Below are 57671 nucleotides of genomic sequence, written 5' to 3' on the forward strand. Positions count from 1 at the left end.
TGAGCCTGATCTTTACTCACGTCGATGACAATTACGACTTCTCCATCATCTAAATGCTGATTGAACATCTCAGTAAAATATTCATCAAACGAACCTCCGCCTAAACGAACCAAAGCGACGGTAGCAATTGCCAACAGAATCAGTAAAACAAAAGGCAGAGCTGGCATACTCTCAAATAGAGGTGTTAGAAATGCAAGCAGGACAATTGCTGTCCCTGTTACCGCAGCCCCAATAAAGTAATCTCTTCTTCTAGCGTTAATAATATGCGTATTTTCCAACCTTTGACTTCCATGCAAGTGATGTGTTTTGAGACCCTTTTCATCCCGACTAACCACGTAGAAATGATGATCATCAATTCCTGCTGCATGCACTTCATCTGAAATCACTTCGGCATCATCTAAATCTTGAGTGATGTAGTAAAGTCGCTTCATACCGGCTCCTTCCTTTCTTGTAATTCTATGTGTAGTACGACAATTGCCCTCTTTAAGAACAGCTCATATTTTGAATACATCAAGTTTATCGTTAACAATTTGTTAACTTTCTTGATAAGTCACGGAAGGAATTAGGATTAATTGGTTTTGAATAATTTCGAGAAAAGATCTGAAAACGGTTTAGAAAATATAGAAAAAAAAGCCCGCTAATTTCTTAGCGGGCTTTCTAATGTGGCGGAGAGATAGGGATTTGAACCCTAGATACGCTATTAACGTATGCCGGTTTTCAAGACCGGTGCTTTCAACCACTCAGCCATCTCTCCACAAATTGTCATCGTCAGATTTGTACACTGAAGATGTTGCTACCTAGCACTATTATGCAAGTAACGATATTAAAAGCCTGGCGATGTCCTACTCTCACATGGGGAAGCCCCACACTACCATCGGCGCTAATGCGTTTCACTTCTGAGTTCGGCAAGGAATCAGGTGGGTCCACATCGCTATGGTCGCCAAGCAAATTCTTTTTACTTTCAGCTTTTTCTAAAAACTGAAAATAAATAATCTGGAAAGCTGTTTAAAAGTCTGTATTTACACATTCAACGTTCTTGCTTTGAGTCCATCAAAACCCTTTGGGTGTTGTATGGTTAAGCCTCACGGGCAATTAGTACAGGTTAGCTCAACGCCTCACAACGCTTACACACCCTGCCTATCAACGTCGTAGTCTACGACAACCCTTTAGGACGCTTAAAGCGCCAGGGAGAACTCATCTCAGGGCTCGCTTCCCGCTTAGATGCTTTCAGCGGTTATCGATTCCGAACTTAGCTACCGGGCAATGCGATTGGCATCACAACCCGAACACCAGAGGTTCGTCCACTCCGGTCCTCTCGTACTAGGAGCAGCCCCCTTCAATTCTCCAACGCCCACGGCAGATAGGGACCGAACTGTCTCACGACGTTCTAAACCCAGCTCGCGTACCACTTTAAATGGCGAACAGCCATACCCTTGGGACCGACTTCAGCCCCAGGATGTGATGAGCCGACATCGAGGTGCCAAACACCGCCGTCGATATGAACTCTTGGGCGGTATCAGCCTGTTATCCCCGGAGTACCTTTTATCCGTTGAGCGATGGCCCTTCCATTCAGAGCCACCGGATCACTATGACCTGCTTTCGCACCTGCTCGAGCCGTCACTCTCGCAGTTAAGCGGGCTTATGCCATTGCACTAACCTCACGATGTCCAACCGTGATTAGCCCACCTTCGTGCTCCTCCGTTACTCTTTGGGAGGAGACCGCCCCAGTCAAACTACCCACCAGGCACTGTCCTCAACCCCGATAAGGGGCCTAAGTTAGAACATCAACACTACAAGGGTGGTATTTCAAGGACGGCTCCACGCTATCTGGCGACAACGTTTCAAAGCCTCCCACCTATCCTACACATGTAGGGTCAATGTTCAGTGCCAAGCTGTAGTAAAGGTTCACGGGGTCTTTCCGTCTAGCCGCGGGTACACTGCATCTTCACAGCGATTTCAATTTCACTGAGTCTCGGGTGGAGACAGCGTGGCCATCATTACGCCATTCGTGCAGGTCGGAACTTACCCGACAAGGAATTTCGCTACCTTAGGACCGTTATAGTTACGGCCGCCGTTTACCGGGGCTTCGATCAAGAGCTTCGCGCAAGCGCTAACCCCATCAATTAACCTTCCGGCACCGGGCAGGCGTCACACCGTATACGTCATCTTACGATTTTGCACAGTGCTGTGTTTTTAATAAACAGTTGCAGCCACCTGGTATCTGCGACTCTCGTCAGCTCCATCCGCAAGGGACTTCACCATCAAGAGCGTACCTTCTCCCGAAGTTACGGTACCATTTTGCCTAGTTCCTTCACCCGAGTTCTCTCAAGCGCCTTGGTATTCTCTACCCGACCACCTGTGTCGGTTTGGGGTACGATTCCTTACAATCTGAAGCTTAGAGGCTTTTCCTGGAAGCATGGCATCAATGACTTCATCACCGTAGTGACTCGACGTCGTGTCTCAGCCTTAAAGAGGTCCGGATTTACCTAAACCTCAAGCCTACGCACTTGAACCTGGACAACCGTCGCCAGGCCCACCTAGCCTTCTCCGTCCCCCCATCGCAATTGTAAGAAGTACGGGAATATTAACCCGTTTCCCATCGACTACGCCTTTCGGCCTCGCCTTAGGGGTCGACTTACCCTGCCCCGATTAACGTTGGACAGGAACCCTTGGTCTTCCGGCGAGGAGGTTTTTCACCCCCTTTATCGTTACTCATGTCAGCATTCGCACTTCTGATACCTCCAGCAGCCTTTACAGACCACCTTCAACGGCTTACAGAACGCTCCCCTACCCCGCAATCAAAGATTGCAGCCGCAGCTTCGGTTTATAGCTTAGCCCCGTTACATCTTCCGCGCAGGCCGACTCGACTAGTGAGCTATTACGCTTTCTTTAAATGATGGCTGCTTCTAAGCCAACATCCTAGCTGTCTAAGCCTTCCCACATCGTTTCCCACTTAGCTATAATTTGGGACCTTAGCTGGCGGTCTGGGTTGTTTCCCTCTCCACAACGGACGTTAGCACCCGCTGTGTGTCTCCCGGATAGTACTTACTGGTATTCGGAGTTTGCAAAGGGTTGGTAAGTCGGGATGACCCCCTAGCCTTAACAGTGCTCTACCCCCAGTAGTATTCGTCCGAGGCGCTACCTAAATAGCTTTCGGGGAGAACCAGCTATCTCCAGGTTTGATTGGCCTTTCACCCCTAGCCACAAGTCATCCGCTAATTTTTCAACATTAGTCGGTTCGGTCCTCCAGTTGATGTTACTCAACCTTCAACCTGCCCATGGCTAGATCACCTGGTTTCGGGTCTATATCCAGCAACTGAGCGCCCAGTTAAGACTCGATTTCTCTACGGCTCCCCTAGTCGGTTAACCTTGCTACTGAATATAAGTCGCTGACCCATTATACAAAAGGTACGCAGTCACCCCGAAGGGCTCCTACTGCTTGTACGTACACGGTTTCAGGTTCTATTTCACTCCCCTCACAGGGGTTCTTTTCGCCTTTCCCTCACGGTACTGGTTCACTATCGGTCAGTCAGGAGTATTTAGCCTTGGAGGATGGTCCCCCCATGTTCAGACAGGATATCACGTGTCCCGCCCTACTCGATTTCACTGATGATGAGATGTCGGTTACGGGGCTATCACCCTTTATTGCGGCACTTTCCAGAGCCTTCACCTGTCTCATTAAAAGCTTAAGGGCTAATCCAATTTCGCTCGCCGCTACTTTCGGAATCTCGGTTGATTTCTTTTCCTCGAGGTACTTAGATGTTTCAGTTCCCCCGGTTCGCTCTGTTAACCTATGTATTCAGTTAACAGTAATACCTTATGGTATTGGGTTTCCCCATTCGGAAATCGTAGACTCAGGTGGCTGTTACTGCCTAATCTACGCTTATCGCAAGTTACTACGTCCTTCATCGCCTCTGACTGCCAAGGCATCCACCGTGTACGCTTAGTCACTTAACCATACAACCCCAAAGGGTCTTACTTCGCAAAAAGTAAGGTTAAACAACCAAAGTTGTCTCTCAGTTATTTACATGAGTGAGAGACTGATTTTGCCGGACTCAAATTCCAAGAACACTTGAATGTGTGTTGGTACCTAAATCACTTATCTTTCAAAGTAAGTTAGGATTTGAGAACTTTTAAATGAATAACAACGCATATCTAAAGATATGGGGATTGTTGTTATTCGTCAGCTTTCCAAATTGTTAAAGAGCAAAGTGTTTACACACTTTCTAACGATTCTCAGGGACTAAAACTGAACCACATACAGGTTAACGAAGTGGTTTGGATTTTCTGTCCAAAAATAGTTAGAGAGTGGTGGGCGATACCGGGCTCGAACCAGTGACCCCCTGCTTGTAAGGCAGGTGCTCTCCCAACTGAGCTAATCGCCCACAATGTTTTATTTCCTGCGGGAGGAAATGGTGGGTCGTGCAGGATTCGAACCTGCGACCAATTGGTTAAAAGCCAACTGCTCTACCAACTGAGCTAACGACCCATTTCTTTTGAAGTGTATCTTCAAGAGAAGATGGTATCCCGTAGGGGAGTCGAACCCCTGTTACCGCCGTGAAAGGGCGGTGTCCTAGGCCTCTAGACGAACGGGACACTAAGCAGTAAGTGTTGGGCACTTACCTGTAAACTCTTTACATCATAAACCATCAATCTGTGTGAACACTCATCGCAATAATCTTTTCGTAAGGAGGTGATCCAGCGCCAGGTTCCCCTAGCGCTACCTTGTTACGACTTCACCCCAGTCATGAACCACAAAGTGGTGAGCGTCCTCCCGAAGGTTAAACTACCCACTTCTTTTGCAGCCCACTCCCATGGTGTGACGGGCGGTGTGTACAAGGCCCGGGAACGTATTCACCGTAGCATTCTGATCTACGATTACTAGCGATTCCGACTTCATGGAGTCGAGTTGCAGACTCCAATCCGGACTACGACGCACTTTTTGGGATTCGCTCACTCTCGCAAGTTGGCCACCCTCTGTATGCGCCATTGTAGCACGTGTGTAGCCCTACTCGTAAGGGCCATGATGACTTGACGTCGTCCCCACCTTCCTCCGGTTTATCACCGGCAGTCTCCCTGGAGTTCCCACCCGAAGTGCTGGCAAACAAGGATAAGGGTTGCGCTCGTTGCGGGACTTAACCCAACATTTCACAACACGAGCTGACGACAGCCATGCAGCACCTGTCTCTCAGTTCCCGAAGGCACAAGACTGTCTCCAGTCTCTTCTGAGGATGTCAAGAGTAGGTAAGGTTCTTCGCGTTGCATCGAATTAAACCACATGCTCCACCGCTTGTGCGGGCCCCCGTCAATTCATTTGAGTTTTAATCTTGCGACCGTACTCCCCAGGCGGTCTACTTAACGCGTTAGCTCCGAAAGCCACGGCTCAAGGCCACAACCTCCAAGTAGACATCGTTTACGGCGTGGACTACCAGGGTATCTAATCCTGTTTGCTCCCCACGCTTTCGCATCTGAGTGTCAGTATCTGTCCAGGGGGCCGCCTTCGCCACCGGTATTCCTTCAGATCTCTACGCATTTCACCGCTACACCTGAAATTCTACCCCCCTCTACAGTACTCTAGACGACCAGTTTCAAATGCAGTTCCCAGGTTGAGCCCGGGGCTTTCACATCTGACTTAGTCATCCACCTGCATGCGCTTTACGCCCAGTAATTCCGATTAACGCTCGCACCCTCCGTATTACCGCGGCTGCTGGCACGGAGTTAGCCGGTGCTTCTTCTGTTGCTAACGTCAAATGATACCGCTATTAACGGCACCACCTTCCTCACAACTGAAAGTACTTTACAACCCGAAGGCCTTCTTCATACACGCGGCATGGCTGCATCAGGCTTGCGCCCATTGTGCAATATTCCCCACTGCTGCCTCCCGTAGGAGTCTGGACCGTGTCTCAGTTCCAGTGTGGCTGATCATCCTCTCAGACCAGCTAGGGATCGTCGCCTTGGTGAGCCTTTACCTCACCAACTAGCTAATCCCACCTGGGCATATCCTGACGCGAGAGGCCCGAAGGTCCCCCTCTTTGAGCCGAAGCTATTATGCGGTATTAGCCATCGTTTCCAATGGTTATCCCCCACATCAGGGCAATTTCCCAGGCATTACTCACCCGTCCGCCGCTCGACGTCCAACAAATCATCCGAAGAGTCAATGTTGCCGTTTCCGCTCGACTTGCATGTGTTAGGCCTGCCGCCAGCGTTCAATCTGAGCCATGATCAAACTCTTCAATTTAAGTTTTGGTTGGCTCAATGAATACTGACATTACATATGTAATGTTGAATTGACTGTGCTGAATCCGAAGATTCAATGGTCACTTCGTTCATTGAAACCGAATTTGAAGCCTAAGCTTCTAATTGGATTATTATCAACGAGTGCCCACACAGATTGATAGGTTTATATTGTTAAAGAGCTTTCTCAACTAAGCGACTTAGTCACTCACTGAGAGGCCGCCATTTTAATGAGTTAAAACACTGTGTCAAACACTTTTTTATCTCAATTTGGCGAGCTAACTCGGCGCTGGCTTTTTTGCCGCTGTTGCCGTGTCAGCGAGGGGGCATTATAGAGATCGAAGTCACGTTGACAACCCCTTTTGACACTTTTTTTTGTTTTTTTTATCGTTCGAATAAAACTTAAACAGAAAAGGGTGTTTTTGCTACGTAAACTAAGTAATAGTCTGCATATATAACTGTATTTGAGAACAATAATTATGAGTCTTCGAAGCTATAAAGGTATCAAACCAACAATTGCAGACGGTGTTTATATAGATAGTTCTGCGGTAATCGTAGGTGACATTACTATTGGTAGCCATTCCAGTGTTTGGCCTTTAGTCGCAGCACGTGGTGACGTGAACCATATTCATATTGGCGAACGAACCAACATTCAAGACGGCTCCGTATTACACGTTACACACAAAAATGTCGAAAACCCTAATGGTTATCCTCTCATCATAGGTAATGATGTAACCATAGGACACAAGGTCATGCTACATGGTTGTAACATTAAAGATCGCGTGTTGGTTGGTATGGGCGCTATCGTATTAGATGGTGTAACCATTGAATCGGATGTGATGATAGGTGCTGGTAGTCTAGTCCCACCCAACAAAACGCTTGAGAGTGGCTATTTGTATGTAGGCAGTCCGGTAAAACAAGCCAGACCATTGTCAGAGAAAGAATTAGCTTTCCTTAAAAAATCCGCCGATAACTACGTGCAAAACAAAAACGACTACCTTTCAGAGGTTCAGCCCGTTTAGATTACTTCCTTCTTTACTGCGCTATAAGTAGGTAAAGAGGGAAACGTCTACTGTTGTTAAAGTTCGATTTCACCTGAAGCATTAAACGCTTCATCTTCAATTAACTCTTCGGCGAGTTCTTCTATATCAAATCGGTATTGGTCGAACAGTTTCAAAATTTCATCAGAATCACGAGGCGTTTTTTGAGCTAATTTAACCAGTGACGCCAAAGACAGCTTACACACAATCAAAGCACCCGATTGTTGTGCTTCAAATACGATGGTTTCCGTATCTTCGCAAAATCGTCTTTGATCAGAAAACAAAATGGATTGGTTCATGCAAACTTCCTTATTGAGCGCGTAATTCTTGTCGTAGCTTTGTCAGTACCGGTTCAACATCTGGTTTGATTCCTCGCCAAATTGAAAAACTTTCCGCCGCTTGCCCAACAAGCATACCCAGGCCATCAACGATATTTTTGACGCGATGCGTTTTGGCCCACTGGTTAAAGGCTGTTGCGTTGGCCGCATACATCATGTCATAAGCCAACACACATCCATCAAAGATCACCGGGGAAACATCTGGCAAGGTTCCAGATAGACTGGCCGACGTCGAATTAATGACCACATCAAAGCCGCAATCAATCTCATCTAACGCTTGAGCAGACACTTCTTGACGATTAATTTCCGTAACAATCTGCTCTGCTTTGCTTAACGTACGGTTCGCAATCACGATTTGCGCTGGCTGTCTTTCTAATAGTGGAAGAACCACACCTCGCGCTGCGCCACCCGCTCCCAAAACAAGGATACGAGCATGTTGTAGCTCCGCGCCATTTCTAATCAAGTCTTGAACTAAGCCTTCTCCATCCGTGTTATCACCAATGATCTGTGCCACCTCATTTATATAAAGAGTGTTCACAGCGCCAGCGATGCGAGCTCTATCAGTCAGTATTTCCGCCAAGTTAAACGCTCTTTCCTTAAAAGGGACAGTTACATTGCACCCTAACCCCCCCTGTTGAAAGAACGCAGAAACATCTGATTCAAATGCCTCAATTTCTGAAAGCTTTTTCACGTATTGAATAGATTGTCCAGTTTGCTCTGCAAACGCATGATGAATGTCAGGCGATTTGCTATGTGCTATTGGATTTCCAAATACCGCATATTGGCCAACAGAAGAGATGTCTTTTTGATTGTTTGGTTTGCTATTACTCACTACCAATCCCTTGGTTTTAAAAAGTTGTCACATAGATTCTGTTCTGGTGAATTTTGTTGTGGTTGGTATCCATATTCCCAACGAGCGAGCGGCGGCATGGACATTAAAATGGATTCCGTTCGACCACCACTTTGCAACCCAAATAACGTGCCTCTATCGAATACTAAGTTGAATTCTACATAACGACCACGTCGATACAGCTGAAACTCGCGTTCGCGTTCACCAAATTCGGTATTTTTACGACGCTCCACTATCGGTAAATAGGCTTGGTTATAGCCTTCTCCAACGGCTTTGATGTAATCAAAACACTTGTCAAAAGACCATTGGTTTAGGTCATCGAAAAATAATCCGCCAACACCACGTGTTTCATCTCGATGCGGTAAATAGAAGTACTCGTCACACCACTTTTTGTGTTCCGCATAAACATTGTCGCCAAAAGGCTGACACAATTCTTTGGCTGTTTGATGCCACTCTATACAGTCCGCTTCAAATGGATAGAAAGGTGTAAGGTCAAACCCGCCACCAAACCACCAGATTGGATCTGCACCTGCTTTTTCGGCAATAAAAAATCTCACGTTGGCGTGGGATGTCGGTACATAAGGGTTTTTAGGGTGCATAACCAGTGAAACACCCATCGCCTCAAAGCGTCTTCCCGCCAGTTCAGGTCGATGTGCTGTCGCAGAAGCCGGCATCTTAGCACCTTGAACGTGAGAAAAATTGACGCCTCCCTGCTCAAATACCGCGCCATTGGTCATGACACGTGTACGCCCGCCCCCACCCAGCTTCTCACCTGGTTCTCTTTGCCAAGCATCTTCTTTAAAGCAAGCCTTTCCATCTGCTTGCTCTAATTGCGCACAAATTTGGTCCTGCAGGGCCATTAAAAATGTTTTAACTGCTTGTTTATCTATTTGATTCACGTATCCAACCACTTAATTCAACAAAGACGGGGCACTTTTTCGGTTACCAGTCGCAACGTATTCACACCAGAACAAGAATTGGGTTATTGAGATTGCAACCGCGCAATCGTTTGCTTGGTGTTCATTTCCCCGTATAATGCGCTCAAATTCTCGTGAAGTCCCATTAACGCTGCAAGGAGTTTGAGATGAAAGTCGGTATCATCATGGGTTCAAAGTCTGACTGGCCAACCATGAAGTTAGCTGCAGATATGCTAGATCAATTTGGTGTGGAATACGAAACAAAAGTCGTTTCTGCTCATCGCACTCCACAACTTTTGGCAGATTACGCTAACAGCGCGAAAGAGCGCGGTCTTAAAGTCATCATCGCTGGCGCTGGCGGTGCTGCGCATTTGCCAGGAATGGCAGCCGCTTTCACCAGCCTTCCTGTTCTTGGCGTGCCGGTTCAATCTCGCGCACTAAAAGGTATGGATTCACTGCTTTCTATCGTTCAAATGCCCAAAGGTATTGCTGTGGGTACGCTTGCCATTGGTGAAGCAGGCGCAGCAAATGCGGGTATTTTAGCCGCTCAAATCATCGGTACTCACGACGAAGAGGTGATGAGTAAAGTGGAAGCGTTCCGACAAACGCAAACTGACACTGTACTTGCCAATCCGGATCCATCTCAGGAGTAAACCATGAATGTTTTGGTTTTAGGTGCTGGTCAGCTTGCTCGCATGATGTCACTTTCTAGCGCACCACTGAACATTAAAGTGACCGCGTTTGATGTGGGTTCTGAGAATATTGTTCACCCTCTGACGCAACAAGTACTTGGTTCAGGACTGGCTGATGCCATTCAAAGTGCAGACGTAATTACAGCAGAGTTTGAGCACATTCCTCATGATGTGCTCGATCAGTGCGAAGCCAGTGGTAAATTTTACCCTCATACCGATGCCATCAAAGCCGGCGGCGATCGTCGTATTGAAAAAGCTTTGCTTGATAATGCAGGTGTTAAAAATGCCAAATACGCCATCATCAGCAATCGTGAAGATTTTGATAAAGCTATTGAGACCGTCGGTATCCCAATGGTGCTCAAAACTGCATTAGGTGGCTATGATGGCAAAGGGCAGTGGCGCCTCAAGTCTGGCACTAAGGTGGATGAAGTATGGGCGGAAATGTCAGCAAGCTTGGAAGAAAACCCTCAGCAAGCGATTGTTGCCGAGGAGTTTGTTCCCTTTTCACGTGAAGTCTCTTTGGTTGGTGCACGTAATCAACAAGGAGACATTCAGGTTTACCCTTTGGCTGAAAATGTTCACGTCGATGGGGTACTGAGTCTATCTACCGCCATTGATGAACCCGCGCTGCAAAACCAAGCCAAAGAGATGTTCACCGCTGTGGCGAAGAGCCTAAATTACGTTGGTGTATTGGCGCTGGAATTCTTCGACGTGGGCGGACAATTGTTGGTGAATGAAATTGCCCCTCGTGTACATAATTCCGGTCACTGGACTCAACAAGGAGCGCAAGTGTGTCAGTTCGAAAACCACATTCGCGCTGTCTTGGGATTGCCGTTGGGAAGCACCGCACTTCTGCGCGATACCGCTATGGTGAATATCCTCGGCCAAGATTCAGTTCCAGACGAGCTCTTGTCGCTATCCGGTGTTTATCTACACTGGTATGGCAAAGAAAAACGTGCTGGCCGCAAAATGGGTCATATCAATGTGACGGCAACTCCAGAACGGTCTTTGAAGCAGCAACTGCATAAAGTGGCTTCAATTTTGGGTGACAACCACTACCCTGCGTTGAGCGATTACCTATAGTCCTAAATACGCTGGATACCCAAAAAGACAAAAAGCTCACGATTCCGTGAGCTTTTTTGCTATTCAACCCAGAAGCTTACACCTGCTTTGCCTGACATTTTTTATCGGCACACACCAACACATCGCCATTGCTGGTCGGTTTGTTTAATAACAAGGGGAATTGGCACGTTTGGCAACAGCCTGCCACCGGCGATAAATTGACCGAAAACTTGCAGCTTGGATACTGGTCGCAGGCATGAAACGTTTTTCCGTAACGGGACTTTCGCTCAACCAAATGGCCAGTTTCACACTCTGGACACGCAATGTGGTCGGCAGTTTCAGGTTCGGCTTGATGCAGAGACTCCACGTGGGTACATTGCGGATAATAGCTACAGCCAACAAACATGCCATACCGCCCTTGCCTCAATACCAGCTCATTGGCACATTGCGGGCAAGGTACGCCGAGTTCTTTGATGATGCGACTATCTGTAGAATGAAGGGGAATGCTGTGTTCACAGCTCGGATACTGGCTGCAGCCCCAAAAAGGCCCGTGCTTGCCGTGCCGCATGTGCATATCTGCGCCACAAGCGGGGCACTCTCGAGTATCAAGTGCGTGTTCATGAGCACTAAAAAGCTCGTTGTCTATTTTATTACTCATACAAATAAGGCAGGGGTTAGTGGAGAATGCCCTGTTCTTTGGTATAAAGAAGCTCTTCCATCATGGTATAGGCGTTCTCGTTACCAGGAACATTAAACAATACCATTAAGATGATCCACTTGAGGTCATCTAGCTCAAACTCAGACGTTTCAAGCCCCATAACCCGATCGATAACCATTTCGCGAGTTTCTGACGTTAATACGTTAATTTGCTCTAGGAACAATAGAAAACCACGACACTCTAAATCGAGGCGAGACATTTCGGTTCGCGTAAAAATTCGAGTCGACGTTGCCGCACTCGTGGTCATGGCTGACTGAGCATCACTTTGTTGCAGTGCTGCTAAATCTTCTAGCCATTGCAGTGCTTTATAAATATCTTTCTGGTGAAAACCAGCTCGGAGCAGTTCTTCCTCTAGCTCATCTTGGTCCACTTGCAACTCAGTGTCGCTATGGATATAGGTTTCGAACAGATACATCAAAATATCCATCATCATAGCTAGCTCCTCCCCGTACGAATGTAGCCTCCTGAAACCGCAATTACGTGTCCCAGCAATTCCAGCTCCAGCAGCTGTGTCATGACGTCCTGAACGGGTATATGGGTCCGCTCAGCGAGAATATCAACAGGTGTGGCCTTACTTCCTACGTTAGCTAACAGCTGAGGAAATGGCAATTCTTGTTTGCTATCAATTTGCTTTAATTGCTCATCTAAGTTGGAAGTCATCTCAAACGACTCATTTTGATCGTGCCACAACAGCATTCCATCGAGTTCTTGGCGAATATCCTCCAAGTTTTGTACCAACTTGGCGCCCTGTTGAATCAATCGATGACTACCTCGGTATTGTGGTTGACGAATGCTGCCGGGAATGACAAACACTTCCCTTCCCTGTTCGCTGGCAAGTCTGGCGGTAATCAATGAACCACTGCGCTCAGTCGCTTCAACAATCAGCGTACCGATACTCAAGCCACTGATAATGCGATTGCGTTTTGGAAACTGATTGGCTTTGGGAGGCGCAGACGGAAGATACTCTGAAACCAACGCCCCTGAACCAATGATTCGCTCCGCCAAACCCTGATGCGTTTTGGGGTAAACATTTGCCAGTCCCGAACCTAAAACGGCAATGGTTTCTCCACCACTGCGCAACGACCCCGCATGCGCATAACCATCGATACCCAATGCGAGCCCACTGGTGACGATAATGTTTTCTTTTGCCAACGCAGCCGCAAAATCAGTGGCGTTGTCTAGTCCATCTGCTGTCGCATTTCGACTGCCAACCATCGCAATTTGAGGTTTAAGCAAACAATCGAGTTGGCCTTCAACAAATAAAATGGGGGGAGGGTCGGCGATTTGCTTCAACAGTGATGGGTAGGTTTTATCCTTTAGCGTGAGGACATGCCGATTTTCCCCTTGCCCACACCAAGACAAAATTGCATCGAGCTCAGTTTGACATCCTCCTCTCAAAAATTGACGCTGCTTGGGCTTAAATCCAACGGCAATGAGTTCATCCTCCGATAAACTCAGGATTTCTTGAGGTGGGGAGTGGGCAATGAGTTTCTGAAAGGTTTTAGCACCCACGCCTGGCGTTAGAGAAAGCGTCAGCCAGGCAGTGAGATGCGGATTCATGATAGCGAATTAATTAACGACGGGGCTTTGAACTATGGTCTTTTTGCCAACGGGCACCTTACTCTCGGTCACCAACGCCAGGCTAAAATGCGCATAAGGGCGTATCACCATCAAGCTACCCACCTGTTGGTTAGGCAGACTGACCTTTTTGCTGGCAACTTGTTTCACCGCGTCAGACTGGCTGAGCATAGAGCTGGTTTTTGCACCTTGCTCAAACAACTCAAAGACACTGCCTTGTGTTAAACCGTCATTTTCGCCTCGGTTTAATACCACTACCTGATTTTCTCCCACGTATTGGCTACCCTCAATCGCGCCAAGAATTTGAGTCCCTTGCAAACTCGGAGCTGGAACAGGATAGAATAAAGTAGACAATCCCAAATCCTCTACCCCTAGTTCTGGTATCGCTACATCATCGGTTGAGATCTCTTGTAACTGTGTGGTGATCTGCAATCCAGTGATGTTGTCGCCCGCTTTATCAAGTGCCCCAGTTGCAATACGCTTTAGCGCGATCACAGTTTGACCATCCCTTTGATAGCGCTCACTTTCTCGATAGATTCCCCACTCTTTATGTTCATGCTCACCAGTGACATAGATAAGTGAAGAATGAGTTAAATACTGCTTACCGTCACTTGAACCAATAACCCTAGAAGTCTGTTTGAGTTCGGTCATTCCAATTAAGCGATCAGACTCTAAATACGGAAGAAGCGCACTTTCTTTGACGGTAGGCACCGGCTCTTTTTTTAACACTCTAATTTTAGGGCTGAGTTTAACCATAGGTTTTAAACTCAACACTGGCTGACCATCTCGCCAAATCAGGCTTAACTTATCGCCAGGATAAATAAGATGTGGGTTATCAATTTCAGGGTTCACTTGCCACAATCGAGGCCACAACCAAGGACTTTCCAAAAACAGTTCAGAAATGTCCCACAAGGTATCGCCCTTAACCACAGTATAGGAGGTGGGAGCATCAGGTTTCAGAGTGAGCGGAACTTCCGACTCAGCCAATGCTATTGGTGCCATGAAAGTGGCCGTTAAACTTAGTAGTAAAGAGGCTCTACGAAACATAACCCTCATCCTTGGTGGTGTGCTCTTAATAACAACGGGCAATTGATAAAATGCGTCTTAAGCTTTCGCTATCGCCGCATGAAAAGACTGAGCTGATGCTGTCATTTACATCGTAAAATGTCTAGAATTGAGCCATCACGCGTTGACTGGATTCAGCGCAGTTCAAAATTTCGAGTGTATATGTCTGTATTAAATGTATTAATTTTCCCGGATGATCGTCTTCGCACGGTAGCAAAACCTGTTGAAGCGGTTACTCCAGAAGTTCAAAAAATTGTCGACGACATGTTTGACACCATGTATGAGCAAGAAGGTATCGGCTTGGCAGCAACCCAAGTTGATATTCATCAACGTATCATCGTGATTGACGTGTCCGAAACCCGCGATGAACGTTTGGTGTTTATCAATCCAGAAATCATCGAAAAGAACGGTGAAGACGGTATCGAAGAAGGCTGTCTGTCTATTCCTGGCTGTCGCGCGCTAGTGCCACGCTACGCGGAAATCACCGTAAAAGCGCTAGACCGAGAAGGCAATGAGTTCACAATTGAAGCCGATGAGCTACTTGCTATTTGTCTGCAACACGAAATTGACCACTTAGATGGCAAACTGTTTGTCGATTATTTATCACCGCTCAAGCGCAAAAGAATCACTGACAAACTTAAAAAGATTAAGCGCCAACGCGAACGCAACGCTTAACTGTCTATCAAGTAGAGGACAATTCATTGACCCAACCATTGCGTATTGTATTTGCAGGCACGCCTGATTTTGCCGCTCGCCACCTAGCTGCTCTTATTGAATCCGAGCATCAAGTGATTGCGACTTACACTCCACCAGACAAACCGGCTGGACGTGGCAAAAAACTCACCGCAAGTGCGGTAAAAACCTTAGCACTTGAACACGACATTCCTGTTTTTCAGCCTGCATCGATGAAATCGGAGCAGGCACAAGTTGAACTGGCTGCTCTAAACGCCGACGTGATGATCGTGGTGGCTTACGGTTTTATCCTGCCAAAAGTTGTCTTAGATACCCCTAAACTCGGTTGTATCAACGTTCATGGTTCAATCCTACCGCGATGGCGCGGCGCGGCACCGATTCAACGTTCAATTTGGGCGGGCGATAAAGAAGCTGGTGTCACCATCATGCAGATGGACGAAGGGTTGGATACGGGTGACATGCTCAGTATTGCGTCATTACCGATCGAAAGCACTGACACCAGCGCAACCCTGTATGAAAAATTGGCCGAGTTAGGGCCAAAAGCACTAGTAGATTGCCTTGATTTATTAGCCAAGGGTGAAGCCAAGCCAGAGAAGCAAGATGATGCGCTTGCGAATTACGCCGAAAAGCTCAGCAAAGACGAAGCCAAGATCAATTGGCAAGATTCTGCAGAACACATTGAACGCTGTGTTCGTGCTTTTAATCCGTGGCCGATGAGTCATTTTTCATTGGATGACAAAACCATCAAAGTCTGGCAATCGCGTGTAGAAAGCGTATCTAGTGATGAGACTCCGGGCACCATCATTCGTGCCGACAAGACTGGGTTATACATCACCACTGGCAAAGATGTGCTGGTGTTAGAATCGATCCAGATCCCCGGTAAAAAAGCCATGCCAATTGCCGACATTCTTAATGCCCGTGCAGATTGGTTCAAAGTTGGCACCACTTTAAGCTAGCTCAATCTAACCTAGCTTACTATCGAACATTTTTGGGGCAGAGATGCCCCACGCAAAGGTAACGTTATGAACGTACGCGCTGCAGCCGCTCAAGTGCTGTTTCAAGTGGTTGATAAAGGTCAATCACTCTCTACTGCCCTCCCCTATGCCCAACAATCTATCGCCTCTAAAGATCACGCCCTACTGCAGGAAATCTGTTATGGCGCACTGCGTATCCTACCGCGATTGGAATCCATTGCCGGTCAACTAATGGATAAGCCCCTAAAAGGCAAACAACGAGTATTCCATCATTTGATTTTAGTTGGACTTTATCAATTAGGTCATATGCGAGTGCCTGCCCACGCGGCAGTGGCGGAAACCGTTGAAGGCACAAAAGGGCTAAAAGGTCCTCGTTTGCGCGGCCTTATCAATGCAGTGTTAAGAAATTATCAGCGCAATCAAGAACAGCTTGACCAACAATCAGTCAGCCACGATGCGGGTAAATACGGCCACCCGAGCTGGCTGCTCAAGACTTTAAAGCAGCACTACCCCAATGATTGGCAATCGATTGTCGAGCACAACAATCAAAAAGCGCCGATGTGGCTACGCGTCAACCAACGTCACCACAGCAGAGACAGCTACATCAAGTTGTTAGACCAATGCGACATTGCATATCAAGTTCATAGCCAAGCGCCTGATGCCATCAAACTCGATAAAGCGTGCGACGTGCATCAGCTTCCAGGCTTTGCCGAGGGCTGGGTTTCCGTACAAGATGCCGCAGCGCAATTATCGATTGAGTATCTGACACCTAAAGATAACGAGCTGATTCTCGATTGCTGCGCCGCGCCGGGTGGCAAAACAGCGCATATTCTTGAGCGTCACCAAGCGCAAGTGGTTGCCATCGATGTGGATCAACAGCGCCTAGATCGAGTTAATGAAAACTTGGAGCGACTCAACGTATCTGCACAAGTAATTTGCGGTGACGCACGTAAACCACAAGATTGGTGGCAAGGTGAGCAATTTGATCGCATTCTACTTGACGCCCCTTGCTCAGCAACCGGCGTGATTAGACGACACCCTGATATCAAGTGGTTACGTCGAGCTGATGATATTGAAGCTTTAGCACAGCTGCAGTCTGAGATCATCGATGCGATGTGGCAACAACTAAAACCCGGTGGCACTTTGGTTTACGCAACCTGTTCGATCATGCCACAGGAAAATGCAGCGCAAGTGAAAGCATTTTTAGCAAGAACGCAAGATGCTGTTTTAGACGGTTCACCGTTAGATAACCCTGGGCGACAGATCTTGCCAGGTGAAGAAGACATGGACGGTTTCTACTACGCCGTGTTGAAAAAGCAGGCATAAGCCTAGAGCAAAATAAGTATTAAGCGATGAAAATAATTATCTTGGGTGCTGGCCAAGTAGGCGGCACACTCGCAGAAAACTTAGTTGGTGAAAACAACGACATAACCATAGTCGATCGCAACAGCGATCGTCTCCGTGAGCTTCAAGATAAATATGATTTACGCGTAGTAAATGGTTATGCCAGTCACCCCGATGTACTGCGAGAGGCGGGAGCCGTCGACGCGGACATGCTGGTCGCGGTCACCAATACGGATGAAACCAATATGGCGGCATGCCAAGTGGCATTCACCCTATTCAATACACCGAACCGCATTGCCCGTATTCGTTCACCAGAGTATTTAGTCGAAAAAGAAGCCTTGTTCCAGTCGGGCGCCGTTCCTGTCGACCACCTAATTGCACCAGAAGAACTGGTTACTAGCTATATTGAGCGATTAGTCCAGTATCCGGGCGCACTCCAAGTTGTGTCTTTTGCTGAACAAAAGGTCAGCCTAGTTGCGGTCAAAGCCTATTACGGCGGACCGTTAGTAGGTAATGCACTCTCGGCACTGCGCGAGCACATGCCACATATCGATACCCGTGTGGCCGCCATCTTCCGCCAAGGTCGTCCTATTCGCCCACAGGGAACCACCATCATCGAAGCTGATGATGAAGTGTTTTTTGTCGCCGCAAGTAATCACATTCGCTCAGTGATGAGTGAACTGCAAAGGTTAGAAAAACCCTATCGACGTATCATGATTGTTGGTGGCGGTAACATTGGTGCGAGTTTGGCCAAACGCTTAGAGCACACCTACAGTGTTAAGCTAATCGAACGCCATTACGATCGCGCTGAGCGTTTATCAGAAGAGCTGGAAAACACCACCGTATTTTGTGGTGATGCGGCGGACCAAGAGCTACTCAGCGAAGAGAATATAGATCAGGTAGATGTGTTTATTGCACTCACCAACGAAGATGAAACCAATATCATGTCGGCGATGTTAGCCAAGCGTATGGGTGCCAAAAAAGTCATGGTGCTGATTCAACGCAGCGCCTACATCGATTTGGTTCAAGGTGGTGCTATTGACGTCGCGATATCCCCTCAGCAAGCTACAATTTCCGCTTTGTTGACTCACGTTCGTCGTGCCGACATTGTCAACGTTTCTTCATTAAGACGAGGGGCGGCGGAGGCCATTGAAGCCATCGCTCATGGCGATGAAACCACGTCGAAGGTAGTGGGTCGATCCATTGGCGAAATTAAACTCCCACCGGGAACCACAATTGGCGCCATCGTGCGTGGCGAAGAAGTGCTGATTGCTCACGACAGAACTGTTATAGAGCAAGACGACCACGTCGTTATGTTCTTGGTAGATAAAAAGTATGTTCCTGATGTCGAAGCGCTATTCCAACCAAGCCCATTCTTCTTGTAGTTCGGTGTGCTAAAAATTGGCCCACTCTAGACTTGGCTATCTGGAAGGACATACCAATAGATAGCCAGGTAATGGCAAAAACATCCAAGCATAACAAAACCATGCCATATGGCATGGTTAAACGGAATCTTATGTGCGACGTAAAACACCACGCCAAGGGAATAAATCAAACCACCCGCTGCTAACAATACTAATCCACCCAGCTGTAAGTGTATTGCCAACTGATAAATAACCAACAGTGATAACCACCCCATTATCAGATACGTGGCCAAAGACAAACGCTTAAAGCGATATACAAAAAACAGCTTCATCACAATTCCGATCAGTGCCAATAACCAAATTGCAATCATCAAACCTATTGCCAACGGTGTTTGCAAGCTAACCAATAAAAACGGCGTGTAACTCCCCGCAATTAACAGATAAATCGCACAGTGATCGAAAGTTTTTAACGCGCGCTTGGCTTTTTTATAGGGAATGGCGTGATACAGAGTCGATGCCAAAAACAGCAAGATTAGACTCGCGCCATAAATCGATACGCTAGTAATGGTGACGGTGTCTGGTTGGTTTTGAGTAGATTTAACGAGAAGTAATACCAATCCGACAATGCCCAATACCATGCCAAGGCCATGAGTCAGTGCATTGATAAACTCTTCTTTATTGGAATACGTTGGTTTGGAATGTGCCATGTTGACTGCCCAAAGGTTATCTTCAAGGCAGTATCGCACATTAGACTTACACGTGTAAGTCTAAATTGATAACTAACTAGAACTGGTTAAGTAGTCGAATCAAGAAACTCCACCACTTGCTCACCAGCTTGCGCAGGCGCTGTATTCAGCGGAATAACCAGTTCGCGTTTGAGGTCCCCTTTGCCCAACAACGAAGCCAACATACCTCTAAGTCCTTCGCGGTGTCGGTCGACTTCAAACCACATCTTTAACGACTTCGCATCGCGGTAAGCGACTAACTCAAGTTCTCGCCAGCGTCCATGAAACGGTCCCGTGGTCGGAACAAACTCAAATTCTTGGACAAACGGAAGTTCAAACCCTTTTACGGCTTCACACTCAACTTGTCGAATCCTCAAGCCTTGCGCTTCTAATCCATCTAATATGCCCTCAAGTAGGTTATCTGGGCGAACGGTGAGTATGTCGTTATCACTCGGGTCAATCGCCATCGAGATATCGAGCCCGGTCTCAAGCCAAACTTTAGCGTCGCCTAACGTCACCGGTGTGTTGATGGGTAGCTCAAGCTGAACGTCAAATTCACGTGTCTCACCGGATTCAATAGTAAAAGCATAAGGCAGCGACCATTCACCCAGTACATGCTTCTTTTTCACTCGTCGGGTTTCTGAAGATTCATTACCAGAATCGGTCCGTCCTACAGGTTCTTCACTGAAGTACTGACAGCAGAGTTTAAGCTCAATATTGTCTACTTCTTGATCGGCGTTACCACCGTAAACCATGACTTTAATGTCTACAGGATCACCGGGATACAACACATCTTGAGCCAACACCGAATCGACTTTTGCAGAACCAATCCCAAAAGACGCCAGCGTTTTTTTGAATAAAGACATACTACCTCCAAGCACAATGTCAGATGACCAATGTAACACTGCATGCATAAAACATTGTCAACTTTCGCAACATATTGATTAACTATCGATCAACTACCAATATACTGCTAATCTATACGGGTATCGATTGATACGTAAGTTCCTGAGTAATTATTTGGATTGGCGGGAGCCAGAAGAGCCACCCTTCATTGCATGCTGTAGTCGCATGAAGCTCAACTCATAGTTACTTGGGCCATTAGTTTGGCAATGGAATTGCCTGACCGTTAGGTAGATAAATGCACCGTACAACCGTCAGGTTTGCGCACACACATTGTAGTGCGTCGCGACGTAGGCACAGCACCTGTAAAGCCAAAGTCGCAACCCCCTCGGCACCTGTAAAAACACTTACTGAGAAACTGGTGATGACGTCATCGGATTCCAAGAAAGTCGAACAAGCGGCCTAATAGAAAAGCGCAGTTATCTGCGCTTTTTTCTTACCTTACTGATAGCGATTTGATACCGTTGGCAAAAACATTAATCTTTGTGAGGTATTATATGCATCAGCATCGAATTGAAGAACTTCTCGAACTGCTAGAACCCGAGTGGAAAAAGCGTCCAGCCGATAACTTACTAGAGTTTTTAAGTCTATTGGCGAGTGAAGCCAGTCATAAAGGTGACCTGCGTGAACTCACTGATGACACTTTGATCTATCACTTGAAAATGCGTAATCAAGATAAAAACGCCATGATTCCGGGACTACAAAAAGACCAAGAAGACGATTTCAAATCTGCGCTTTTAAAAGCCAGAGGAATCATCAAGTCTGAATAGTAGATTATTCAGTCCTTCCTAGTTAATCCCCTTGGCTCATGCGTTAGGAACAAGACTATCAACTGTTCTAGCAATAAGTTTAATGACTGTTCTAGTTTTGTGGTTATTAATTGACTAGAGTAAAGAAAAATTCGGGCTACAAGCGATATACTTAATTAAGTGTTCGCTAAAGTAAAAAAGAACCCTAAAAAGGGTCATAAATTGCAGCATTGTCGTGTCAGCGCGAGCCTCTCGCGCCCTACAAGCCCATAAGGATCGCTCCCATGAGTCAGGACAGAATCGACGTCAAAGACGTGACTCCTAAGACATTCAACCCTAAAACCCACAAAGGTGGTGGGGATAGATTTAATCCGAGCAATCGAATTTACGTTCGTGAAAGCAAAGGAACCTTTCAAAAGCTCCGCCGCTACGGCGGTTGGTTTTTTCTATTGCTATTTGCTCTTATTCCGTGGATTCCATTTGGAGACCGTCAAGCCATATTGTTAGACATTGGCAACCAACAGTTTAACTTTTTTGGTACCACACTCTACCCACAAGACCTTACCGTACTCGCTTTATTACTAATGGTGGCGGCGTTTGGTCTATTTTTTATCACCACATTTTTGGGTCGAGTTTGGTGTGGCTACCTTTGCCCTCAAACCGTTTGGACATTTATGTACATCTGGTTTGAAGAAAAGCTTGAAGGCAGCGCCAATAAACGCCGTAAACAAGATTCTGGAAAACTCACTCAACAATTGATCGTCAAAAAAGGGCTTAAGCATCTCGCTTGGATCTCAATTGCCATTTTGACGGGACTGACTTTTGTCGGCTACTTCGTTCCCATGAAAGCGTTGTTTGTCGACTTTTTTACATTTAACGCCAGCTTTTGGCCGGTGTTTTGGGTGCTATTTTTTGCTGGTTGCACTTACGCAAACGCTGGCTGGATGCGCTCAATCATGTGTATTCACATGTGCCCATATTCTCGCTTTCAATCGGCCATGTTTGATAAAGATACCTTTATCGTTGGCTATGACAGCAAGCGAGGCGAAGCTCGCGGACCGCGCTCACGCAAGGCTGATCATAAAAAGCTTGGGCTGGGTGATTGCATCGATTGCGACTTATGTGTGCAAGTGTGCCCAACTGGCATCGATATTCGCGATGGTCTCCAGTACGAGTGTATTAACTGTGGGGCCTGTATTGACGCCTGTGACCAAACTATGGACCGTATGGGGTATCAGAAAGGCTTGATAAGCTACACCACAGAACACCGCTTATCGGGTAACCACACTAAGGTGATGCGTCCTAAACTGATCGGTTATGGTTTAGTTATGTTGGTCATGTGCGGCCTGATGTTTGCGCAAATCTCCGCGGTTGACCCTGCGGGATTAAGTGTACTTCGCGACCGCACACAATTGTTTAGAGTAAATGGTGATGGCGAGGTAGAAAATACCTACACGCTAAAACTCATCAATAAAACTCAGCAACCCCAAACCTATCAGCTTTCTGTATCGGGGCTTTCAAACTATTCATGGTATGGCAAACAAACAGTGCAAGTAGAACCTGGTGAGGTACTCAGCCTACCGATGAGTATTGGCGTATTGCCACATGAACTCGATTCCTCTATTTCGACAATTCAGTTTATACTCAGCGACAGTCAGGATTTCCAAACTCAAGTTGAGAGTCGCTTTATCAAAAAGCTCTAACTGGGTAAAACTTTTGGAAAAGACTCGGCAACGGGTCTTTTTTTATTATGTCTACAGCTAGCTTTGATTTTTCATCTCTCTCGCCAGACTCCATGTGGTACGCCTTGGAGAGCATAGGTGTTCGCGCTGATTCTGGTTTCCTCGCGCTCAATAGTTACGAAAACCGTGTTTACCAATTTACTGACGAAGAAAAGCGTCGCTTTGTGGTCAAGTTTTATCGTCCAGAGCGCTGGAGTGACCAGCAAATTCTTGAGGAACATGAGTTTAGCCAAGATTTGGTTGACGCTGAAATCCCCATTGCTGCACCAGTGAGTTTAAATGGACACACACTGCATCATTTCCAAGGTTATCGCTTTGCCCTATTCCCAAGTGTTGGTGGTCGGCAGTTTGAAGTCGACAACGAAGAACAATTAGAGTGGGTTGGACGCTTCTTAGGCCGCATTCACCAAGTCGGCGCGCAAAAACAATTTTCGCAACGTCCGACCATTGGTCTTGAGGAATATTTAGTAGAGCCGCGTAAGCTTCTACAAGAATCACAATTCATTCCACTTCATCTCGAATCAGCATTCTTCAATGATTTAGATTTACTCATCTCACGAATCAAGGAGCAATGGGAGCCTACTTACAACCCAATTCGCTTACATGGCGATTGCCACCCGGGTAATATTTTGTGGCGTGATGGCCCTCTGTTTGTCGATTTAGATGACAGCCGCAATGGACCCGCAGTACAAGATATATGGATGCTTCTCAACGGCGAGCGACACGACCAATTAGCTCAATTGGACCTAGTCTTAGAGGCTTATCAGGAGTTTTGTGACTTTAACCACAATCAACTGAAACTAATTGAGCCTTTGCGCGGTCTACGTATGGTGCACTATATGGCTTGGTTGGCAAAACGCTGGAACGATCCGGCTTTTCCAATCGCTTTTCCTTGGTTTAACGACCCCAAATACTGGGAAAGTCAGGTACTTGCTTTCAAAGAGCAAATTGCCGCACTTGACGAAGCCCCATTGTCACTGCAACCTCAGTGGTAGAGACGAAACAACAACAGATAATAAGGATCCCATCGATGAAAAAGCTGTTTGCATTATTCGCAGTGTTTTTTGTTAGCATGTCAGCACACGCTGCTCAATTTTCTGAAGGTACGCATTACAAAGTACTGAATGTTCCTGCATCTAAAAAAGCCAATGTCACCGAGTTTTTCTCCTTTTATTGCCCGCATTGTCATTCCTTTGAACCAATCATTCAGCAATTGAAAGACAACTTACCAGAGGGCGTAAAACTGCAAAAAAGCCATGTGTCATTTATGGGTGGCAACATGGGTGAACCAATGAGTAAAGCCTATGCGACCATGGTAGCGCTGAATGTCGAAGAGGTTATGGTGCCCGTGTTATTTGATCGTATTCACGTCAAGAACATTCGCCCAAAAAATGAAGAAGAGCTAAGACAGATTTTTATCGATAACGGCGTAGATGCTGCCAAGTATGATGCGGCTTTCAATGGCTTTGCTGTCGATTCTATGGTGCGTCGTTTTAACAAGCAGTTTAAAGATAGTGGATTGACAGGTGTACCAGCAGTTGTTGTAAACAATAAATACCTAGTTCAAGCGCAAACAATTAAAACTGTCGATGAGTATTTTGAGCTGGTTAACTTCTTATTGAAAAAGTTCTAACCCACCAGCATTAGTTACATTCAAGGGGCGATTTCGCCCCTTTTTGCACTCTAATCATCTCTAGCGTAACGCTGCTTAAGAAACTCATCATTATCTTTCCAAAGACTCATTAACCACAGCTGAAATTGGCGCTTGTACTTTTTGTCTCTGAAATAGTCTCCTGTGAACGACTCATCCACAGGATGCTGATTGACCCTTACTACAACAGTCTTAAGCTTACCCATTAACATATCTTTAAAAGGTGTCTGACGATTATCTGGATACGCTAAAGTCACATCTAGAACACAGTCGAACTGTTCGCCCATAGCACCGAGCGCATAGGCAATCCCACCTGTTTTGGGCTGCAATAGATGTTCAAATTCAGCGTTTCCAGCTCGCTGTTTTTCAGGAGTAAAGCGGGTACCTTCAACAAAATTCACCACGGTGGTTGGTGTATGTTTGAATTTTTCGCAGGCTCTGCGTGTCGTTTGCAGATCTTCACCACGTTTTTCAGGGTGCCTAAGTAGATACTCGCGGGAATATCGCTTCATAAATGGCATATCCATCGCCCAGCAACCTAATCCCACAAAAGGTACATACAACAATTGCTGCTTGAGAAAAAACTTGGGCATGGGTATGCGATCTTTGAAAACACAAAGCAAAATGACAATATCAGCCCAACTGACGTGATTGCTGATCAGTAAGTACCACGAGTCTTTGCTTAACGTTTCAAATCCCGATATTTCCCATTTCACAGGGTTGGTTGCTGTTAAAATTGCGGCGTTAACACTGGCCCATAACCACATCAGTTTGTTGGCCAGTTGAGTGGCTTTAGACTTTGCTGGTTGATAGGGAACCAACAATTTAAAAATAGCAATAATAGAGACGAGGATAGAAGTGATCGCAGAATTGAGGATAACCAGCGATGCATTCACCAACAGCAAGAACCACGACTTAAACATTCAAGCTCACACGAACATAAAAAACAGCGTATTATTATACATTCATTGCCCACAAGGAGAACTGGTTTAGTAATGGTCAGAGTAGTTGTTAACCTATTTAGACCTGCGCGGTTTGATTGGTAAGTTGCTTTAATAGTCTATCCATAGCCCGATAGCCCAAAGCTTCCGCTAAATGAGCCCGAGAAATATTGGGTTCGTGCGCTAGGTCAGCAATGGTACGCGCCACTTTCAAAATTCGATGATATGCCCGAACGGAAAGCCCAAGTCGGTGCAAGGCCGTTTCTAAAAATTCAGCATCAACTCGACTTAATTTACAATGCTGTTCGACTTGCCTACTCTGCAGTAAAGCATTGACGCAACCAGAGCGCTCCATCATCAATTGGCGAGCGGCAAATACGCGCTGTCGTACAACCTTTGTGGTTTCCCCTCGTTCACCACCAGCCGCCAATGTCCCTTGTGGCAGCAGAGGAATCTCTATCGACATATCAAATCTATCGAGAAAAGGTCCCGAAATTCGATTGAGATAACGCAATATGGCCTGAGGATTCGTTCTCGTATTATTTCCTTCATAATATCCAGTCGGACTCGGATTAAGCGCACCAACCAATTGAAACCTAGCCGGGAAACAAGTTTTCCCTTGAGCTCGAGAAATAATAATTTCCCCTGATTCCAAAGGCTCCCTCAGTGAATCCAAAACTTTACGTTCAAACTCTGGCAACTCATCCAAAAACAACAAACCATTGTGTGCCAGAGAGATTTCGCCCGGTCGCGGTACACTACCACCGCCAACCAAAGCAGCCATCGAACTCGAATGATGGGGAGAGCGAAATGGACGACTTTTCCACTGTTGAACATCAATATCTCGCTGTGACAGCGAATGGACTGAAGCGGTTTGCAAGGCTTCTTCATCGGTCATGGGGGGTAGTAAATCTGCCAATCGAGAAGCCAGCATGGTTTTGCCCGTACCGGGAGGCCCCATAAACAACAAGTTGTGACCACCAGCAGCGCCTATCTCCAACGCCCGTTTGCCTTGTTGCTGACCGATAATATCGGTGAGATCGCGAGTGCGCTGTGTTTCTGATTTGACAAACTCTGAGGGTTTGAGGGTTAGCGCTTGTTGACCTGAAAGAAATAAACACACTTGCAGCAGGCTCGCCGCGGATTTGTGTTCGGTATTGTGAAGCAAAGAAACTTGTGACGCATTGCCATCTGGCACAATCAACGTCCTGCGTTTGTCTCGCGCCGCTAATGCGGCAGAAATGACTCCGCGCACTGAGCGTAACTCACCAGACAAGGCCAACTCTCCGACAAACTCAGAGTTCTCTAATCCGTTTTTTGGAATTTGCTCTGACGCCGCCAATATCCCCAATGCAATGGGTAAGTCAAACCGCCCTCCCTCTTTAGGCAAATCCGCTGGTGCTAAATTTACCGTAATCTTCTTAGCTGGAAATTCAAAGTTGGCGTGCAAGATGGCGCTGCGCACTCGATCACGTGATTCTTTAACCGTCGTTTCCGGAAGACCGACCAAATTAAAGCCAGGCATACCTCGGCTAATATGGACCTCTACTGTGACATCGGGTGCTTCAATTCCAATACTCGCTCTACTGTAGACCACTGCCAATCCCATTTTATTATCTACCTCTTTGACTCGGATATTTGGTTAAGAAGACCAGCACAAAAAAGAAAAACAGAACTAAGCTCTAACAACTGGTATGAATGGTTAATCTAAGTCGCATAGTAACCAGCGCAGATCTCGCTAGAAAGATGGAAAAAGTATGAGTTTTTGCTTGTCACGCAACGGATATTTGTGATAACACTAGGGCAAGCGAACGAATCGCTTCAATATTAAGCAAACACAATTTAGATATAAAAATGAACGTTAACTCTCGCGCAGCATCTCTACTAGTCCTGATTATTGTGGTCATTATTCGAACCACCCGGGGTGTTGTGGGCAAAAGTTAACCACAAGAATTAAAAAAACCCCCGCACTGAAAAGTCCGGGGGTTTTTTTCTACGCTTTAACAGGAATTAGATCGTCACATTACAGTGATGGCAGGAAGTATGGGAGTGCACAAGATGTGCAATGCAAGTATCAACACGGCGAATGACGCCAAGGGGGCACAAGAATGACTGGTGCTCAATTAGTGGTCGCTGCTCTGGCTCAGCAAGGAATCAAAACCGTTTTTGGTTACCCTGGTGGCGCTATCATGCCAATCTATGACGCGCTTTATGACGGTGGTGTTGAACACATTTTATGTCGTCATGAGCAGGGTGCAGCTATGGCTGCGATCGGAATGGCGCGTGCCACCCAAGACGTCGCGGTGTGCATGGCAACATCAGGCCCAGGGGCAACCAACCTAGTGACGGGTTTGGCCGATGCTATGTTGGATTCGGTTCCAATAGTGGCAATAACGGGCCAGGTTGCCAGTCCTTTGATTGGGACGGATGCGTTTCAGGAAATGGATGTCATCGGTATGTCATTGGCTTGTAGTAAACACAGTTACTTAATTACCGACATCAACGATCTCGCTCCTACACTTGCAGAAGCTTTCGAAGTTGCAAAAACTGGACGTCCTGGCCCTGTGGTTGTCGATATTGCCAAAGATGTCCAACTCGCAGAAGCACCGACAGCACTGCTACCACCCTTTACTCCTCCAGCACTGCCTCAAGCAAGCAAAACGGAACTTGAACAAGCCCAAGCCTTACTTGCTGAAAGTACACGTCCTATTTTGTATGTCGGCGGTGGTGTACAGATAGGTCACGCTACCGACGCGGTTCGAGAGTTTTTGCGTTTAAACCCAATGCCGGCGGTAAGTACATTGAAAGGCTTGGGTACCATTGAGCGACACGACCCGCATTACCTAGGTATGTTGGGTATGCATGGCACCAAAGCCGCTAACCTCGTTGTTCAAGAAAGTGATCTATTAATTACGGTTGGCGCTCGATTTGATGACCGTGTGACTGGCAAGTTAGATACTTTCGCACCTCACGCCAAGATCATTCATATCGATATTGATGCGGCGGAAATCCACAAATTGCGTCATGCAAATGCTCCAGTGCGCTCGACGATTCAAGCAGCTTTGCCGCACTTAGAGCTGCAAAAAGATATCACACCATGGGTTCATCACTGTGAAAGCCTAAGAAGTGGATTCAAATGGCGTTACGACCATCCTGGTGACTTAATATACGCACCGCTACTTTTGAAGCAGTTGTCTGACATGATGCCCGATTCGTCTATGGTTTCGACTGATGTCGGTCAGCATCAAATGTGGGCAGCTCAGCATATCCAGCCACGTAATCCACAAAACTTCATCACTTCAGCAGGACTCGGCACTATGGGCTTTGGTCTCCCTGCCGCGATGGGGGCATCAGTGGCTCGTCCTGATGATCAATCAATCCTGATTACCGGTGATGGTTCGTTCATGATGAACATTCAGGAACTAGGCACATTAAAACGCCGCAAGATTCCAGTGAAAGTGGTTCTGCTTAATAACCAACGTCTGGGTATGGTTCGTCAGTGGCAGTCACTGTTCTTCGATGGTCGTCATAGCGAAACGATTTTGGACGACAACCCAGACTTTGTAATGCTGGCAAAAGCCTTCGATATTCCGGGCAAAACCATTACGCGCAAAGAAGAAGTTGAGCCAGCACTTAAAGAGATGTTGGCTGCTAAAACCCCATATTTGCTTCACGTATTGATTGATGAAGAAGAAAACGTATGGCCGTTGGTACCACCGGGTGCCTCAAATAATGACATGTTGGAGAACACCTAATGCAACGCTATTTATTAGATATTAAGGCCGATGATAAGCCAGTGTTACTGGAACGTGTTTTACGTGTCATTCGTCACCGCGGTTTTGTGATAAAACAGGTAGCCGCGACTCAAAACCACGAAAGCAAAGTGGCCAGTGTCGAAATTATTGTCGATAGCGACCGTCCGATCTCCTTCATCACTAACCAAGTGGAAAAATTATGGGATGTGCGCAGTGTAAATGTGATTAACATTGCTAACGACGCATTGCCAAACAACAACTTACAACAACAAGTTTACGCGTAAAGGAATACCACAACATGGCAAACACAGCAGATTACATTTGGTTCAACGGTGAGATGATGCCTTGGGCCAATGCACAAGTTCATGTCCTGACTCACGCAATGCACTACGGTACTTCAGTATTCGAAGGTGTGCGTTGCTACAACACTCCTAAAGGTCCTATCATTTTTCGCCACCGCGAACATGCTCAGCGACTAAAAGATTCGGCCAAAATCTATCGCTTCCCAATTCCATATAGTGTTGATGACATTATGGAAGCCACACGCGAAACATTGCGCGTTAACCAATTAGACAATGCCTACATTCGCCCACTGGCGTTTGTTGGCAATGTTGGCTTGGGAGTTTGTCCTCCAACTGGCACTGAAATGGACCTAATTATTGCTGCCTTTCCATGGGGATCATACTTAGGTGAAGAAGCTCTGGAACAAGGTGTGGATGCGATGATTTCAAGCTGGAATCGCGCTGCACCAAATACTATACCAACGGCAGCGAAAGCCGGTGGTAACTACCTATCTTCATTGCTGGTTGGTGGTGAGGCACGCCGTCACGGTTACGATGAAGGTATCGCGCTCAGTGTTGACGGTTACCTCTCGGAAGGTGCTGGTGAAAATATCTTTGTCATCAAAGATGGCGTGATTACAACACCGCCAGCTACCTCTGCCATTCTTCCGGGTATAACTCGTGACTCGATAATGACGCTCGCTCGTCACATGGGTTACGAAGTTCGCGAAGCCAATATCGCCCGCGAAGCACTTTACCTTGCCGACGAAATATTTATGACAGGAACAGCAGCAGAAGTCGTTCCTGTAAGAACGGTCGACAAAATTGAAGTGGGGGAAGGCAAACGAGGCCCAATGACCAAAGCACTTCAAGAAGCCTACTTTGGCTTATTTAACGGCACCACTGAGGACAAGTGGGGCTGGCTTGATTACGTATACCCGCAAGAGAAGTAGAGGGAAAAGGAAATGCCAAAGTACAGATCAGCAACAACGACTCATGGACGCAACATGGCGGGAGCACGCGCATTATGGCGTGCAACCGGTGTAAAAGAAGAAGATTTTGGTAAACCCATTATTGCAGTTGTAAACTCTTTCACCCAATTTGTACCGGGTCATGTGCATTTAAAGGACATGGGTCAATTAGTTGCAGCTGAAATTGAAAAAGCGGGTGGTATCGCCAAAGAATTCAACACCATCGCAGTGGATGACGGTATTGCAATGGGCCATGGCGGTATGCTGTATTCACTGCCCTCTCGTGACTTGATTGCCGATTCGGTAGAGTACATGGTCAACGCTCACTGTGCCGATGCCATGGTTTGTATTTCTAACTGTGACAAAATCACTCCTGGAATGCTAATGACCGCAATGCGCCTCAACATTCCGGTTATCTTCGTTTCTGGTGGTCCAATGGAAGCGGGTAAAACCAAGCTTTCTGATCAAATCATCAAACTCGACTTAGTTGATGCCATGATTCAGGGTGCCGATCCAACCGTCTCGGACGAACAGAGCCAGCAAATTGAACGTTCAGCATGTCCAACGTGTGGTTCGTGTTCAGGCATGTTCACCGCAAACTCGATGAACTGTTTGACCGAAGCGCTAGGTCTGTCTCAACCAGGCAATGGTTCAATGTTAGCAACCCATGCCGACCGTGAATCTCTATTCCTAAATGCAGGTCGCCGAATTGTTGAGTTGACCAAACGTTACTACGAGCAAGACGACGAAACCGCGCTTCCTCGTAACATCGCAACATTCGATGCATTCGAAAATGCGATGGCGCTAGACATTGCCATGGGTGGTTCTACCAACACTATCCTTCACTTATTGTCTGCCGCCCAAGAAGGGTACGTCGACTTCGACATGGAAGACATTGACCGACTGTCTCGTCGTGTCCCTCATTTGTGTAAGGTCGCACCATCTACACAGAAGTATCACATGGAAGATGTACACCGCGCTGGTGGTGTCATGGCGATCCTTGGTGAGCTTAATCGTGCAGGCCTCATTAACAACCAAGCTCGCACAGTACTTGGGCTTTCAATGGAAGAGCAGCTTGCTGAATACGACATCATGCAAACCGAAGATGCCGAGGTTCTGAAATTCTTCCGAGCTGGACCAGCTGGCATTCGTACAACTCAAGCTTTCTCTCAAGATTGCCGTTGGGATCGCCTCGATGATGACCGCGAGAACGGGTGTATACGAACCGCTGAGAATGCCTTCAGCCAAGAAGGTGGTCTTGCCGTTCTAAAAGGTAACATTGCCCTCGATGGCTGTATTGTAAAAACAGCCGGTGTAGACGAGAGCAACCTAACCTTTACTGGCCCAGCCGTGGTATTTGAAAGCCAAGAAACCGCAGTAGAAGGTATTCTTGGTGGCCAAGTTAAAGCTGGGGATGTTGTGGTAATTCGCTACGAAGGACCGAAAGGCGGTCCAGGCATGCAAGAAATGCTTTACCCAACCACCTACCTTAAATCCATGGGTCTAGGCAAGGAATGTGCACTGCTGACCGACGGTCGCTTCTCTGGAGGTACTTCAGGGCTTTCTATTGGACACGTTTCACCAGAAGCCGCGAGTGGCGGTACTATCGGTTTGGTAGAGCCTGGTGACATCATTGCTATCGATATTCCAAATCGCAGTATTTCATTGCAAGTATCTGAAGATGAATTAGCAAGTCGCCGTGCCAAACAAGACGATTTTGGCTGGAAGCCGGTCAATCGTGAGCGCGAAGTATCCTTTGCACTAAAAGCCTTTGCTAGTCTAGCAACCAGTGCTGATAAAGGTGCGGTGAGAGATAAATCTAAGCTTGAGGACTAGTTGTGACACTATCCCAACCTACTGGCGCAGATTACCTGCGCCAGATATTGCGAGCTCCAGTCTACGAAGTCGCCATTGTGTCTCCCTTACAACAGATGGAGCGCTTATCTAATCGCATTGGTAATCAAATATTCCTAAAGCGAGAAGATAGGCAGCCAGTGCACAGTTTCAAACTGCGCGGTGCCTATAACATGGTTGCTGCACTGACTGACGAGCAGAAGCAAGTGGGTGCCATTACCGCCTCTGCAGGTAATCACGCCCAAGGTTTTGCATTGGCAGGAAGCAAACTCGGCGTGCGCACCATTATTGTTATGCCCAAGATGACACCGGATATCAAAGTCAATGCAGTAAAAGGCTTTGGCGGTGAGGTGATGCTTTTTGGTAGCAATTTTGATGAAGCCAAGGCTGAAGCGATTCGCCTGTCTGAAGAAAATGGTTATGCCTTTGTTCCGCCTTTTGATCACCCAATGGTCATTGCTGGGCAAGGCACCATTGGCATGGAAATGCTGCAGCAAAATGGTCATCTCGATTTCATCTTTGTTCCTGTTGGTGGCGGCGGGTTAGCGGCAGGTGTTGCTGTGTTGGTAAAACAGCTCATGCCTGAAGTCAAAGTCATTGCAGTGGAACCAGAAGACTCTGCGTGTTTGGGCGCAGCCTTAGATGCTGGTGAGCCAGTGATTCTCGATCAAATCAGCTTGTTTGCCGAAGGTGTCGCTGTAAAACGCATTGGCGATGAGACCTTCCGACTCTGCCAACAGTACATAGATGGTCATATTACCGTCTCCAGCGATGAAATCTGTTCAGCGGTAAAAGACATTTTTGAAGACACGCGCGCAATTGCTGAGCCGTCAGGTGCGGTAGCGCTTGCCGGCTTGAAAAAATATGCAGAACAGAATCAAATCGAAGGAAAGCAACTTGGTACGGTACTTTCGGGAGCCAATACCAACTTTCATGGTCTGCGCTACGTTTCGGAACGCTGTGAATTGGGTGAAAAACGTGAAGGTTTGTTAGCAGTAACCATTCCTGAACGTCCCGGTGCCTTTTTTGAGTTTTGCCAAATCATTGGTGGAAGAGCGGTGACCGAATTTAACTACCGCTACAATGACGATGCATTAGCAAATATTTTTGTGGGTATTCGACTGCAAGGTGGCCAAGAAGAGCTGGAGCAAATCATCCATGATTTACGCGAAGGGGGCTACCCAGTCGCTGATCTATCGGACGACGAAATGGCGAAACTTCACGTTCGTTATATGATCGGCGGTAAACCATCCAAGCAATTGGTTGAGCGCTTGTACAGTTTTGAGTTTCCTGAGTATCCGGGTGCACTGCTTAAATTCTTAAGTACCTTAGGAACCCATTGGAATATCAGTCTATTTAACTATCGAAATCACGGTGCTGATTATGGTCGAGTATTGTGTGGCTTTGAACTCGATGATAGTGACTTACAGCGTTTCAGCGCTCACCTAAGAGAATTAGGTTATCAATACAAAGATGAAACCGATAACCCCTCTTATAAGTTCTTTTTGTCATAAACACTTACCAAACCCTTTTCACTCTCGAAAAGGGTTTTTTATTTATACGTATACAAAGTAAAGCAAAGTGAAGCCAAACAAAGCCGAGCCAAATGCGTGACGTGCATAGATATAATGCTAAAGTTTCATTTTTTGAGTGCTTCATTTAATTCTAAACTGGATTGATACACGTTTATCTAAGACGCTTGGAGATCAGCCATGTTTCATGCCCTTGTACTGAATCAAGAAGAAAAACTCACCACAGCTTCAATTCAAACTATTGATGAATCAGCCTTACCAGATGGTGATGTCCTCATTGAAGTCGACTACTCCTCTCTCAATTATAAAGATGGGTTAGCCATCACAGGTAAGGGCAAAGTCATTCGCAACTTTCCTATGGTGCCGGGCATTGATCTCGCAGGAACAGTTTTAAGCTCTGAAAGCAGCCAATATCAAACGGGTGACAAGGTGGTGCTCACCGGATGGGGAGTAGGAGAAAACCACTGGGGCGGCATGGCGCAACGAGCAAAACTAAAAGCGGATTGGCTAGTTCCATTACCCAAAGGTTTAGATAGTAAACAGGCTATGATGGTGGGCACGGCTGGTTTTACCGCAATGCTGTGCGTTCAAGCACTGCTAGATTCTCAAATTAAACCTGAGGATGGCGAAATCCTGGTGACGGGGGCCAGTGGTGGGGTTGGGACGGTAGCGGTTACCTTGTTGGCGACTCTAGGCTATCGAGTCGCCGCAGTGACGGGTCGTGTTGAAGAAAATGGCCCCTTGTTGACTCAGCTAGGCGCCACAACAATCATCGACCGGGTTGAATTTGAAGAGCACGCAAAACCATTAGAAAAACAGCTTTGGGCAGGCGCGATAGATACAGTCGGCAGCAAAGTGCTCGCAAAAGTTCTGGCTCAGATGGATTACAACAGTACTGTTGCCGCCTGCGGTTTAGCCGGTGGTTTTGACTTACCTACAACTGTCATGCCATTTATTCTGCGCAATGTCCGTTTACAAGGTATCGACTCCGTAATGTGTCCTACGGAAAAGCGAATTCAGGCATGGAATAAGCTGGTAGAGTTGTTGCCAAATAATTACTTTGAGCAAGCTTGTACTGAAATAAATTTAGATCAGGCCATACTGTACGCTGAAGATATTACCAATGGCCAAGTGACCGGACGAGTGGTGATCAAGCTCTGAATTCAAGGGCCAACTCCTCTTGGCCCAACCTTAACTTCTACAAGCCTATCTCACTAACACGCTGGGAAATTAACTGCCCACATTCTTCTTTTACCAACGAGCGAAGCCACATTTGAGCGGGGGAGAATTCACATCGAGAATGCCAAATCATCGAGTAATCAAATGGCGTAAATTCAAATGGCAGTGGTTTAACGACTAGGTCATATCGCTGAGCAACCAGAAAAGCGAGGTCTGCAGGAACCATAACAATTAATGGCATTTTATCCATTATCGCGAGTGCGGCTTCTAGGTGATAGGCTCTTAACACTAGCTTTCTGTTTAGATGTTCTTTTAATGCTTCATCGATAAGAGCTTTAACCCCATCACTTATCGCGATCATCGCGTGAGGATAAAAAAGGTAGTCTTTGAGCGTCAACTGGGTGCCTGCCATTAGATGATATTTGGACACCAAGCATGACACCCCAACTTGGCCAAGCACTTCACGTTGAAGAGAATCCACCGAACCAACTGGACGACAAATGGCCAAATCAGCACCACCATGAGTTAACTGCTCGGTGATTTTGTCATGTTGCAGTGGCATGAACTCAAGTGAAAGGTTTGGTGCTTCCTGATAGATTCTTGGCAATACAAAAGGAAATATGGTCTGCATGGCGTAATCGGTACTAGCAATCACAAAGGTTTGCTCACAGTCCACTGGGTTAAATGTTATTGGCGATAACACTTGTCGCAAAGAATCTAATGGCTCACATAGACTGGCATTGATTTCCAAAGCTTTTTCAGTAGGAATTAACTGTTGTCCTTGACGGGTAAATAGGGGATCGGAAAGCATTTCTCGCAGCCGTCCCAACACTCGGCTCATAGCTGATTGACTCAGGTTCAATCTATCTGCAGCTCGACTAACACTGGACTCTTCAATTAAAACTCGCAGTGCCACCAGCAAGTTAAGATCTCGACGATAAATGTCTTCTAATTCCACGAAATATCCCAAAAAGAGCGATGGTCTAGTTTCATTGTACAGACAACAGGCAAAAAAAATCCCGCCTTTCAGCGGGGAAGCCCAAGAAAAACTGGGGATAGTGTCGGAATGTATGTGAATGTAGTGTCAAGTACTTGTCTGGTTGAATGAGCCACAACCATCAAGTGAATCTAACGGCTTTCAGATGTTTGAGCTCTCACCTGAACTTCAAGCCAAATCCCTACCAAGGTTGCAGCCACTCCCAATAATGGCAACAACGAGGTTGAAGCTGGTTGCGCAAATATCAGGCTACAAAAAGAAATGATACAAAGCACCGTGTAGATGGTCAGTCTATCGAGTGATGTTAACACAAGCCCTCCAATTGTTACCAACTTGTTAACCAAATTATAACAACTTGTTCTGTTTGCCAAGTGGTTATTGAATATTTTTTCTTCAACTGTATTATCGACCGCCTTTCGACCTTTGAGTAAGAGATCAGCATGAGCGATATCGACGAGAAATTGTTAGGTTCCGCAGACAAGAAGCTTGATGCTATTGGCTTGCGCTGCCCTGAACCTGTGATGATGGTGAGAAAAACGATTCGAACTATGCAGGAAGGGGAAACTTTACAAATAATCGCTGATGACCCGTCAACCACTCGCGATATTCCGAGCTTCTGTCGATTTATGGATCACGAGTTGGTATCAGCCCAGACTGATACGCTACCATTCGAATTTGTTATCCGAAAAGGTGTGAGATAAGCCGCTCATTTGGCTATTCGTCAAAATCAATTCTATGAACTTGCTTTTGTAACTCGGCCACTTGCTTTTTCAACTTACGTATTTCTTCATGCATAGGTTGAACGTGAGCAACTCGAATCCATGCTTCCACACATAATGCGGTCAGAATAAAAGCACCGACAACAATGGGTAACCACATTTGGGTTAGCACCATGCCCAAGAGCGTGATTGCCAATCCTAGGGTAAACAAATAACTTTGTTGTTTTGCTGACATTCCTGAATAGCGAGTAAGCATAAGCTGCCCTCCTACCGTTCACCTATTGTCAAAGTAGCACCGAGATATGACGCGATCTTTGTGATAAATCACAGCCTAATGCTAACGCATCAGCGATCGACCATTTGTTTGATCAAACGCCTACAATTGTTGCGTCTGTTTAATTAATCGCCAACTTGTTGGGCTAATACCAAATCCAAGCTGCAATGGCGAGCGCGGCAAAAAATATTGCGGATAAGCGGCGAATAAGTAATAGAGGTAAGCGATCAGCAAATGCTTTTCCAACAAATACCACAGGTACATTAGCTAACAACATACCAATTGTTGTGCCAATAATGACCATCAGCATGGCATCCGCAAACTGCGCCCCTAATACTGAAGTGGCAATTTGGGTTTTGTCACCAATCTCTGCTACAAAAAAGGCAATGAAGCTGGCTATAAATGGACCGCGACTGGAATCAGGTGTTTCATCATCCAGTTTATCGGGGACCAGCACCCAAGATGCCATGATGGCAAAACTGCCAACAATCACCCACTTCATTACATCTTGTGGCATTACATCAGCCAACACCACACCTAACCAAGCAGCCAAGCCATGGTTGGCAAGTGTAGCAAGAAAAATTGCGAGAATAATTGGGACTGGTTTTCGGTAGCGACTCGCCAAGAAAAGCGACAAAAGTTGGGTTTTATCTCCCATCTCAGCTAATGCGATGGAAGTAATGGAAATAGCTAATACGCTCACGACATGCTCTAAAGGGCGGGATTATATAACCTAAGATAAACCTCGTTCCCCACCCTGGTTAACGATGTTTATCTAAGGTCTTGTTCGACACAAATGCTCACGTCGTGCCTTTTAAGCCATGGTGATGTGCACCAAATATGTTGACTTAAAATCCTGCCTACTCGAATGCTAGGTCAGGCGAACTACTCCCCAAAGACCGCGCAATTGTACACATAAGAAGAATATTGAACAAGCAATTCAATAACCTAGGCTTATCAAACTTGGAAAAACAAACCTTATCATCAACGATTTCCACTAAACGACATTTTTGCGCAAAATTTCCTCAACTTTGCCCCTACTACCAGCGCAAATAACTGGGTATACTTGATCGTTATTTTCGAATCTATATTTCAGACAATCGCGCGAACCTGACTATGCAAAAATACGATATCAAAACCTTCCAGGGAATGATCCTCGCGCTGCAGGATTACTGGGCACAAAATGGTTGTACCATTGTTCAACCTCTCGACATGGAAGTAGGTGCTGGCACCTCTCATCCAATGACATGTCTACGTGCACTTGGCCCAGAGCCAATGTCGACAGCTTACGTTCAACCTTCACGTCGTCCAACTGATGGCCGTTATGGTGAAAACCCGAACCGTCTGCAGCACTACTATCAGTTCCAAGTAGCTCTAAAACCATCTCCAGACAACATTCAGGAGTTGTACCTAGGCTCACTTGAAGTACTTGGTATCGACCCACTTGTTCACGACATTCGTTTCGTTGAAGACAACTGGGAAAACCCAACGCTAGGCGCATGGGGTCTTGGTTGGGAAGTATGGCTAAACGGCATGGAAGTAACTCAGTTTACGTACTTCCAGCAAGTTGGTGGCCTAGAGTGTAAACCAGTGACGGGAGAGATCACGTACGGTATCGAGCGCCTTGCTATGTACATCCAAGAAGTAGATTCTGTTTACGACCTTGTGTGGAATATTGCACCAGACGGTAGCAAAGTGACTTATGGTGACATCTTCCATCAAAACGAGGTTGAACAGTCAACCTACAACTTTGAGCACGCTGACGTCGATTTCCTTTTCACCTTCTTCGACCAATGCGAGAAAGAGTGTAAAGAGCTACTTGAGCTAGAGAAGCCACTTCCGCTTCCAGCTTACGAGCGCATTCTAAAAGCGGGCCATGCATTCAACATTCTTGATGCGCGCAAAGCTATCTCTGTAACAGAGCGCCAACGTTACATCCTTCGTATCCGCAACCTGACTAAGTCTGTTGCTGAAGCTTACTACGCATCACGTGAAGCACTTGGCTTCCCGATGCTGAAGAAAAACGAGGAGAAGTAATCATGGCTAAAGAATTTCTAATTGAACTAGGTACTGAAGAGCTACCACCAACGCAACTTCGCACTCTAGCGGAAGCGTTCGCAGCAAACTTCGAAGCTGAGCTAAAAGGCGCAGACCTAGCACACGAAGGTGTGAAATGGTACGCCGCTCCTCGTCGTCTAGCACTTAAGGTTTCAGCGCTAGCTGAAGGCCAAGCTGACAAAGTGGTTGAGAAGCGCGGTCCTGCAGTTTCTGTCGCATTTGATGCTGACGGTAATGCAACCAAAGCGGCTCAAGGCTGGGCACGTGGTAATGGTATTAGCGTTGAACAAGCTAATCGCCTAGTGACAGACAAAGGCGAATGGCTACTGTTCAAACAAGAAGTAAAAGGCAAAGCAACGTCTGAAATCGTTGTTGAGCTGGCAGCAAAAGCATTGGGTAACTTACCTATCGCTAAGCCAATGCGTTGGGGCAACAAGACAACTCAGTTTATCCGTCCGGTTAAAACGCTAACTATGCTAATGGGCTCTGACCTTATTGAAGGTGAGATCCTAGGCGTAGTATCAGACCGCACTATCCGTGGTCACCGCTTCATGGGTGAGCAAGAGTTCACTATCGAATCAGCAGAGCAATACCCAGCGATCCTAGAAGAGCGCGGTAAAGTCATGGCAGATTACGAAGCGCGTAAAGCGATCATCCTTGCTGACTCGCAAAAAGCAGCAGCAGCGGTTGGCGGTGTTGCTGATCTAGAAGATGACCTAGTTGAAGAAGTAACGTCTCTGGTTGAGTGGCCAGTAGTTCTAACAGCGAAGTTTGAAGAAGAGTTCCTAAAAGTGCCTTCTGAAGCGCTGGTTTACACCATGAAAGGTGACCAGAAGTACTTCCCTGTCTACTCATATGAGAACGGCGATGACAACAAGAAGCTACTACCTAACTTCATCTTCGTTTCAAACATCGAATCAAAAGAGCCTCGCTACGTAATCGAAGGTAACGAGAAGGTTGTACGTCCACGTCTTGCGGATGCAGAATTCTTCTTCAACACTGACCGCAAGCGTCCTCTAATCGATCGTCTACCTGAGCTAGAGCAAGCTATCTTCCAGAAACAGCTTGGTACTATCAAAGACAAGACTGACCGAATTACTGAGCTTGCTGGCTACATCGCTGAGCAGATCGATGCTGACGTCGAAAAGTCTAAGCGTGCAGGTCTTCTAGCGAAATGTGACCTAATGACCTCTATGGTATTTGAGTTTACCGATACTCAAGGTGTGATGGGCATGCACTACGCAACTCACGATGGTGAAGACGAGCAAGTGGCGCTGGCACTTTACGAGCAATACATGCCTCGTTTCGCCGGTGACGCGCTACCAAGCACAGGTATATCTTCTGCAGTCGCAATGGCAGACAAGCTAGATACTATCGTTGGTATCTTCGGTATTGGCCAAGCACCTAAGGGCTCTGACCCATTTGCACTTCGTCGTGCGTCGCTAGGTGTACTGCGTATCATCGTAGAAAACGGCTACAACTTGGACCTAACAGATCTAATCGCAAAAGCGAAAGAACTACTAGGCGACAAGCTAACCAACGACAACGTAGAAGCTGACGTTATCGACTTCATGCTTGGTCGCTTCAACGCATGGTACAAAGACGAAGGCTTCAGTGTGGATATCATCCAAGCAGTACTGGCTAATCGTCCGACTAAACCAGCTGACTTCGACCAGCGCGTTAAAGCGGTGTCTCACTTCCGTGAGCTAGAAGCCGCTGAAGCACTAGCTGCAGCTAATAAGCGTGTAGGTAACATCCTAGCGAAATTCGATGGTGAGCTAGCGGCAGACATCGACCTAGTACTTCTACAAGAAGACGCCGAAAAAGCACTTGCAGAAAGCGTTGCCGTAATGACGGAAGCATTAGAGCCAGCATTCGCTGCCGGTAATTACCAAGAAGCACTAAGCCAACTAGCGGCTCTACGTGAGCCTGTTGATGCGTTCTTCGATAATGTCATGGTAATGGCGGATGATGAAGCGCTTAAAAAGAACCGACTGACCCTGCTCAACAACCTCCGTAACCTCTTCCTGCAGGTTGCCGATATCTCATTGTTGCAGAAATAACCGGGTTATTCCCTTGAAACAAGCCCGGCAACAGCCGGGCTTTTTAATTGCGGGTAATTTATAGGTCAATACTTGTCTTAACCGCGTGTTAAGGTAAGGTCAAAGAAAGCAATCCCGTATTGTTCAATTATAAAAATCGACTTTGCGCCAAATGGAAACGTCGCGCCAAGGAAGTAAGGTAAAGGAAGTCATGCAGTTCTCTAAGTTTGGAAAAAAGTTCAATCACTATTCAGGTATCACCCAGTTAATGGATGATCTCAATGATGGCTTAAGAACTCCCGGTGCAATCATGCTCGGCGGCGGTAATCCGGCGGCTATTCCTGAAATGCTCAACTACTTCCAACAATCTTGCCAAGAGATGGTTACCAGTGGTGAGCTGGTCTCAGCCCTTGCCAACTATGATGGTCCACAAGGTAAAGATGTATTTGTTCGCAGTCTCGCTAAGTTGCTAAAAGACACCTATGGGTGGGAAATTACTGAACGTAATATTAGTTTAACCAATGGCAGTCAGAGCGCGTTTTTCAGTTTGTTTAACTTGTTTGCAGGCAAACAAGTAGACGGCTCGCACAAGAAAATTCTTTTGCCACTTGCTCCTGAGTATATTGGATACGGTGATGCTGGGGTCGATGAAGATATTTTTGTTTCATACCGGCCGGAAATCGAAATTCTCGACAATGGCATGTTCAAATACCATGTTGATTTCAACTCTCTCACTGTTGATGATTCGGTCGCGGCAATCTGTGCGTCTCGCCCCACAAACCCAACGGGCAATGTGCTGACCGACCAAGAAATAGAGCGCTTGGATGAGCTGGCGCAACAACACAATATTCCGCTGATCATAGATAATGCCTACGGACTGCCATTCCCCAACATCATTTTTGAAGATGTTAAACCGTTTTGGAATCGCAACACCATTCTTTGCATGAGCTTGTCTAAGCTGGGTCTTCCGGGTGTTCGCTGTGGCATTGTCATTGCCTCTGAAGAAATCACCCAAGCCATGACCAATATTAATGGTATCGTCAGTCTAGCACCGGGCAGTATTGGCCCAGCCATAGGACACCACATCATTCAGAAGCGGGATTTACTGCGACTAAGCTCTGAGGTCATTAAACCTTATTACCAAGAAAAGTCACAACGGGCGGTAGAGCTGCTGCAAAGCTCAATTACCGATAAACGATTTAGAATCCACAAACCGGAGGGCGCAATATTTCTTTGGTTATGGTTTAAAGATTTACCGATAAGTACCATGGAGCTCTATAAACGGCTAAAAGCGAAAGGGGTGCTAGTTGTCCCAGGTGAATACTTTTTTATTGGTCAAAACGACGGTTGGGATCATGCTCATGAGTGTTTACGAATGAACTACGTCCAAGATGACGACAAAATGCAGAAAGGCATTGCCGTGATTGCCGAAGAAGTTGCCAAAGCCTACCAAAATAAATGACTCCAACTGGAAAACTAAAAAAGAGCGCATAAGGCGCTCTTTTTTGATTTCACTGTTTATTCGCTTTCAATCAGATTTTTACCGTTGATAGCAATTCGACGAGGCTTCATCGCTTCGGGGATTTCTCGTTCTAAATCCACGTGAAGTAGGCCATTTTCCATGGTTGCACCAACTACTTTGACATAATCTGCAAGCTGGAATTTACGCTCAAAGTTTCGCTCTGCGATTCCTTGATATACGTAGTTTTTGCCTTCTTCTTCTTTGCGTTCACCTTTTACAATTAGCGTATTTTCCTTCTGAGTCAGTTCTAACTGCTCTTCGGCAAAGCCGGCAATTGCCATGGTAATACGAAAGTGGTTTTCGTCTTGTTGTTCAATGTTGTACGGAGGGAAACCGTTCGATGCATTTTTGGCAGCACTCGCTTCCATCAGATTGAAAAGACGGTCGAAACCAATGGCATTACGATATAGTGGTGTGAAATCTACATTACGCATAATTCTATCCTCATAGTATTTAAGCAATAGCTTGATTCAGTAATGGTCGAATCAAGTGAAACAAACAGTTCGCTGGCACATAGCTCGGGAACCTGTTCTTTCTTTGTGTTGTCCTGCTGAACTTCCTCTCATGAGCAAAGTTAGCGGGTTAAATGAAGACCCTATCGGCGTCTTCATAAATAGATATAAGGATGAATTTTTCGCTTTCAAGCATGGAAAGCAAAATTTTTTTAGACTGGCTTGTGTTAAAAATTCGCTGTTTTATATCATACAGATATAAAAAAACACCATCGATTAACGATGGTGTTTTTCAGTAATCCAGAGTTTAGATTGAGTTATCTATACGTCTAGGTTAGCAACTTTCAGCGCGTTTTCTTCGATAAAGTTACGACGAGGTTCAACTTGGTCGCCCATCAAAGTGGTAAACAACTGATCCGCACCAACCGCATCTTCAATAGTCACCTGCATCATGCGGCGCGTGTCTGGGTCCATGGTGGTTTCCCAAAGCTGATCAGGGTTCATCTCACCTAGACCTTTGTATCGCTGTAGGCTCAAACCACGCTTAGATTCTTTCATCAACCACTGCAAAGCTTGCTCGAATGTGGTCACGCTTAACGTGCGCTCGCCGCGTTTAACAAACGCATCGTCTTCCAATAACCCATCCAATGCTTCAAACAAGTCTGCAAGTTTGCCGTACTCTTTAGAGTTAAAGAAATCAGCGCTGAGCACGTGTTCGTGAGTAACACCATGAGTACGCACTACAACTTTTGGCAAGTTGATGTTCAGCTCAGAATGTTGCTCTACCTCTGCACTGTATTGGCTAGCACCGACTTCTTTTGCATTGAGCTGTGCGACAACTTGTTCTGTCCACGCTTGAACGGCAGCTGCGTCATGGCATTGCTCAGCCGTCAAACGAGGTACATAAGTCAACTCTTTCACCAATGCATATGGGTAGCGTCGGCTCATGCGATCCACCAGCTTCATTGCTGAATTGTATTGTTGAACCAATGTCTCTAACGCTTCACCTGCCAATGCTGGGGCATCTGGATTCACGTGCAAGCCGGCATTGTCCATCGCCAAAGAGATTTGATATTGCGTCATCGCATCTTCATCTTTGATGTATTGCTCTTGTTTGCCTTTTTTCACTTTGTACAGAGGTGGCTGTGCGATGTACACGTAGCCACGCTCAATCAATTCAGGCATTTGACGATAAAAGAAGGTCAATAGAAGGGTACGAATGTGAGAACCATCAACGTCCGCATCGGTCATGATGATGATGTTGTGGTAACGCAATTTGTCTGGATTGTATTCGTCGCGACCAATACCACAGCCCAAAGCGGTAATCAGTGTTGCCACTTCTTGCGAAGACAGCATTTTGTCGAAACGCGCTTTTTCAACGTTAAGAATCTTACCTTTCAACGGCAAAATTGCTTGGTTTTTACGGTTACGGCCTTGTTTTGCGGAGCCGCCTGCCGAGTCCCCCTCCACTATGTAGAGTTCTGAAAGCGCTGGGTCTTTTTCCTGGCAATCAGCCAGTTTGCCTGGCAAGCCTGCCAAATCTAATGCGCCTTTACGGCGAGTCATTTCACGGGCTTTACGCGCTGCTTCACGAGCACGTGCTGCATCAATAATCTTTGAACAAACAATTTTTGCTTCAGTTGGGTTTTCTACCAAGAATTCAGAAAGCTTTTCACCCATGGCAGATTCAACCGCCGATTTCACCTCAGATGACACGAGTTTATCTTTGGTTTGGCTGGAGAACTTAGGATCCGGTACTTTTACTGAAATCACTGCTGTCAAACCTTCACGAGCATCATCGCCTGATGTCGCAGCTTTGGCTTTCTTAGAAAAACCTTCCTTGTCCATGAAGGTATTAAGCGTACGCGTCAACGCAGAGCGGAAACCCGCTAAGTGCGTACCACCATCACGTTGCGGGATGTTGTTGGTAAAACAGTAAATATTCTCTTGGAAACCATCGTTCCATTGCATAGACACTTCAACAGAAATACCGTCTTCGCGCTCAGCATCGAAGTGGAATACTTTTTCATGAATCGGCGTTTTGTTAGTATTGAGGTGCTCAACGAATGCTTGGATACCACCTTCATACATGAAGTGGTCTTGCTTATCTTCTTCTCGCTCATCAACCAACTTGATTGACACGCCTGAGTTCAGGAATGACAGTTCACGCAAGCGTTTTGCTAGGATATCGTAGTGGAACTCAATGTTTGAGAACGTTTGAGCGCTTGGCCAAAAACGAATTTGTGTACCTGTCGCTTCCGTATCACCAATCACAGATAACGGCGATTGTGGCTCACCATGGTGATAAATCTGAGTGTGAATTTGACCACCGCGATGGATAATAAGCTCCACTTTTTCCGACAAGGCGTTCACAACTGATACACCTACACCGTGCAGACCACCAGAAACCTTGTAAGAGTTGTCATCAAACTTACCACCAGCGTGCAGTACCGTCATGATAACTTCGGCTGCAGAAACGTTTTCTTCTGGGTGCATTTCGGTAGGAATACCACGACCATCGTCGCTAACAGAAACGGACCCATCTTCGTGGATAGTAACAATGATGTCTTTACAGTGACCCGCCAAAGCTTCATCGATTGAGTTATCGACAACCTCAAATACCATATGGTGAAGACCGGTACCGTCATCGGTATCACCGATATACATTCCAGGACGTTTACGTACTGCGTCGAGACCTTTTAGTACTTTAATACTCGATGAATCGTAATTTTCAGACATGAGTTACTCTTCCGCTGTGGTTATAGGCTCTATTTTACCTTGTTCAACACGATACAAGGCCCCATTTTCGTCAAGCATATCGATCACTTGATCTTGAGTAATAGAGCTGACAAAAACTTGTGCCCCCGTCGACTTCAAACAATGCGCTAAGCGCTGCCGACGTTGGCTATCTAATTCGGAAGCAAAGTCATCAATCAAATAGATGCATTGCTTACCTGTGGTTTCAGCTAAATGCTGACCTTGTGCCACTCTTAGCGCACAAACCATTAATTTTAACTGTCCTCGAGACAGTACATCTTCGACGGGTGTATTCCCGACTTTGATGCGCAGATCCGCCTTATTTGGCCCACTGAACGTGTAACCTAAGGTTTGGTCGCGCTCAAAGTTATCTGCCAATATTTCGGAATACGGTGTGGATTTGTCCCACCCTCGATAATATGACAATCGAATTTCAAACTCTGGCAAAAACAGCTGACATATTGACTGAGCTTTCTCTGTCAATTGTTCCACATACTCACTGCGCCAAGTACTAATTTGTTCAGCCAGTTCCGCTAACTGAGAATCCCAATACTGAAGTTCTCGATATTGAGTCGCCGTTTTCAGCAGGGCATTACGCTGCTTGTTAAGGCGTTTAAACCTCCCCCATGCATCATAAAAAGCCACTTCCCGATGGAACACGCCCCAATCAATGAATGCCCGTCGATGTTTCGGGCCATCCGTTAGCAAATCAAAGCCTTCTGGATGAATCAATTGCAAGGGTAAAACCTGCGCAAGCTGAGCCAGTTTTTGGCCAGATTGACCGCCTATTTTAACCTCTGTTGAACCATCGCGCTGCTTATTAATGCCAACAGGTAGCTCAAATTGATCCGAGTTCAAAAAATGCCCATCAATCCGGCCATGAACAAACAGCTCATCACTGTCATTTTGGATAATTCGTCCAGTTAACGAGCTTTTGAAAGAACGACCATGACCAAGCAAGTAGATGGCTTCAAGCACACTGGTTTTGCCACTGCCATTGGCGCCAATAAGAAAGTTAAAGCCTGACGACAAACTAATGTCGCAGGCTTTAATATTTCGAAACTGATGGATTGCGAGACGCGTTAGCGGCATTTAGCGGTCACTTAAAGGCGGATAGGCATGATGACATACATGGCGCCGTCATCATCGGCATTCTCAACCAAGGTACTAGCGTTAGCGTCTGACATAGACAATCGAACCTGATCGCAGCGCAAGGTATTCAACACATCCAAAACGTAACTAACGTTGAAACCAATTTCAATCGCTTCACCCTCAAACTGAACGTCGAGCATTTCTTCCGCTTCTTCTTGTTCAGGGTTGTTTGCGGTGATTCGCATTTCATTATCGGCGAGATTCACTCGCACACCACGGAATTTTTCATTCGACAGAATGGCGGCACGCGCGAATGACTGGCGCAGTTCATCACAACCCGCTTGCAGTGTTTTGGTAGTGTTTTGTGGTAAAACGCGGCGATAATCGGGGAAACGGCCGTCAACCAACTTAGAAGTAAAGGTAAAGTTATTTACCTCAGCACGCACATTGGCATTGCCTATCTGAAGCGTGACACTCTCTTCGGGTGCTTCAAGAAGCTTAACCAATTCCAGTACACCTTTACGAGGTACGATGATTTGCTGAGTCGCTAAATCGCCATCAATCGTCGTCTGGGCCACCGCCATCCTATGACCATCGGTGGCAACGGAACGCAGTGTTTGACCATCAATTTCAAACAACATGCCGTTTAAGTAGTAACGCACATCTTGGTTGGCCATGGAGAATTGCGTTTTCTCAATCAGGCCGCGCAACTCACCTTGAGAAAGCGTTACGCTGACATCATTTTGCCAATCTTCAATATTCGGGAAGTCTTGTGCTGGCAAGGTGGCAAGTGAGAAGCGACTGCGCCCCGAACGTACCTGAACTCGATCACCTTCCAACACAAAGGTAATTGTTGCTTCGTCAGGCAAACCGCGACAGATATCCAGAAATTTACGCGAAGGAACTGTGATGCTGCCCGCTTCAAATTCTCCTTCCAACGCCACCTTACTGATCAACTCGACTTCCAAGTCAGTCGCGGTCATCGACAACACATTGTCTTCGATACTAATCAATAAATTACCCAAGATAGGTAAAGTAGGACGGCCACCAAGTGCGCCTGATACCTGTTGAAGGGGTTTCAATAAGTGACTACGAGAAATGGTAAATTTCATGTTCTACTCTATTTTTGACTAGCCAAAACTGGAAATAGAATAGCGCCAAACGGCGCTATTAAGAAGATAAGGTGCGGATTAAATTTGAGTAGTCTTCTTTGATATCGTGGCTTTCTTCACGAAGCTGCTCAATTTTGCGACAAGCGTGTAATACCGTCGTGTGGTCACGACCACCAAAGGCGTCACCAATTTCTGGCAAGCTGTGGTTAGTCAGCTCTTTCGCTAGAGCCATCGCCAACTGTCTTGGGCGTGCTACCGAGCGAGAGCGACGTTTTGATAGCAAATCGGCCACTTTAATCTTGTAGTACTCTGCAACCGTCTTTTGAATGTTATCAATCGTCACTAGTTTTTCTTGCAACGCCAATAGATCGCGCAGTGCTTCGCGGACAAAGTCGATGGTAATTGGACGGCCAGTAAAATTGGCATTAGCTATTACGCGGTTTAACGCGCCTTCCAACTCACGAACATTCGATCGCAAGCGCTTAGCAATAAAGAACGCCACTTCATCCGCCAAGTGAATCTGGTGGTCTTCGGCTTTTTTCATCAGAATTGCCACTCGAGTTTCTAACTCAGGTGGCTCAATCGCAACCGTCAATCCCCAACCAAAACGAGATTTCAAGCGATCTTCTACACCACTGATCTCTTTTGGATAGCGATCTGAGGTAAGGATGATCTGTTGATTGCCTTCCAACAACGCATTAAAGGTATGGAAAAACTCTTCTTGCGATCGTTCTTTGTTAGCAAAAAACTGAATGTCATCGATTAATAAGGCATCGACACTGCGGTAGTAACGCTTAAATTCTTCGATCGCGTTGTTCTGCAGCGCCTTCACCATATCTTGAACAAAACGCTCAGAGTGCATGTACACCACTTTGGCATTGGGCTTATTGTCGACAATAGCATTGCCCACGGCGTGCAATAAGTGCGTTTTACCAAGGCCAGTACCACCGTATAAGAACAATGGGTTATAGGCGGCACCTGGATTGTCAGAAACTTGTCTCGCGGCTGCCAATCCAAGCTGGTTCGATTTACCTTCCACGAAGTTATTAAACTTGTGTTTAGGATTAACATTAGACCTGTGGTTAAGATCAACCGCAGGTGGCCTGTCGTCTTCCCAGGTTTTATGAACTGGCTTGCGAGCTTGAAGCTGCGCCGGCGCAGAGGTTTCAGCGGCAACATCAGCGGGAGTGCGATTGGCAGCGGGTTTCGCTTGAGATACCGGACGGCTGCCGACTTCAAATCTCAGGCTTGGTACATCATGCCCGCAATGCTCTTGCAATAGACGGTTGATACTGTTGATGTACTTATCGCGTACCCAATCCAATACAAACCGGTTTGGCGCAAACAAGGTTAGGGTGTTGTCATTAAGCTCAGCTTGTAGCGGACGAACCCACATACTAAATTCTGCTGATGGAAGCTCTTCTTGAAGTTGTTGCAAACACTGCAACCAAAGCGAAGATGACACTATGCCCTCACTGAATGATTTTTCTGACCGGAAAGGGCGACAATCTTACCTGTTGATAACCAAGATCACCAGCGATTGATCGTCATTCCAGTGAATAAGATCCAACTTATTCACAATATTTGGGCTAGATCTTATCGGTCATGCACATTTAGTCGCAATCTTACCCACATCATGATCCACAATCATGCTAAAAACCGATGATCATAAAACTGGTGATAAGTCTGTGAATAGTCGGATCGGAAACAACGTACGGTTTGAACTAGATCACGGCTTAAAAAAGCACTTATTCCGACAATTCATAGTTTATGGCACTTTGTTATTTCTCTTAGTAACAACTTTAACATTAGTATGCTGCCCTGAATTATTGAGGAGTTCTAATATGAAAAACTGGATGAAGGCCGCAATTGCAGCAGTTGCGTTGTCAGCGGCAACGGTACAAGCAGCTGTAGAGGTAAAAGTTGGCATGTCTGGTCGTTACTTCCCATACACCTTTGTTAAGCAAGATAAGCTACAAGGTTTTGAAGTCGATCTTTGGGATGAGATCGGTAAACGCAATGGTTACCAAGTGGAATACGTAACGGCGAACTTCTCGGGATTATTCGGCTTACTAGAAACAGGTCGTATCGATACCATTTCTAACCAAATTACGATGACTGAAGAGCGTAAACAAAAGTACCTTTTCTCTAATGCATACGTAAAAGACGGTGCCCAAGTTGTGGTTCGTAAAGGTAACGATGAGATAAACGGTATTGAAGACCTAGCCGGTAAATCGGTAGCGGTTAACCTTGGTTCTAACTACGAGCAACTGCTACGTGAACATAACACAGACGGCAAAATTGATATCAAAACCTACGAAACAGGTCTCGAGCAAGACGTCGCTCTTGGTCGTGTAGACGCGTTCGTAATGGATCGTCGTTCAACGTTGCAGCTAATCCAAAAAACCGGTCTACCACTGCAACTAGCTGGTGAGACTTTCTCAAAAATCGAAAATGGCTGGCCGTTTGTCAACAATGAGCGTGGTCTAGAACTTCAAGCAGAAGTGAACAAAGCACTTGCAGAAATGCGTGCAGACGGCACACTGACTGAAATTTCGGTTAAGTGGTTTGGTGGCGACATCACCAAATAAACCGTAATCTTCATTTGATTACCTGTAAGGTGGGCTTGTCCCACCTTTTGTTGTCTTTATAAGGGTCAAGTATGGGTTTTGACTTCAACTACATGTTAGAACTGATGCCAATTCTGCTGTCCTACTTGGATGTCACAGTTGGGATGGCGGTTTGGGCTCTGATTTTATCGCTGGTGTTATCGGTAGTCATCGCGATTGTTCGTGTATTTCGCGTCACAGGCTTAGATCAGTTTTGTCAGCTTTATATAAGCTTCTTTAGAGGAACACCACTTCTGGTGCAAATGTTCCTATTCTATTACGGACTGCCACAGATCTTTCCAATCTTTGTCGGTATTGATGCGTTCTCAGCCGCGATATTAACCATTGCCTTACACTTTGCCGCATATATGGCAGAGAGTATTCGAGCTGCCATTATTGGTATCGATCGCAGTCAGATGGAAGCGAGCTTATCAGTAGGAATGACCACCTCTCAGGCAATGAGAAGAGTCATACTGCCTCAAGCTACACGCGTCGCCCTACCTTCTTTGATGAACTACTTTATCGACATGATCAAATCCACATCCTTGGCTTTGACACTTGGTGTGCCTGAGATGATGGCAAAAGCGCAGATGGAGGCATCATCGAGCTTCCGATTCTTTGAAGCGTTTTTGGCTGTGGCTCTGATCTATTGGGTCGTCGTGGTGATATTGACTCGGATGCAAAGCTGGGCCGAAGCGAAACTGAACAAGGCATACCAACGATGATCAAACTGAAGAATATTAAAAAGAACTTTGGTGACACGCCGGTATTGAAAGGTATCGACATCGATATCAAACAAGGTGAAATCATTGTCATTATTGGTTCAAGTGGCACAGGTAAATCGACCTTATTGCGTTGCGTGAACTTTTTGGAGCAAGCAAATGAAGGCTTAATCAGCATTGATGATGTGACAGTAGATTGCCAGTCGCATACTAAAGCCGAAGTGCTCGCACTGCGCAGAAAGACTGGCTTCGTTTTTCAAAACTACGCTCTGTTTGCTCATATGACAGCAAGACAAAACATTGCAGAAGGCTTGATTACCGTGCGAGGTTGGAATAAGTCAGAGGCGTTAGATAAAGCACAGCAGATTCTCGACGACATCGGATTGGGTGACAAGGGAGACAGCTACCCAGCTGCACTCTCAGGTGGTCAGCAGCAACGTGTTGGGATCGGCCGTGCAATGGCGCTGCAGCCAGAACTACTGCTGTTTGATGAGCCTACCTCAGCGTTAGACCCTGAATGGGTTGGTGAAGTTTTGGCATTGATGAAAAAGCTCGCCGCGCAACATCAAACCATGCTGGTGGTAACGCACGAAATGCAATTTGCTAGAGAGGTTGCCGATCGGGTGATCTTCATGGCCGATGGCTACATAGCGGAACAGGGCACACCAGAACAAGTATTTGGTAATCCTCAAGATCCGCGCTTAAAACGCTTTTTAAACCAAGTGGGTGTGGAATAAAGGATCATTGATCAACACGATCGATCCTTGAGATTTTATCTGCACTCCGTATAATCGCCCGGCCGGAATTGCACAAACTGTGACGATTGACACGCACAGACCTTGTGATTACAATTCCGCCTCTTTGTTGAGAGGCGTCGGTGGTTCCTCTTTTCTAGAAGAAATGAACCCAATACCCACGCCGGGTTAACATAGAACCTAAAACTACTGATCAGTAAAGGTAATTAACATGAAACGCACTTTTCAACCTTCAGTTCTAAAGCGCAAGCGTACTCACGGTTTCCGTGCACGTATGGCTACTAAGAACGGTCGTAAAGTAATTAATGCACGTCGTGCAAAAGGCCGTGCGCGCCTATCAAAATAATCCAGTTATTTTGAACACGTACGCGTTTAATCGGGAGTTACGTTTGTTAACTCCCGAGCATTATCAAACCGTCTTCCAGAAAGCTCACCGAGCTGGCTCTCCACATTTCACTATCATTGCTCGTAACAATTCTTTGTCCCATCCGCGTCTAGGATTGGCCGTTCCGAAAAAACAAATTAAAACTGCAGTGGGTCGAAATCGATTTAAACGCTTGGCTCGTGAAAGCTTCCGCTTAAATCAACACAAACTCGCTAACAAAGATTTTGTTGTGATTGCCAAAAAAAGTGCGCAAGATCTGAGCAACGAAGAATTGTTTAAATTATTTGAGAAGTTATGGCAGCGCCTATCTCGCCCTTCGCGTGGCTAGCTATTGGACTGGTATATGTGTATCGTTGGCTAATTAGCCCATTAATTGGCCCTCGTTGCCGATACAACCCAACCTGTTCGATGTATGCAATAGAAGCTCTGAAAGCTCACGGTTTTATAAAAGGTTGTTGGTTATCCGGCAAACGTCTATTAAAATGCCACCCTTTGAATGAAGGTGGGTATGACCCCGTTCCCCCCGTAAAAAAACAAAACAGAGATGAATAACGATGGACTCTCAACGTAATATCCTGTTGATCGTGCTAGCTTTGGTTTCTTTCTTGCTGTATCAACAGTGGCAAGTTGAAAAGAACCCTGCTAATCAGCCGGTTGCACAGGGCACTGAAAGCGCACTACCTGCACCTTCTTTTGCTGACGAGCTTGCTCCTGCAGAAGCCCAAGCCTCTTCCGCCCAAATTATCACTGTAACTACTGATGTATTGACGCTAAAAATCGATACGGTTGGTGGTGACGTTGTTCATGCTGAGCTGAATGAATACAACGCCGAGTTGGACTCCAATACACCATTTGTATTGTTGAAAAATGAATCGACTCATCAATTTATCGCTCAAAGTGGTCTAATTGGCCCTCAGGGTATCGACCTCGCGTCCGATAGCCGTCCTGCTTACCAAGTAAGCGCTGAAAGCTTTGTATTGGCGGAAGGTCAAGACGAACTTCGCATCCCAATGACCTTTTCGTCAAACGGTTTGAGCTACGTAAAAACATTTATTGTTAAGCGTGGTAATTACGCCATCGACGTACAATATGACGTGGAAAACCAATCGGGCAACAACGCTACCTTTGGTATGTACGCTCACCTAAGACAAACCTTTGTTGAAGGCACTGGTAGCATCACGATGCCAACTTACCTTGGTGGTGCATTCTCTACAGAAGATGTGCGTTACGAAAAGTACAGCTTTGACGAAATGCAAGAGCGTAACCTAGGTGAGCTATTACCAAATGGCCAAGGTTGGGCTGCAATGATCCAGCACTACTTTGCATCTGCCTGGATTCCTCGCAACGCACCAGATACGAAGCTTTACACCCGTGCTATCGGCGATAAGGGTGACATCGGTGTTCGTTTGCCTAACGTCACGATCGCAGACGGCGCTTCTGCGTCAATCCAAGCAACGCTATGGGTTGGTCCAAAGCTGCAACAACAAATGGCTGCTACCGCTGAGCATTTAGATCTGGTTGTTGACTATGGCTGGCTATGGTTTATTGCTAAACCACTTCACTGGTTGCTTTCAACCATTCAAGGCTTGGTGATTAACTGGGGCCTAGCGATTATCGCATTGACCTTTATCGTTCGTGGTGCCATGTACCCACTGACTAAAGCTCAGTACACCTCTATGGCTAAAATGCGTATGCTGCAGCCAAAACTGCAAGCAATGCGTGAGCGTATTGGCGACGATCGTCAACGTATGAGCCAAGAAATGATGGAGTTGTACAAGAAAGAAAAAGTCAACCCACTCGGTGGCTGTTTACCACTTCTTCTACAGATGCCTATTTTCATCGCACTTTACTGGGCACTGATGGAATCGGTTGAGCTACGTCACTCGCCCTTCTTCTTCTGGATTCAAGACTTGTCAGCACGTGACCCGTACTTTGTGTTGCCACTACTGATGGGTGTAAGTATGTTCTTCATCCAAAAGATGAGTCCAACTACGGTAACCGATCCGCTACAGCAAAAAATTATGACCTTTATGCCAGTTATCTTTACTGCATTCTTCCTGTTCTTCCCTTCAGGTTTGGTGCTGTACTGGTTGGTATCAAACGTCGTGACCTTAATTCAGCAGTCTTTGATTTACAAAGCGTTGGAGAAAAAAGGTCTACACAGCAAATCGTAATTGATTGGTGTGGTAAAGAAAGGCAGCGACTTCGCTGCCTTTTTTATTGCCACTGTACCGTCCTAAATAAGGTTGACACATTCCCAACATGAAATTGGAGAGTGTCATGAAATCAACAAGTAAACGAACCCAGCGAGATTATTCTCTTGCCTTTAAATTGGCGGTTGTTGACCAAGTAGAAAAAGGAGAAATGACCTATATACAAGCCCAAGAGCGATATGGAATCCAAGGTCGGTCCACGGTCTTGGTTTGGCTTCGTAAGCACGGTCGTCTAAATTGGTCTAAAGGAATAGAGAAACCAAACACAGTAGGTAATGATATGTCTGATTCTCCTTCTGCTCATACTCCTGAACAACGAATAAAAGAACTCGAACAACAACTTGAGGAAACTCAACTGAAAGCGGACTTCTTTGAAGCGGTCGTAAAAGTCATGGATAGAGATTTTGGAGTTCGAATCTCAAAGAAGCGCAAAGCCGAGTTATTAAGGAAAAAACGCTCAAAAGACTCACAGTGACGAAAGCTTGTCAGTTTATTGGCATTACTCGGCAGGCATTTTATAAACGTTGTACGTCAGAGCGTCAGCGAATTCGGAAAGAGCAGTCTGTCATTGGGTTCGTCAAAGAGCAACGGATTCAACATCCTCGCTTGGGAACTCGCAAGCTCAAACACTTACTCAGTCAACATAACATTGATGTAGGACGGGACCATTTGTTCTGTTTGCTAAAACAACACCGTCTATTGGTCCCCAATCGTAGGGCTTATCATCGAACAACCAACAGCCATCATCGGTTTCACTGCCATCCAAACCGCATCAAAGAAGGCATGGTTCCAACTAAACCAGAGCAGCTGTGGGTCGCGGATATTACTTACTTGGCAACGCAAACTGGAAATACCTATCTCAGTTTAATCACGGATGCTTACTCAAGAAAGATAGTTGGGTATCACCTCGATGACAATATGAAGACACAAACAGTGAAGCGCGCGTTCCTGAAGGCCTTGAAAAATAGACGCGATGAGGGTGAGCTTATTCACCACTCTGATAGAGGTATTCAATACTGCGCTGAGGAATATCAGACGTTACACAGAAAATATCATGTGAGGTGCTCTATGACAGACGGCTATGATTGTTATCAAAACGCTCTAGCAGAAAGAGTGAACGGCATCTTAAAGATGGAGTACTTACTGAGTAAGCCGAATGACTTGAATGAAGCAAAGAAAATGGTTGCCGAGTCGGTAAAACTCTATAATGAACAGAGACCACATACAGCTTTAAATTACAAAACGCCCGATGAAGTTCACCGAGCGTTTTAACCAAAAGTGTCAACCTATATCAGGACGGGACACCACAAATTCCCTCAGTACAGTACTGGCGTTTTCAACACGACCGATTACAATTGCCGCATTAGAAAGAGGTATCCATTTCATGACATCAGACACGATTGTGGCACAAGCTACCGCTCCAGGACGCGGTGGTGTTGGAATTATTCGCGTATCAGGCCCAAAAGCGAAAGACGTGGCATTGGCGATAACGGGCAAAGCACTCAAACCACGTTATGCCGAGTATCTGCCGTTCAAAAATGCCTCTGGAATCGAACTAGACCAAGGCATTGCCTTGTACTTCCCAAATCCGCATTCATTTACTGGTGAAGATGTCTTGGAACTACAAGGTCACGGCGGCCCTGTAGTTATGGACATGCTTATTAAAGCAGTATTGGCAATTCCTGGTATACGTACTGCAAGGCCTGGTGAGTTCTCAGAACGCGCGTTCATGAACGATAAGCTAGATCTCGCCCAAGCCGAAGCGATTGCCGATCTCATTGATGCCAGCTCAGAACAAGCTGCCAAGTCGGCCCTGCGCTCACTGCAAGGTGAATTCTCAACTCGTATTCAAACGCTGGTGGAATCACTGATTCACTTGAGAATCTATGTCGAGGCGGCCATCGACTTTCCAGAAGAGGAAATTGATTTTCTGGCTGATGGCAAAGTGGCGTCAGATCTGCAAGGCATCATAGATAACCTCAGCGCGGTAAAAAAAGAAGCCAATCAAGGCGCCATTATGCGCGAAGGTATGAAAGTCGTGATTGCAGGGCGACCTAATGCGGGTAAATCGAGCCTGTTAAATGCCTTATCTGGAAAGGAAACAGCGATCGTAACGGACATCGCTGGTACGACTCGTGATGTGCTGCGCGAGCACATTCACATTGATGGTATGCCACTGCACATCATTGATACTGCGGGCCTGCGCGTTGCGTCTGATGAAGTGGAACGTATTGGTATTGAAAAAGCATGGGATGAAATTGCCCAAGCTGATCGCGTCTTGTTTATGGTCGATGGCACTACAACCGATGCCACCGACCCTCATGAAATCTGGCCTGACTTTGTCGATCGTCTTCCCAAAGACATTGGTATGACTGTCATCCGCAACAAAGTCGACCAAACCAAAGAAGTGATGGGTATTTGCCACGTTAATTCACCTACTCTGATTCGCCTCTCAGCCAAAACGGGCCAAGGCGTCGATTCGCTACGTGACCACCTAAAAGCTTGCATGGGCTTTCAAGGTTCAGCTGAAGGCGGATTTATGGCGCGTCGTCGCCATTTGGAAGCCATCGACAAAGCGGCGCAGCACCTCGACATAGGTCAGCAACAACTCGAAACCTACATGGCAGGGGAAATATTGGCTGAAGAACTTAGAATCGCTCAGCAACACCTGAGTGAGATAACCGGTGAGTTTAGCTCTGACGACTTACTTGGCCGTATATTCTCTTCATTCTGCATAGGTAAATAGCCAAAACTATCCCAATTCACATCCTATGAATTGAAGGTTTATAGGATGTGAATAAGCCAATACC

Annotated in this window: 51 protein-coding genes, 4 tRNA genes, 3 rRNA genes and 1 riboswitch (1 of these 59 running past the window's edge); of the genes, 30 read left to right on the forward strand and 28 right to left on the reverse strand. The window is 46.2% G+C overall.

Annotated features, from left to right (window positions below; translation table 11 throughout):
• The 8 genes from ACXAFJ_RS13150 to ACXAFJ_RS13185 all read right to left on the reverse strand — a co-directional run.
• On the reverse strand, window positions 1–431 hold the 5' portion of the coding sequence (locus ACXAFJ_RS13150) for a hypothetical protein (protein WP_475323935.1). Its footprint begins 85 nt before the window's first position; 431 of the gene's 516 nt are visible here — the first part of the coding sequence; its start codon is at window positions 429–431; its stop codon lies off the left edge, out of view.
• A gap of 232 nt (window positions 432–663) precedes the next feature.
• Window positions 664–754, reverse strand: a tRNA-Ser gene (locus tag ACXAFJ_RS13155).
• 75 nt (window positions 755–829) lie between these two features.
• Window positions 830–945, reverse strand: a 5S ribosomal RNA gene (gene rrf, locus ACXAFJ_RS13160).
• 126 nt (window positions 946–1071) lie between these two features.
• Window positions 1072–3957: ribosomal RNA gene (locus tag ACXAFJ_RS13165) — 23S ribosomal RNA — on the reverse strand.
• 352 nt (window positions 3958–4309) lie between these two features.
• Window positions 4310–4385 (reverse strand) — tRNA-Val (locus tag ACXAFJ_RS13170).
• Between the two features lie 28 nt (window positions 4386–4413).
• Window positions 4414–4489, reverse strand: a tRNA-Lys gene (locus ACXAFJ_RS13175).
• Between the two features lie 31 nt (window positions 4490–4520).
• Window positions 4521–4596, reverse strand: a tRNA-Glu gene (locus ACXAFJ_RS13180).
• A 90-nt stretch (window positions 4597–4686) separates the two neighbouring features.
• A 16S ribosomal RNA gene (locus ACXAFJ_RS13185) occupies window positions 4687–6238 on the reverse strand.
• Together the 16S, 23S and 5S rRNA genes with 4 tRNA genes alongside form the textbook arrangement of a ribosomal RNA operon.
• A gap of 472 nt (window positions 6239–6710) precedes the next feature.
• Between ACXAFJ_RS13185 and ACXAFJ_RS13190 the strand changes: the two genes are divergently transcribed.
• Window positions 6711–7256: a gamma carbonic anhydrase family protein gene (locus ACXAFJ_RS13190; RefSeq protein ID WP_475324128.1), complete on the forward strand. Its 546-nt coding sequence runs from the start codon at window positions 6711–6713 to the stop codon at window positions 7254–7256.
• A 56-nt stretch (window positions 7257–7312) separates the two neighbouring features.
• On the opposite strand, the gene ACXAFJ_RS13195 is transcribed toward ACXAFJ_RS13190, so the two are convergent.
• The 3 genes from ACXAFJ_RS13195 to hemF are packed head-to-tail and all read right to left on the reverse strand — an operon-like array spanning window position 7313 to window position 9361.
• Window positions 7313–7573 (reverse strand): DUF1488 family protein, encoded by a 261-nt coding sequence (locus ACXAFJ_RS13195; protein ID WP_475323936.1) that lies wholly within the window; start codon window positions 7571–7573, stop codon window positions 7313–7315.
• A gap of 10 nt (window positions 7574–7583) precedes the next feature.
• Window positions 7584–8444, reverse strand: coding sequence for a shikimate dehydrogenase (gene aroE, locus ACXAFJ_RS13200; protein WP_475323938.1), 861 nt, complete (start codon window positions 8442–8444; stop codon window positions 7584–7586).
• Window positions 8444–9361: an oxygen-dependent coproporphyrinogen oxidase gene (gene hemF / locus ACXAFJ_RS13205; protein WP_475323940.1), complete on the reverse strand. Its 918-nt coding sequence runs from the start codon at window positions 9359–9361 to the stop codon at window positions 8444–8446. The genes aroE and hemF overlap by 1 nt, the downstream gene beginning before the upstream one ends.
• Before the next feature lie 185 nt (window positions 9362–9546).
• Here hemF and purE point away from each other — a divergent pair, with 185 nt between their 5' ends.
• The gene (purE, locus tag ACXAFJ_RS13210; RefSeq protein ID WP_475323942.1) at window positions 9547–10032 is read left to right on the forward strand and encodes a 5-(carboxyamino)imidazole ribonucleotide mutase; all 486 of its coding nucleotides are present in this window, start codon (window positions 9547–9549) and stop codon (window positions 10030–10032) included.
• Window positions 10033–10035: 3 nt separating this feature from the next.
• The gene (locus ACXAFJ_RS13215; RefSeq protein ID WP_475323944.1) at window positions 10036–11154 is read left to right on the forward strand and encodes a 5-(carboxyamino)imidazole ribonucleotide synthase; all 1119 of its coding nucleotides are present in this window, start codon (window positions 10036–10038) and stop codon (window positions 11152–11154) included.
• A gap of 76 nt (window positions 11155–11230) precedes the next feature.
• Here the strand turns inward: ACXAFJ_RS13215 and ACXAFJ_RS13220 are convergent, their stop codons facing one another.
• Genes ACXAFJ_RS13220 through ACXAFJ_RS13235 form a run of 4 tightly spaced genes read right to left on the reverse strand, consistent with a single transcriptional unit; the run spans window position 11231 to window position 14485 of the window.
• Entirely contained in the window at window positions 11231–11791 is a 561-nt protein-coding gene (locus ACXAFJ_RS13220) for a DNA topoisomerase family protein (RefSeq protein WP_475323945.1), read from the reverse strand.
• Between the two features lie 16 nt (window positions 11792–11807).
• Window positions 11808–12284, reverse strand: a complete 477-nt coding sequence (locus ACXAFJ_RS13225; protein ID WP_475323946.1) for a DUF494 family protein — start codon at window positions 12282–12284, stop codon at window positions 11808–11810.
• Between the two features lie 2 nt (window positions 12285–12286).
• On the reverse strand, window positions 12287–13411 hold the full coding sequence (dprA, locus tag ACXAFJ_RS13230) for a DNA-processing protein DprA (RefSeq protein WP_475323948.1): 1125 nt from the start codon (window positions 13409–13411) through the stop codon (window positions 12287–12289).
• 9 nt (window positions 13412–13420) lie between these two features.
• Window positions 13421–14485 (reverse strand): LysM peptidoglycan-binding domain-containing protein, encoded by a 1065-nt coding sequence (locus tag ACXAFJ_RS13235; protein ID WP_475323949.1) that lies wholly within the window; start codon window positions 14483–14485, stop codon window positions 13421–13423.
• A gap of 171 nt (window positions 14486–14656) precedes the next feature.
• On the opposite strand from ACXAFJ_RS13235, the gene def reads away from it, so the two are divergent.
• From def to trkA, 4 genes are all read left to right on the forward strand, one after another.
• Complete coding sequence (gene def, locus ACXAFJ_RS13240) at window positions 14657–15169, forward strand: peptide deformylase (RefSeq protein WP_475323950.1); 513 nt, start codon at window positions 14657–14659, stop codon at window positions 15167–15169.
• Window positions 15170–15195: 26 nt separating this feature from the next.
• Window positions 15196–16143: a methionyl-tRNA formyltransferase gene (gene fmt / locus ACXAFJ_RS13245; RefSeq protein ID WP_475323952.1), complete on the forward strand. Its 948-nt coding sequence runs from the start codon at window positions 15196–15198 to the stop codon at window positions 16141–16143.
• Between the two features lie 66 nt (window positions 16144–16209).
• On the forward strand, window positions 16210–17487 hold the full coding sequence (gene rsmB, locus ACXAFJ_RS13250) for a 16S rRNA (cytosine(967)-C(5))-methyltransferase RsmB (RefSeq protein WP_475323953.1): 1278 nt from the start codon (window positions 16210–16212) through the stop codon (window positions 17485–17487).
• 26 nt (window positions 17488–17513) lie between these two features.
• Window positions 17514–18890 carry a Trk system potassium transporter TrkA gene (gene trkA, locus ACXAFJ_RS13255; RefSeq protein WP_475323954.1) on the forward strand — a complete coding sequence of 459 codons (1377 nt, stop codon included), beginning with the start codon at window positions 17514–17516 and terminating at the stop codon, window positions 18888–18890.
• 26 nt (window positions 18891–18916) lie between these two features.
• Here the strand turns inward: trkA and trhA are convergent, their stop codons facing one another.
• Window positions 18917–19576, reverse strand: a complete 660-nt coding sequence (gene trhA / locus ACXAFJ_RS13260; protein WP_475323956.1) for a PAQR family membrane homeostasis protein TrhA — start codon at window positions 19574–19576, stop codon at window positions 18917–18919.
• Between the two features lie 86 nt (window positions 19577–19662).
• Entirely contained in the window at window positions 19663–20460 is a 798-nt protein-coding gene (locus ACXAFJ_RS13265) for a sporulation protein (RefSeq protein ID WP_475323957.1), read from the reverse strand.
• A 534-nt stretch (window positions 20461–20994) separates the two neighbouring features.
• Between ACXAFJ_RS13265 and ACXAFJ_RS13270 the strand changes: the two genes are divergently transcribed.
• The 4 genes from ACXAFJ_RS13270 (at window position 20995) to ACXAFJ_RS13285 (ending at window position 24621) form a co-directional block, all read left to right on the forward strand.
• The gene (locus tag ACXAFJ_RS13270; RefSeq protein WP_475323958.1) at window positions 20995–21267 is read left to right on the forward strand and encodes a DUF1040 family protein; all 273 of its coding nucleotides are present in this window, start codon (window positions 20995–20997) and stop codon (window positions 21265–21267) included.
• A gap of 263 nt (window positions 21268–21530) precedes the next feature.
• Window positions 21531–22949, forward strand: coding sequence for a cytochrome c oxidase accessory protein CcoG (gene ccoG / locus ACXAFJ_RS13275; protein WP_475323960.1), 1419 nt, complete (start codon window positions 21531–21533; stop codon window positions 22947–22949).
• A gap of 47 nt (window positions 22950–22996) precedes the next feature.
• Window positions 22997–23983 carry a serine/threonine protein kinase gene (locus ACXAFJ_RS13280; RefSeq protein ID WP_475323961.1) on the forward strand — a complete coding sequence of 329 codons (987 nt, stop codon included), beginning with the start codon at window positions 22997–22999 and terminating at the stop codon, window positions 23981–23983.
• Window positions 23984–24018: 35 nt separating this feature from the next.
• Window positions 24019–24621: a thiol:disulfide interchange protein DsbA/DsbL gene (locus ACXAFJ_RS13285; RefSeq protein ID WP_475323962.1), complete on the forward strand. Its 603-nt coding sequence runs from the start codon at window positions 24019–24021 to the stop codon at window positions 24619–24621.
• A 50-nt stretch (window positions 24622–24671) separates the two neighbouring features.
• Here the strand turns inward: ACXAFJ_RS13285 and ACXAFJ_RS13290 are convergent, their stop codons facing one another.
• Both ACXAFJ_RS13290 and ACXAFJ_RS13295 read right to left on the reverse strand, forming a co-directional pair.
• Window positions 24672–25562 (reverse strand): acyltransferase, encoded by an 891-nt coding sequence (locus tag ACXAFJ_RS13290; RefSeq protein WP_475323964.1) that lies wholly within the window; start codon window positions 25560–25562, stop codon window positions 24672–24674.
• 97 nt (window positions 25563–25659) lie between these two features.
• Entirely contained in the window at window positions 25660–27189 is a 1530-nt protein-coding gene (locus ACXAFJ_RS13295; protein ID WP_475323965.1) for a YifB family Mg chelatase-like AAA ATPase, read from the reverse strand.
• 499 nt (window positions 27190–27688) lie between these two features.
• On the opposite strand from ACXAFJ_RS13295, the gene ilvG reads away from it, so the two are divergent.
• The 6 genes from ilvG (at window position 27689) to acuI (ending at window position 35134) form a co-directional block, all read left to right on the forward strand.
• Window positions 27689–29335 carry an acetolactate synthase 2 catalytic subunit gene (gene ilvG, locus ACXAFJ_RS13300; RefSeq protein ID WP_475323966.1) on the forward strand — a complete coding sequence of 549 codons (1647 nt, stop codon included), beginning with the start codon at window positions 27689–27691 and terminating at the stop codon, window positions 29333–29335.
• Window positions 29335–29619 carry an acetolactate synthase 2 small subunit gene (ilvM, locus tag ACXAFJ_RS13305; RefSeq protein ID WP_475323967.1) on the forward strand — a complete coding sequence of 95 codons (285 nt, stop codon included), beginning with the start codon at window positions 29335–29337 and terminating at the stop codon, window positions 29617–29619. Before ilvG ends, ilvM begins: the two co-directional genes overlap by 1 nt.
• Before the next feature lie 14 nt (window positions 29620–29633).
• Window positions 29634–30569: a branched-chain-amino-acid transaminase gene (gene ilvE, locus ACXAFJ_RS13310; protein ID WP_475323968.1), complete on the forward strand. Its 936-nt coding sequence runs from the start codon at window positions 29634–29636 to the stop codon at window positions 30567–30569.
• Between the two features lie 12 nt (window positions 30570–30581).
• Window positions 30582–32423, forward strand: a complete 1842-nt coding sequence (gene ilvD, locus ACXAFJ_RS13315) for a dihydroxy-acid dehydratase (RefSeq protein ID WP_475323970.1) — start codon at window positions 30582–30584, stop codon at window positions 32421–32423.
• A gap of 2 nt (window positions 32424–32425) precedes the next feature.
• Window positions 32426–33955, forward strand: a complete 1530-nt coding sequence (ilvA, locus tag ACXAFJ_RS13320) for a threonine ammonia-lyase, biosynthetic (protein WP_475323971.1) — start codon at window positions 32426–32428, stop codon at window positions 33953–33955.
• 198 nt (window positions 33956–34153) lie between these two features.
• Window positions 34154–35134 (forward strand): acrylyl-CoA reductase (NADPH), encoded by a 981-nt coding sequence (gene acuI, locus ACXAFJ_RS13325; protein ID WP_475323973.1) that lies wholly within the window; start codon window positions 34154–34156, stop codon window positions 35132–35134.
• A gap of 37 nt (window positions 35135–35171) precedes the next feature.
• On the opposite strand, the gene ACXAFJ_RS13330 is transcribed toward acuI, so the two are convergent.
• Window positions 35172–36110 carry a LysR family transcriptional regulator gene (locus tag ACXAFJ_RS13330; protein WP_475323974.1) on the reverse strand — a complete coding sequence of 313 codons (939 nt, stop codon included), beginning with the start codon at window positions 36108–36110 and terminating at the stop codon, window positions 35172–35174.
• 170 nt (window positions 36111–36280) lie between these two features.
• Entirely contained in the window at window positions 36281–36460 is a 180-nt protein-coding gene (locus tag ACXAFJ_RS13335; protein ID WP_475323975.1) for a hypothetical protein, read from the reverse strand.
• Window positions 36461–36589: 129 nt separating this feature from the next.
• Here ACXAFJ_RS13335 and tusA point away from each other — a divergent pair, with 129 nt between their 5' ends.
• Window positions 36590–36850 carry a sulfurtransferase TusA gene (tusA, locus tag ACXAFJ_RS13340; RefSeq protein ID WP_475323977.1) on the forward strand — a complete coding sequence of 87 codons (261 nt, stop codon included), beginning with the start codon at window positions 36590–36592 and terminating at the stop codon, window positions 36848–36850.
• 13 nt (window positions 36851–36863) lie between these two features.
• Here tusA and ACXAFJ_RS13345 read toward each other — a convergent pair whose 3' ends face one another.
• A complete protein-coding gene (locus ACXAFJ_RS13345; protein ID WP_475323978.1) occupies window positions 36864–37124 on the reverse strand; it encodes a hypothetical protein in 261 nt (86 codons plus the stop codon).
• Between the two features lie 163 nt (window positions 37125–37287).
• Window positions 37288–37845, reverse strand: a complete 558-nt coding sequence (locus ACXAFJ_RS13350; protein ID WP_475323979.1) for a TMEM165/GDT1 family protein — start codon at window positions 37843–37845, stop codon at window positions 37288–37290.
• A gap of 86 nt (window positions 37846–37931) precedes the next feature.
• Window positions 37932–38052, reverse strand: a riboswitch (yybP-ykoY riboswitch).
• 206 nt (window positions 38053–38258) lie between these two features.
• Here ACXAFJ_RS13350 and glyQ point away from each other — a divergent pair.
• The 3 genes from glyQ to ACXAFJ_RS13365 all read left to right on the forward strand — a co-directional run bounded on the left by glyQ (window position 38259) and on the right by ACXAFJ_RS13365 (window position 42704).
• The gene (gene glyQ / locus ACXAFJ_RS13355; RefSeq protein ID WP_475323981.1) at window positions 38259–39179 is read left to right on the forward strand and encodes a glycine--tRNA ligase subunit alpha; all 921 of its coding nucleotides are present in this window, start codon (window positions 38259–38261) and stop codon (window positions 39177–39179) included.
• 2 nt (window positions 39180–39181) lie between these two features.
• Window positions 39182–41263, forward strand: coding sequence for a glycine--tRNA ligase subunit beta (glyS, locus tag ACXAFJ_RS13360; protein ID WP_475323983.1), 2082 nt, complete (start codon window positions 39182–39184; stop codon window positions 41261–41263).
• Between the two features lie 190 nt (window positions 41264–41453).
• Window positions 41454–42704 carry a valine--pyruvate transaminase gene (locus tag ACXAFJ_RS13365; protein ID WP_475324129.1) on the forward strand — a complete coding sequence of 417 codons (1251 nt, stop codon included), beginning with the start codon at window positions 41454–41456 and terminating at the stop codon, window positions 42702–42704.
• Between the two features lie 56 nt (window positions 42705–42760).
• Here the strand turns inward: ACXAFJ_RS13365 and ACXAFJ_RS13370 are convergent, their stop codons facing one another.
• From ACXAFJ_RS13370 to dnaA, 5 genes are all read right to left on the reverse strand, one after another.
• Entirely contained in the window at window positions 42761–43198 is a 438-nt protein-coding gene (locus ACXAFJ_RS13370; RefSeq protein ID WP_475323984.1) for an Hsp20 family protein, read from the reverse strand.
• A 339-nt stretch (window positions 43199–43537) separates the two neighbouring features.
• Window positions 43538–45955, reverse strand: coding sequence for a DNA topoisomerase (ATP-hydrolyzing) subunit B (gene gyrB / locus ACXAFJ_RS13375; protein ID WP_475323985.1), 2418 nt, complete (start codon window positions 45953–45955; stop codon window positions 43538–43540).
• A gap of 3 nt (window positions 45956–45958) precedes the next feature.
• Complete coding sequence (gene recF, locus ACXAFJ_RS13380) at window positions 45959–47065, reverse strand: DNA replication/repair protein RecF (protein ID WP_475323987.1); 1107 nt, start codon at window positions 47063–47065, stop codon at window positions 45959–45961.
• An 11-nt stretch (window positions 47066–47076) separates the two neighbouring features.
• Window positions 47077–48177 carry a DNA polymerase III subunit beta gene (dnaN, locus tag ACXAFJ_RS13385; protein WP_475323988.1) on the reverse strand — a complete coding sequence of 367 codons (1101 nt, stop codon included), beginning with the start codon at window positions 48175–48177 and terminating at the stop codon, window positions 47077–47079.
• Window positions 48178–48235: 58 nt separating this feature from the next.
• Window positions 48236–49642 (reverse strand): chromosomal replication initiator protein DnaA, encoded by a 1407-nt coding sequence (dnaA, locus tag ACXAFJ_RS13390; protein ID WP_475323989.1) that lies wholly within the window; start codon window positions 49640–49642, stop codon window positions 48236–48238.
• A 379-nt stretch (window positions 49643–50021) separates the two neighbouring features.
• Between dnaA and ACXAFJ_RS13395 the strand changes: the two genes are divergently transcribed.
• From ACXAFJ_RS13395 to mnmE, 9 genes are all read left to right on the forward strand, one after another.
• A complete protein-coding gene (locus ACXAFJ_RS13395; RefSeq protein WP_475323991.1) occupies window positions 50022–50768 on the forward strand; it encodes an amino acid ABC transporter substrate-binding protein in 747 nt (248 codons plus the stop codon).
• Between the two features lie 71 nt (window positions 50769–50839).
• The gene (locus tag ACXAFJ_RS13400) at window positions 50840–51511 is read left to right on the forward strand and encodes an amino acid ABC transporter permease (protein WP_475323992.1); all 672 of its coding nucleotides are present in this window, start codon (window positions 50840–50842) and stop codon (window positions 51509–51511) included.
• On the forward strand, window positions 51508–52245 hold the full coding sequence (locus tag ACXAFJ_RS13405) for an amino acid ABC transporter ATP-binding protein (RefSeq protein WP_475323994.1): 738 nt from the start codon (window positions 51508–51510) through the stop codon (window positions 52243–52245). Before ACXAFJ_RS13400 ends, ACXAFJ_RS13405 begins: the two co-directional genes overlap by 4 nt.
• Window positions 52246–52474: 229 nt before the next feature.
• Window positions 52475–52609 carry a 50S ribosomal protein L34 gene (gene rpmH, locus ACXAFJ_RS13410; RefSeq protein WP_006880025.1) on the forward strand — a complete coding sequence of 45 codons (135 nt, stop codon included), beginning with the start codon at window positions 52475–52477 and terminating at the stop codon, window positions 52607–52609.
• Between the two features lie 43 nt (window positions 52610–52652).
• The gene (rnpA, locus tag ACXAFJ_RS13415) at window positions 52653–52976 is read left to right on the forward strand and encodes a ribonuclease P protein component (RefSeq protein ID WP_475323995.1); all 324 of its coding nucleotides are present in this window, start codon (window positions 52653–52655) and stop codon (window positions 52974–52976) included.
• Window positions 52943–53200 carry a membrane protein insertion efficiency factor YidD gene (gene yidD, locus ACXAFJ_RS13420; RefSeq protein WP_475323997.1) on the forward strand — a complete coding sequence of 86 codons (258 nt, stop codon included), beginning with the start codon at window positions 52943–52945 and terminating at the stop codon, window positions 53198–53200. Before rnpA ends, yidD begins: the two co-directional genes overlap by 34 nt.
• 2 nt (window positions 53201–53202) lie before the next feature.
• The gene (yidC, locus tag ACXAFJ_RS13425; RefSeq protein WP_475323998.1) at window positions 53203–54822 is read left to right on the forward strand and encodes a membrane protein insertase YidC; all 1620 of its coding nucleotides are present in this window, start codon (window positions 53203–53205) and stop codon (window positions 54820–54822) included.
• 106 nt (window positions 54823–54928) lie between these two features.
• Window positions 54929–56133 (forward strand): IS3 family transposase gene (locus ACXAFJ_RS13430; protein WP_475324000.1). Its coding sequence is split into 2 segments (ribosomal slippage): window positions 54929–55316 and window positions 55316–56133, totalling 1206 coding nucleotides; the frame shifts between segments, so codons are not numbered across the junction.
• A 112-nt stretch (window positions 56134–56245) separates the two neighbouring features.
• Window positions 56246–57607, forward strand: coding sequence for a tRNA uridine-5-carboxymethylaminomethyl(34) synthesis GTPase MnmE (gene mnmE, locus ACXAFJ_RS13435; RefSeq protein ID WP_475324001.1), 1362 nt, complete (start codon window positions 56246–56248; stop codon window positions 57605–57607).
• Window positions 57608–57671 lie beyond the last annotated feature (64 nt).

The organism is Vibrio sp. ABH4_348 (assembly GCF_056159765.1).

Excerpts from the sequence above, each read along its gene's own strand:
- ACXAFJ_RS13195 (WP_475323936.1), bottom strand. The coding sequence starts at position 7,573 with ATGAACCAATCCATTTTGTTTTCTGATCAAAGACGATTTTGCGAAGAT.
- purE (WP_475323942.1), top strand. The coding sequence starts at position 9,547 with ATGAAAGTCGGTATCATCATGGGTTCAAAGTCTGACTGGCCAACCATG.
- ACXAFJ_RS13215 (WP_475323944.1), top strand. The coding sequence starts at position 10,036 with ATGAATGTTTTGGTTTTAGGTGCTGGTCAGCTTGCTCGCATGATGTCA.
- ACXAFJ_RS13220 (WP_475323945.1), bottom strand. The coding sequence starts at position 11,791 with ATGAGTAATAAAATAGACAACGAGCTTTTTAGTGCTCATGAACACGCA.
- ACXAFJ_RS13225 (WP_475323946.1), bottom strand. The coding sequence starts at position 12,284 with ATGATGATGGATATTTTGATGTATCTGTTCGAAACCTATATCCATAGC.
- dprA (WP_475323948.1), bottom strand. The coding sequence starts at position 13,411 with ATGAATCCGCATCTCACTGCCTGGCTGACGCTTTCTCTAACGCCAGGC.
- ACXAFJ_RS13235 (WP_475323949.1), bottom strand. The coding sequence starts at position 14,485 with ATGAGGGTTATGTTTCGTAGAGCCTCTTTACTACTAAGTTTAACGGCC.
- def (WP_475323950.1), top strand. The coding sequence starts at position 14,657 with ATGTCTGTATTAAATGTATTAATTTTCCCGGATGATCGTCTTCGCACG.
- rsmB (WP_475323953.1), top strand. The coding sequence starts at position 16,210 with ATGAACGTACGCGCTGCAGCCGCTCAAGTGCTGTTTCAAGTGGTTGAT.
- trkA (WP_475323954.1), top strand. The coding sequence starts at position 17,514 with ATGAAAATAATTATCTTGGGTGCTGGCCAAGTAGGCGGCACACTCGCA.
- trhA (WP_475323956.1), bottom strand. The coding sequence starts at position 19,576 with ATGGCACATTCCAAACCAACGTATTCCAATAAAGAAGAGTTTATCAAT.
- ACXAFJ_RS13265 (WP_475323957.1), bottom strand. The coding sequence starts at position 20,460 with ATGTCTTTATTCAAAAAAACGCTGGCGTCTTTTGGGATTGGTTCTGCA.
- ACXAFJ_RS13270 (WP_475323958.1), top strand. The coding sequence starts at position 20,995 with ATGCATCAGCATCGAATTGAAGAACTTCTCGAACTGCTAGAACCCGAG.
- ccoG (WP_475323960.1), top strand. The coding sequence starts at position 21,531 with ATGAGTCAGGACAGAATCGACGTCAAAGACGTGACTCCTAAGACATTC.
- ACXAFJ_RS13280 (WP_475323961.1), top strand. The coding sequence starts at position 22,997 with ATGTCTACAGCTAGCTTTGATTTTTCATCTCTCTCGCCAGACTCCATG.
- ACXAFJ_RS13285 (WP_475323962.1), top strand. The coding sequence starts at position 24,019 with ATGAAAAAGCTGTTTGCATTATTCGCAGTGTTTTTTGTTAGCATGTCA.
- ACXAFJ_RS13290 (WP_475323964.1), bottom strand. The coding sequence starts at position 25,562 with ATGTTTAAGTCGTGGTTCTTGCTGTTGGTGAATGCATCGCTGGTTATC.
- ACXAFJ_RS13295 (WP_475323965.1), bottom strand. The coding sequence starts at position 27,189 with ATGGGATTGGCAGTGGTCTACAGTAGAGCGAGTATTGGAATTGAAGCA.
- ilvG (WP_475323966.1), top strand. The coding sequence starts at position 27,689 with ATGACTGGTGCTCAATTAGTGGTCGCTGCTCTGGCTCAGCAAGGAATC.
- ilvM (WP_475323967.1), top strand. The coding sequence starts at position 29,335 with ATGCAACGCTATTTATTAGATATTAAGGCCGATGATAAGCCAGTGTTA.
- ilvE (WP_475323968.1), top strand. The coding sequence starts at position 29,634 with ATGGCAAACACAGCAGATTACATTTGGTTCAACGGTGAGATGATGCCT.
- ilvD (WP_475323970.1), top strand. The coding sequence starts at position 30,582 with ATGCCAAAGTACAGATCAGCAACAACGACTCATGGACGCAACATGGCG.
- acuI (WP_475323973.1), top strand. The coding sequence starts at position 34,154 with ATGTTTCATGCCCTTGTACTGAATCAAGAAGAAAAACTCACCACAGCT.
- tusA (WP_475323977.1), top strand. The coding sequence starts at position 36,590 with ATGAGCGATATCGACGAGAAATTGTTAGGTTCCGCAGACAAGAAGCTT.
- ACXAFJ_RS13345 (WP_475323978.1), bottom strand. The coding sequence starts at position 37,124 with ATGCTTACTCGCTATTCAGGAATGTCAGCAAAACAACAAAGTTATTTG.
- glyQ (WP_475323981.1), top strand. The coding sequence starts at position 38,259 with ATGCAAAAATACGATATCAAAACCTTCCAGGGAATGATCCTCGCGCTG.
- glyS (WP_475323983.1), top strand. The coding sequence starts at position 39,182 with ATGGCTAAAGAATTTCTAATTGAACTAGGTACTGAAGAGCTACCACCA.
- ACXAFJ_RS13365 (WP_475324129.1), top strand. The coding sequence starts at position 41,454 with ATGCAGTTCTCTAAGTTTGGAAAAAAGTTCAATCACTATTCAGGTATC.
- ACXAFJ_RS13370 (WP_475323984.1), bottom strand. The coding sequence starts at position 43,198 with ATGCGTAATGTAGATTTCACACCACTATATCGTAATGCCATTGGTTTC.
- gyrB (WP_475323985.1), bottom strand. The coding sequence starts at position 45,955 with ATGTCTGAAAATTACGATTCATCGAGTATTAAAGTACTAAAAGGTCTC.
- recF (WP_475323987.1), bottom strand. The coding sequence starts at position 47,065 with ATGCCGCTAACGCGTCTCGCAATCCATCAGTTTCGAAATATTAAAGCC.
- dnaN (WP_475323988.1), bottom strand. The coding sequence starts at position 48,177 with ATGAAATTTACCATTTCTCGTAGTCACTTATTGAAACCCCTTCAACAG.
- ACXAFJ_RS13395 (WP_475323991.1), top strand. The coding sequence starts at position 50,022 with ATGAAAAACTGGATGAAGGCCGCAATTGCAGCAGTTGCGTTGTCAGCG.
- ACXAFJ_RS13400 (WP_475323992.1), top strand. The coding sequence starts at position 50,840 with ATGGGTTTTGACTTCAACTACATGTTAGAACTGATGCCAATTCTGCTG.
- ACXAFJ_RS13405 (WP_475323994.1), top strand. The coding sequence starts at position 51,508 with ATGATCAAACTGAAGAATATTAAAAAGAACTTTGGTGACACGCCGGTA.
- rpmH (WP_006880025.1), top strand. The coding sequence starts at position 52,475 with ATGAAACGCACTTTTCAACCTTCAGTTCTAAAGCGCAAGCGTACTCAC.
- yidD (WP_475323997.1), top strand. The coding sequence starts at position 52,943 with ATGGCAGCGCCTATCTCGCCCTTCGCGTGGCTAGCTATTGGACTGGTA.
- yidC (WP_475323998.1), top strand. The coding sequence starts at position 53,203 with ATGGACTCTCAACGTAATATCCTGTTGATCGTGCTAGCTTTGGTTTCT.
- mnmE (WP_475324001.1), top strand. The coding sequence starts at position 56,246 with ATGACATCAGACACGATTGTGGCACAAGCTACCGCTCCAGGACGCGGT.